Annotated in this window: 48 protein-coding genes, 4 pseudogenes and 1 riboswitch (1 of these 53 running past the window's edge); of the genes and pseudogenes, 14 read left to right on the top strand and 38 right to left on the bottom strand. The window is 69.2% G+C overall.

Annotated elements, in window-relative coordinates; genetic code table 11:
* From ACZ7IB_RS32090 to ACZ7IB_RS32060, 7 genes are all read right to left on the bottom strand, one after another.
* Positions 1–283, bottom strand: partial view of a potassium-transporting ATPase subunit C gene (locus ACZ7IB_RS32090; RefSeq protein WP_470917380.1) — the start only. Its footprint begins 386 nt before the window's first position; only the first 283 of its 669 coding nucleotides appear in the window; its start codon is at positions 281–283; the stop codon falls past the left edge of the window.
* A 6-nt stretch (positions 284–289) separates the two neighbouring features.
* Complete coding sequence (gene kdpB / locus ACZ7IB_RS32085; RefSeq protein WP_470917378.1) at positions 290–2,416, bottom strand: potassium-transporting ATPase subunit KdpB; 2,127 nt, start codon at positions 2,414–2,416, stop codon at positions 290–292.
* The gene (kdpA, locus tag ACZ7IB_RS32080; protein ID WP_470917376.1) at positions 2,413–4,077 is read right to left on the bottom strand and encodes a potassium-transporting ATPase subunit KdpA; all 1,665 of its coding nucleotides are present in this window, start codon (positions 4,075–4,077) and stop codon (positions 2,413–2,415) included. The genes kdpB and kdpA overlap by 4 nt, the downstream gene beginning before the upstream one ends.
* Positions 4,078–4,084: 7 nt before the next feature.
* The gene (gene kdpF / locus ACZ7IB_RS32075) at positions 4,085–4,174 is read right to left on the bottom strand and encodes a K(+)-transporting ATPase subunit F (RefSeq protein ID WP_037701211.1); all 90 of its coding nucleotides are present in this window, start codon (positions 4,172–4,174) and stop codon (positions 4,085–4,087) included.
* Positions 4,175–4,521: 347 nt separating this feature from the next.
* On the bottom strand, positions 4,522–5,295 hold the full coding sequence (locus ACZ7IB_RS32070; RefSeq protein WP_093898961.1) for a DUF3710 domain-containing protein: 774 nt from the start codon (positions 5,293–5,295) through the stop codon (positions 4,522–4,524).
* 1 nt (position 5,296) lies between these two features.
* Entirely contained in the window at positions 5,297–5,830 is a 534-nt protein-coding gene (gene dut, locus ACZ7IB_RS32065; RefSeq protein ID WP_093898960.1) for a dUTP diphosphatase, read from the bottom strand.
* Positions 5,830–6,414 (bottom strand): PaaI family thioesterase, encoded by a 585-nt coding sequence (locus ACZ7IB_RS32060; RefSeq protein ID WP_266357088.1) that lies wholly within the window; start codon positions 6,412–6,414, stop codon positions 5,830–5,832. Before ACZ7IB_RS32060 ends, dut begins: the two co-directional genes overlap by 1 nt.
* 58 nt (positions 6,415–6,472) lie before the next feature.
* Between ACZ7IB_RS32060 and ACZ7IB_RS32055 the strand changes: the two genes are divergently transcribed.
* Entirely contained in the window at positions 6,473–6,928 is a 456-nt protein-coding gene (locus ACZ7IB_RS32055) for a DUF3093 domain-containing protein (protein ID WP_470917374.1), read from the top strand.
* 75 nt (positions 6,929–7,003) lie between these two features.
* On the opposite strand, the gene ACZ7IB_RS32050 is transcribed toward ACZ7IB_RS32055, so the two are convergent.
* From ACZ7IB_RS32050 to ACZ7IB_RS32035, 4 genes are all read right to left on the bottom strand, one after another.
* On the bottom strand, positions 7,004–7,966 hold the full coding sequence (locus ACZ7IB_RS32050) for a hypothetical protein (protein WP_470917372.1): 963 nt from the start codon (positions 7,964–7,966) through the stop codon (positions 7,004–7,006).
* A gap of 12 nt (positions 7,967–7,978) precedes the next feature.
* Positions 7,979–8,275, bottom strand: coding sequence for a DUF4193 domain-containing protein (locus ACZ7IB_RS32045; RefSeq protein ID WP_003965732.1), 297 nt, complete (start codon positions 8,273–8,275; stop codon positions 7,979–7,981).
* A gap of 404 nt (positions 8,276–8,679) precedes the next feature.
* Entirely contained in the window at positions 8,680–9,909 is a 1,230-nt protein-coding gene (locus tag ACZ7IB_RS32040) for a sensor histidine kinase (RefSeq protein ID WP_470917370.1), read from the bottom strand.
* Between the two features lie 6 nt (positions 9,910–9,915).
* Positions 9,916–10,569: a response regulator transcription factor gene (locus tag ACZ7IB_RS32035; RefSeq protein WP_470917368.1), complete on the bottom strand. Its 654-nt coding sequence runs from the start codon at positions 10,567–10,569 to the stop codon at positions 9,916–9,918.
* 372 nt (positions 10,570–10,941) lie between these two features.
* Here ACZ7IB_RS32035 and fliE point away from each other — a divergent pair, with 372 nt between their 5' ends.
* Positions 10,942–11,115 (top strand): flagellar hook-basal body complex protein FliE, encoded by a 174-nt coding sequence (fliE, locus tag ACZ7IB_RS32030; protein ID WP_176740391.1) that lies wholly within the window; start codon positions 10,942–10,944, stop codon positions 11,113–11,115.
* An 81-nt stretch (positions 11,116–11,196) separates the two neighbouring features.
* On the opposite strand, the gene ACZ7IB_RS32025 is transcribed toward fliE, so the two are convergent.
* Complete coding sequence (locus ACZ7IB_RS32025; RefSeq protein WP_470917366.1) at positions 11,197–12,015, bottom strand: inositol monophosphatase family protein; 819 nt, start codon at positions 12,013–12,015, stop codon at positions 11,197–11,199.
* Positions 12,016–12,052: 37 nt separating this feature from the next.
* Positions 12,053–13,180, bottom strand: a complete 1,128-nt coding sequence (locus ACZ7IB_RS32020; protein ID WP_470917364.1) for a ferrochelatase — start codon at positions 13,178–13,180, stop codon at positions 12,053–12,055.
* Positions 13,181–13,334: 154 nt separating this feature from the next.
* Here ACZ7IB_RS32020 and ACZ7IB_RS32015 point away from each other — a divergent pair, with 154 nt between their 5' ends.
* On the top strand, positions 13,335–14,582 hold the full coding sequence (locus ACZ7IB_RS32015; protein ID WP_470917362.1) for an MFS transporter: 1,248 nt from the start codon (positions 13,335–13,337) through the stop codon (positions 14,580–14,582).
* On the top strand, positions 14,539–15,861 hold the full coding sequence (locus tag ACZ7IB_RS32010; RefSeq protein ID WP_470917360.1) for a D-arabinono-1,4-lactone oxidase: 1,323 nt from the start codon (positions 14,539–14,541) through the stop codon (positions 15,859–15,861). The genes ACZ7IB_RS32015 and ACZ7IB_RS32010 overlap by 44 nt, the downstream gene beginning before the upstream one ends.
* 13 nt (positions 15,862–15,874) lie before the next feature.
* On the opposite strand, the gene ACZ7IB_RS32005 is transcribed toward ACZ7IB_RS32010, so the two are convergent.
* Positions 15,875–16,825 (bottom strand): hypothetical protein, encoded by a 951-nt coding sequence (locus tag ACZ7IB_RS32005; protein ID WP_470917358.1) that lies wholly within the window; start codon positions 16,823–16,825, stop codon positions 15,875–15,877.
* 496 nt (positions 16,826–17,321) lie between these two features.
* On the opposite strand from ACZ7IB_RS32005, the gene sepH reads away from it, so the two are divergent.
* Complete coding sequence (gene sepH, locus ACZ7IB_RS32000) at positions 17,322–18,389, top strand: septation protein SepH (RefSeq protein WP_470917357.1); 1,068 nt, start codon at positions 17,322–17,324, stop codon at positions 18,387–18,389.
* A gap of 170 nt (positions 18,390–18,559) precedes the next feature.
* On the opposite strand, the gene ACZ7IB_RS31995 is transcribed toward sepH, so the two are convergent.
* Entirely contained in the window at positions 18,560–19,387 is an 828-nt protein-coding gene (locus ACZ7IB_RS31995) for a sulfurtransferase (RefSeq protein WP_470917355.1), read from the bottom strand.
* Positions 19,388–19,620: 233 nt separating this feature from the next.
* Here ACZ7IB_RS31995 and ACZ7IB_RS31990 point away from each other — a divergent pair, with 233 nt between their 5' ends.
* Positions 19,621–20,397 carry a VOC family protein gene (locus ACZ7IB_RS31990; protein WP_470917353.1) on the top strand — a complete coding sequence of 259 codons (777 nt, stop codon included), beginning with the start codon at positions 19,621–19,623 and terminating at the stop codon, positions 20,395–20,397.
* 21 nt (positions 20,398–20,418) lie between these two features.
* Here the strand turns inward: ACZ7IB_RS31990 and ACZ7IB_RS31985 are convergent, their stop codons facing one another.
* The 7 genes and pseudogenes from ACZ7IB_RS31985 to ACZ7IB_RS31955 form a co-directional block, all read right to left on the bottom strand.
* Complete coding sequence (locus ACZ7IB_RS31985) at positions 20,419–21,297, bottom strand: PaaX family transcriptional regulator (protein ID WP_470917351.1); 879 nt, start codon at positions 21,295–21,297, stop codon at positions 20,419–20,421.
* Positions 21,298–21,340: 43 nt separating this feature from the next.
* Positions 21,341–21,952 (bottom strand): annotated as a pseudogene (locus tag ACZ7IB_RS31980) (thymidine kinase); the annotation flags it as partial.
* A gap of 131 nt (positions 21,953–22,083) precedes the next feature.
* Entirely contained in the window at positions 22,084–23,109 is a 1,026-nt protein-coding gene (locus ACZ7IB_RS31975; protein ID WP_470917350.1) for a LacI family DNA-binding transcriptional regulator, read from the bottom strand.
* Positions 23,106–24,863 carry an alpha-galactosidase gene (locus tag ACZ7IB_RS31970; protein WP_470917348.1) on the bottom strand — a complete coding sequence of 586 codons (1,758 nt, stop codon included), beginning with the start codon at positions 24,861–24,863 and terminating at the stop codon, positions 23,106–23,108. The genes ACZ7IB_RS31975 and ACZ7IB_RS31970 overlap by 4 nt, the downstream gene beginning before the upstream one ends.
* 2 nt (positions 24,864–24,865) lie before the next feature.
* A complete protein-coding gene (locus ACZ7IB_RS31965; RefSeq protein ID WP_470917346.1) occupies positions 24,866–25,732 on the bottom strand; it encodes a carbohydrate ABC transporter permease in 867 nt (288 codons plus the stop codon).
* Positions 25,729–26,586 carry a carbohydrate ABC transporter permease gene (locus tag ACZ7IB_RS31960; protein WP_470917345.1) on the bottom strand — a complete coding sequence of 286 codons (858 nt, stop codon included), beginning with the start codon at positions 26,584–26,586 and terminating at the stop codon, positions 25,729–25,731. The genes ACZ7IB_RS31965 and ACZ7IB_RS31960 overlap by 4 nt, the downstream gene beginning before the upstream one ends.
* Before the next feature lie 65 nt (positions 26,587–26,651).
* Positions 26,652–28,001, bottom strand: a complete 1,350-nt coding sequence (locus tag ACZ7IB_RS31955; protein WP_470917343.1) for an ABC transporter substrate-binding protein — start codon at positions 27,999–28,001, stop codon at positions 26,652–26,654.
* 207 nt (positions 28,002–28,208) lie between these two features.
* Here ACZ7IB_RS31955 and ACZ7IB_RS31950 point away from each other — a divergent pair, with 207 nt between their 5' ends.
* From ACZ7IB_RS31950 to ACZ7IB_RS31940, 3 genes and pseudogenes are all read left to right on the top strand, one after another.
* The gene (locus tag ACZ7IB_RS31950) at positions 28,209–30,164 is read left to right on the top strand and encodes a hypothetical protein (RefSeq protein WP_470917342.1); all 1,956 of its coding nucleotides are present in this window, start codon (positions 28,209–28,211) and stop codon (positions 30,162–30,164) included.
* Between the two features lie 56 nt (positions 30,165–30,220).
* A pseudogene (locus ACZ7IB_RS31945) lies at positions 30,221–30,448 on the top strand (cytochrome P450); the annotation flags it as partial.
* Between the two features lie 281 nt (positions 30,449–30,729).
* Complete coding sequence (locus ACZ7IB_RS31940; protein WP_470917441.1) at positions 30,730–32,358, top strand: IS200/IS605 family accessory protein TnpB-related protein; 1,629 nt, start codon at positions 30,730–30,732, stop codon at positions 32,356–32,358.
* A gap of 762 nt (positions 32,359–33,120) precedes the next feature.
* Here ACZ7IB_RS31940 and ACZ7IB_RS31935 read toward each other — a convergent pair.
* From ACZ7IB_RS31935 to ACZ7IB_RS31915, 5 genes are all read right to left on the bottom strand, one after another.
* Positions 33,121–33,444, bottom strand: coding sequence for a hypothetical protein (locus tag ACZ7IB_RS31935; RefSeq protein ID WP_470917341.1), 324 nt, complete (start codon positions 33,442–33,444; stop codon positions 33,121–33,123).
* Between the two features lie 94 nt (positions 33,445–33,538).
* Positions 33,539–34,189 carry a thymidine kinase gene (locus tag ACZ7IB_RS31930; RefSeq protein WP_470917339.1) on the bottom strand — a complete coding sequence of 217 codons (651 nt, stop codon included), beginning with the start codon at positions 34,187–34,189 and terminating at the stop codon, positions 33,539–33,541.
* Between the two features lie 80 nt (positions 34,190–34,269).
* Complete coding sequence (locus tag ACZ7IB_RS31925; protein WP_470917337.1) at positions 34,270–35,457, bottom strand: alkaline phosphatase family protein; 1,188 nt, start codon at positions 35,455–35,457, stop codon at positions 34,270–34,272.
* Positions 35,457–36,053, bottom strand: coding sequence for a DUF5998 family protein (locus ACZ7IB_RS31920; RefSeq protein ID WP_093898945.1), 597 nt, complete (start codon positions 36,051–36,053; stop codon positions 35,457–35,459). The genes ACZ7IB_RS31925 and ACZ7IB_RS31920 overlap by 1 nt, the downstream gene beginning before the upstream one ends.
* 129 nt (positions 36,054–36,182) lie before the next feature.
* Positions 36,183–39,119, bottom strand: a complete 2,937-nt coding sequence (locus ACZ7IB_RS31915; protein ID WP_470917335.1) for a bifunctional acetate--CoA ligase family protein/GNAT family N-acetyltransferase — start codon at positions 39,117–39,119, stop codon at positions 36,183–36,185.
* Between the two features lie 172 nt (positions 39,120–39,291).
* On the opposite strand from ACZ7IB_RS31915, the gene ACZ7IB_RS31910 reads away from it, so the two are divergent.
* Positions 39,292–39,573, top strand: a complete 282-nt coding sequence (locus ACZ7IB_RS31910) for an HPr family phosphocarrier protein (RefSeq protein WP_093898943.1) — start codon at positions 39,292–39,294, stop codon at positions 39,571–39,573.
* Positions 39,574–39,715: 142 nt separating this feature from the next.
* Here ACZ7IB_RS31910 and ACZ7IB_RS31905 read toward each other — a convergent pair whose 3' ends face one another.
* The 4 genes from ACZ7IB_RS31905 to ACZ7IB_RS31890 form a co-directional block, all read right to left on the bottom strand.
* Positions 39,716–40,429: a GntR family transcriptional regulator gene (locus ACZ7IB_RS31905; RefSeq protein WP_470917333.1), complete on the bottom strand. Its 714-nt coding sequence runs from the start codon at positions 40,427–40,429 to the stop codon at positions 39,716–39,718.
* Positions 40,430–40,657: 228 nt separating this feature from the next.
* Complete coding sequence (locus ACZ7IB_RS31900) at positions 40,658–41,452, bottom strand: M23 family metallopeptidase (RefSeq protein ID WP_470917331.1); 795 nt, start codon at positions 41,450–41,452, stop codon at positions 40,658–40,660.
* A 13-nt stretch (positions 41,453–41,465) separates the two neighbouring features.
* Positions 41,466–41,632: riboswitch (cyclic di-AMP (ydaO/yuaA leader) on the bottom strand.
* 350 nt (positions 41,633–41,982) lie between these two features.
* Positions 41,983–43,365, bottom strand: coding sequence for a M16 family metallopeptidase (locus tag ACZ7IB_RS31895; protein WP_470917440.1), 1,383 nt, complete (start codon positions 43,363–43,365; stop codon positions 41,983–41,985).
* Positions 43,366–43,391: 26 nt separating this feature from the next.
* Complete coding sequence (locus ACZ7IB_RS31890) at positions 43,392–44,774, bottom strand: M16 family metallopeptidase (protein ID WP_470917329.1); 1,383 nt, start codon at positions 44,772–44,774, stop codon at positions 43,392–43,394.
* 275 nt (positions 44,775–45,049) lie between these two features.
* Here ACZ7IB_RS31890 and ACZ7IB_RS31885 point away from each other — a divergent pair, with 275 nt between their 5' ends.
* Positions 45,050–47,500, top strand: a complete 2,451-nt coding sequence (locus ACZ7IB_RS31885; RefSeq protein ID WP_470917327.1) for a DNA gyrase/topoisomerase IV subunit A — start codon at positions 45,050–45,052, stop codon at positions 47,498–47,500.
* 28 nt (positions 47,501–47,528) lie between these two features.
* Here ACZ7IB_RS31885 and ACZ7IB_RS31880 read toward each other — a convergent pair whose 3' ends face one another.
* Both ACZ7IB_RS31880 and ACZ7IB_RS31875 read right to left on the bottom strand, forming a co-directional pair.
* Positions 47,529–48,662: a CobW family GTP-binding protein gene (locus ACZ7IB_RS31880; RefSeq protein WP_470917326.1), complete on the bottom strand. Its 1,134-nt coding sequence runs from the start codon at positions 48,660–48,662 to the stop codon at positions 47,529–47,531.
* A 21-nt stretch (positions 48,663–48,683) separates the two neighbouring features.
* Positions 48,684–49,844, bottom strand: a complete 1,161-nt coding sequence (locus ACZ7IB_RS31875) for a citrate synthase/methylcitrate synthase (RefSeq protein WP_470917438.1) — start codon at positions 49,842–49,844, stop codon at positions 48,684–48,686.
* Positions 49,845–49,954: 110 nt separating this feature from the next.
* On the opposite strand from ACZ7IB_RS31875, the gene ACZ7IB_RS31870 reads away from it, so the two are divergent.
* A complete protein-coding gene (locus ACZ7IB_RS31870; RefSeq protein WP_470917324.1) occupies positions 49,955–51,271 on the top strand; it encodes a citrate/2-methylcitrate synthase in 1,317 nt (438 codons plus the stop codon).
* 29 nt (positions 51,272–51,300) lie between these two features.
* On the opposite strand, the pseudogene ACZ7IB_RS31865 reads toward ACZ7IB_RS31870, so the two are convergent.
* Positions 51,301–52,077: pseudogene (locus ACZ7IB_RS31865) on the bottom strand (substrate-binding domain-containing protein); the annotation flags it as partial.
* A gap of 60 nt (positions 52,078–52,137) precedes the next feature.
* On the opposite strand from ACZ7IB_RS31865, the gene ACZ7IB_RS31860 reads away from it, so the two are divergent.
* The gene (locus tag ACZ7IB_RS31860) at positions 52,138–53,829 is read left to right on the top strand and encodes a sensor histidine kinase (RefSeq protein ID WP_470917322.1); all 1,692 of its coding nucleotides are present in this window, start codon (positions 52,138–52,140) and stop codon (positions 53,827–53,829) included.
* Positions 53,826–54,509, top strand: a complete 684-nt coding sequence (locus ACZ7IB_RS31855) for a response regulator (RefSeq protein ID WP_266357121.1) — start codon at positions 53,826–53,828, stop codon at positions 54,507–54,509. The genes ACZ7IB_RS31860 and ACZ7IB_RS31855 overlap by 4 nt, the downstream gene beginning before the upstream one ends.
* A gap of 31 nt (positions 54,510–54,540) precedes the next feature.
* On the opposite strand, the gene ACZ7IB_RS31850 is transcribed toward ACZ7IB_RS31855, so the two are convergent.
* The 4 genes and pseudogenes from ACZ7IB_RS31850 to ACZ7IB_RS31835 all read right to left on the bottom strand — a co-directional run bounded on the left by ACZ7IB_RS31850 (position 54,541) and on the right by ACZ7IB_RS31835 (position 57,493).
* Positions 54,541–56,133 (bottom strand): solute symporter family protein, encoded by a 1,593-nt coding sequence (locus ACZ7IB_RS31850; protein ID WP_470917320.1) that lies wholly within the window; start codon positions 56,131–56,133, stop codon positions 54,541–54,543.
* A complete protein-coding gene (locus tag ACZ7IB_RS31845) occupies positions 56,130–56,573 on the bottom strand; it encodes a DUF485 domain-containing protein (RefSeq protein WP_470917437.1) in 444 nt (147 codons plus the stop codon). The genes ACZ7IB_RS31850 and ACZ7IB_RS31845 overlap by 4 nt, the downstream gene beginning before the upstream one ends.
* A gap of 130 nt (positions 56,574–56,703) precedes the next feature.
* Positions 56,704–57,033 (bottom strand): annotated as a pseudogene (locus tag ACZ7IB_RS31840) (response regulator transcription factor); the annotation flags it as partial.
* Entirely contained in the window at positions 57,014–57,493 is a 480-nt protein-coding gene (locus ACZ7IB_RS31835; protein WP_470917318.1) for a DUF1453 domain-containing protein, read from the bottom strand. The gene ACZ7IB_RS31835 and the pseudogene ACZ7IB_RS31840, both read right to left, overlap by 20 nt.
* Between the last annotated feature and the right edge of the window lie 178 nt (positions 57,494–57,671).

Genomic DNA, 57,671 nt, shown 5'->3' with positions numbered 1-57,671 from the left:
TGCCGAGTCCGTTGGAGGGGCGCGGCTGGAACCACTTGAGGTCCGGGGCCGCGGTTTCCTGTCCCTTCTTCAGCGGCAGGTCGTAGCGCTGGCCGATGAGTTCGGAGCCGACGACCTTGCCGTTGGAGGTTATCTCGGAGCCGTTGGCCTTGTCGGGGAAGATGCCCTGGGCGACAGCGGTGACGGCGAGCGGGTAGATGACGCCGCACACGACGGTGAGGACGAGCAGGGCGCGCAGTGCGGCCCAGAGCAGCCGGGCGGTGTTTCCTACGGAGTTGTTCATGGCAGGTCAGCCGATTCCGGGGATGAGGGAGATGATCAGGTCGATGATCTTGATGCCGATGAACGGGGCGATGAGGCCGCCCAGTCCGTAGATCCCGAGGTTGCGGCGGAGCATCGAGTCGGCGCTGCTGGGCCGGTAGCGCACGCCCTTCAGGGCGAGCGGCACGAGCGCGATGATGATCAGCGCGTTGAACACGACCGCGGACAGGATCGCGGACTGGGGCGAGGACAGCTGCATGATGTTGAGCTTGTCCAGGCTGGGGTAGGCCACCGCGAACATTGCCGGGATGATCGCGAAGTACTTCGCGACGTCGTTGGCGATCGAGAAGGTGGTCAGGGCTCCACGGGTGATCAGGAGCTGCTTGCCGATCTCGACGATCTCGATCAGCTTGGTGGGGTTGGAGTCCAGGTCCACCATGTTCCCGGCCTCCTTCGCGGCCGAGGTACCGGTGTTCATGGCCACGCCGACGTCCGCCTGGGCCAGCGCCGGTGCGTCGTTGGTGCCGTCACCGGTCATCGCGACGAGCTTGCCGCCGGCCTGTTCCCGCTTGATGAGGGCCATCTTGTCCTCGGGGGTGGCCTCGGCGAGGAAGTCGTCGACGCCTGCCTCCTCGGCGATCGCCTTCGCGGTGAGCGGGTTGTCCCCGGTGATCATGACCGTCTTGATGCCCATGCGGCGCAGCTCGTCGAACCGCTCCCGCATGCCTTCCTTGACGACGTCCTTGAGGTGGATGACACCCAGGACCCGGGCGCCGTGCTCGTCCTCCAGGGCGACCAGCAGCGGTGTGCCGCCGGCCTGGGAGATCTGGTCGGTGAGCGCCTGCGCGTCCTGCGAGACGCTCCCGCCGCGCTCCTTCACCCAGGCGACGACCGAACCGGTCGCGCCCTTGCGGACCTTGCGTCCGTCGACATCCACACCCGACATGCGGGTCTGGGCGGTGAACGCGACCCACTCGGCGTGCCGCAGTTCGCCCTGGTGTCGTTCGCGCAGCCCGTACTTCTCCTTGGCGAGCACGACGATGGAACGCCCCTCGGGGGTCTCGTCGGCGAGTGAGGAAAGCTGGGCGGCGTCCGCCACTTCGGCCTCGGTCGTGCCCTTGACCGGGAGGAATTCGGCGGCCTGCCGGTTGCCGAGCGTGATGGTGCCGGTCTTGTCGAGCAACAGGGTCGAGACATCCCCCGCGGCCTCGACGGCACGCCCCGACATGGCAAGGACGTTGCGCTGCACCAGCCGGTCCATACCGGCGATGCCGATCGCCGAGAGCAGCGCACCGATGGTCGTCGGGATCAGGCAGACCAGCAGGGCGGTCAGCACGATCATCGACTGCTTCTCGCCCGCGTAGATCGCGAAGGGCTGCAGAGTGACGACGGCGAGCAGGAAGACGATGGTGAGGGACGCCAGGAGGATGTTCAGGGCGATCTCGTTGGGTGTCTTCTGCCGGGCGGCACCCTCGACCAGGGCGATCATCCGGTCGATGAACGTCTCACCCGGCTTCGTGGTGATCTTGATGACGACCCGGTCGGAGAGCACCTTCGTACCCCCGGTGACGGCCGAGCGGTCACCGCCCGACTCCCGGATGACCGGCGCCGACTCGCCCGTGATCGCGGACTCGTCCACACTCGCGACACCCTCGACGACATCCCCGTCACCGGGAATGATGTCACCGGCCTCGCAGACCACCAGGTCACCGATGCGCAGCTCGGTCCCCGGCACCCGCTCCTCGTTCCTGCCGGTCAACCGCCGGGCGACGGTGTCGGTCTTGGCCTTGCGCAGCGTGTCGGCCTGCGCCTTGCCGCGCCCCTCGGCGACCGCCTCCGCCAGGTTGGCGAAGATCGTCGTGAGCCACAGCCAGACCGCGATCGCCCAGCCGAACCAGTCGCCCGGATCCAGTACCGCGAGCACGGTGGTGAGCACCGAGCCGATCAGCACCACGAACATCACAGGTGACTTGACCATCACCCGGGGGTCCAGCTTGCGTACCGCGTCCGGGAAGGACTTGAGCAGCTGCTTGGGGTCGAACAGGCCCCCGCCGACGCGTCCTTCGCTCTGGTGGCCCGTGGGCGCGTCCTGGTGCGGTGCCCGGGTGGGCGTGACAGTGGACATCGAGTCCTCTTGCTTCAGACGAGTGGTCATGACGCCAGCCCTTCGGCCAGCGGCCCCAGCGCGAGCGCCGGGAAGTAGGTCAGCCCGGTGATGATCAGGATCGTGCCGGCCAGCAGCCCGCTGAACAGCGGCTTGTGCGTGCCCAGGGTTCCCACGGTCGCCGGTACGGGCTTCTGCTCGGCGAGCGAGCCGGCCAGCGCGAGGACGAACACCATCGGCAGGAACCGGCCCAGCAGCATCGCCAGCCCGATCGTCGTGTTGAACCACTGCGTGTCCGCGTTCAGCCCGGCGAACGCCGAACCGTTGTTGTTCGCACCCGAGGTGTAGGCGTACAGGATCTCGGAGAAGCCGTGCGCGCCGGTATTCGTCATCGAGTGGGGCGGGGTGGGCAGGGCCATCGCCGCGGCGGTGAAGCACAGCACCAGCGTCGGCGTGATCAGGATGTAGCAGGCCGCGAACTTGATCTCCCGGGTACCGATCTTCTTCCCCAGATACTCCGGGGTGCGGCCGACCATGAGACCGGCGATGAACACCGCGATGATCGCCATGATCAGCATGCCGTACAGGCCCGACCCCGTACCACCAGGAGCGATCTCGCCGAGCTGCATGCCCAGCATCGTGATCCCGCCGCCGAAACCGGTGAACGAGGAATGGAACGAGTTCACCGCACCCGTCGACGTCAGCGTCGTGGCCACCGCGAAGATCGAAGAGCCGCCGATCCCGAACCGGGTCTCCTTGCCCTCCATCGCCCCGCCCGCGATATCGAAAGCGGGCCCGTGATGGGCGAATTCGGTCCACATCATCAGCGCGGTGAACCCGAGCCAGATGACGCCCATCGTCGCCAGGATCGCGTAGCCCTGCTTCAGCGAACCGACCATCCGGCCGAACGTGCGGGTCAGCGCGAACGGAATCACCAGGATCAGGAAGATCTCAAGGAGGTTGGAGAGCCCGTTGGGATTCTCGAACGGGTGGGACGCATTGGCATTGAAGTAGCCGCCGCCATTGGTGCCCAGCTCCTTGATGGCCTCCTGCGAGGCGACCGCGCCACCGTTCCACTCCTGCGAGCCGCCCATGAACTGCCCGACCTCATGGATTCCGGAGAAGTTCTGGATCGCACCACAGGCCACGAGCACCAGCGCACCGACCACCGAGATCGGCAGCAGGATCCGTACGGTGCCGCGCACCAGGTCGGACCAGAAATTGCCCAGCTCACCCGTGCGGGAACGGGCGAAGCCGCGTACCAGCGCCACCGCGACCGCGATACCGACGGCGGCCGAGACGAAGTTCTGCACCGCCAGGCCACCGGTCTGGACGACATGGCCCATGGCCTGCTCGCCGTAGTACGACTGCCAGTTGGTGTTCGCGACGAACGACGCCGCCGTGTTGAACGCCTGATCGGGATCGATCGAGACGAAGCCCAGCGAGCCGGGCAGAGCGCCCTGGAGCCGCTGCAGCAGATAGAGGAAGAGGACACTCACCGCGGAGAACGCGAGCACCCCACGCAGATACGCGGGCCAGCGCATCTCCGTGTTCGGATTGGCGCCGATGGCCTTGTATATCCACTTCTCCACCCGGAGGTGTTTCTTCGAGGAGTAGACGCCGGCCATGTAGTCACCGAGCGGACGGTACGCCAGACCCAGCGCCACAACGAGCGCGAGCAGCTGGAGCACACCAGCGAGGACGGGGCTCATATCGGGCTCAGAACCTCTCCGGGTACAGAAGGGCGAGGACGAGATAGCCCAACAGGGCAACGGCCACGATCAGACCGACAATGTTCTCGGCAGTCACAGCTTCGCCACCCCCCTGGCGATGAGAGCCACCAACGCGAACACCGCGATCGTGGTGACGACGAAGGCCACATCGGCCATCGTGTGCTCCTAGATGAGGTACGGATTCTCGGACCTCATGAGCAAACCTTGCGTCACAGCCGTCCTGGCCTGCGTTGATGGCTTCCTTACGGGGAAGGGCGAGCCCTTGACGGTGCACATACGTGCCCTATACGCGCTCCATACGCGCCCCTGTCGTGCGCCCCGGGGCCCGCCCTGGGCACGCAGAAAGGCCGGTGGGCCGTACCCCCCGGAGAGGGGGTACGGCCCACCGGCCTTCAGCTGTGCCGGGCGGCTGCCCGTATCAGCTCAGCGCACCTCGGTGATCTCGGGGCCGCGCTGGAGCTGGCCCATGCCACCGGAGAACTTCGAGCCCTCCTGGTTCTCCTGCTGGACGCCCTCGGGCACCATCTGGGCGTCGTCGGGGAGCTTGAGGACGATCGGGTCGCGCGGCGCCATCGGGCCCTCGCCACGGACGACCACGGTGTCCCGGAAGATCGTCTCCAGCAGCCCTGCGGCCTCCGGCTGCACGGCACCCTGGCCGGAGATCACTCCGCGCAGGAACCAGCGCGGCCCGTCGACGCCGACGAAGCGCACCAGCTGCACGCCGTTCGTCCCGTCCGGGAGCTGTACGGGGACCTGGGCACGCAGCTCCCAGCCCAGCGGGCCCTCGACCTCGTCGATGATCCCGCCCTGCTGGGTGATACCGGAGGCGATCTCCTCGCGGACCTCACCCCAGATGCCCTCCTTCTTGGGGGCGGCGAAGGCCTGCAGCTGGATGGCGCTGTCGCGCAGCACCACGGTCGCGGCGACGATCGCGTCACCGGCCACCTCGACGCGCAGCTCCATGCCCTCGACGCCGGGCACGAAGATGCCGCCCAGGTCGACCCGGCCCTCGCCGGGCTGGGAGACCTCGGTGATGTCCCACGGTCCGTCCGGCCGCGGCGCCGGCGGGAGATTCACCCGACGTGAGCCGCTGTCGGCTCCATCGGCGTCATCGAGCTCGTCGACGACCTGCTCGGCCTCGCGCGCTTCGTCCGCCACGTCCTCGGCGGAACCACTCTTCTTGCGACGTCCGAACACGTCACTGTCCTTCCCGGTCGGGTACGACCGAAGCGTAGCTGTTCCCGCCCTGGGTAATCCCGCCCCTGACGCCATCAACATCACCGGAAGCATGCCCTCCGGTGGATCCGAAGCCTCCCTCGCCGCGGGCCGAGCCGGGTAGCTCCGCCACCTCGTGGAAGCGCACCTTCTCGACCTGCTGGACGACCAGTTGGGCAATCCGGTCGAACCGCTCGAACCGCACGGGCTCGCGCGGGTCGAGATTGATGACGATTACCTTGATCTCTCCACGGTACCCGGCATCAACCGTCCCCGGGGCATTCACAAGAGCGACTCCGCAGCGCGCGGCGAGGCCGGACCGCGGGTGCACGAACGCGGCATATCCGTCGGGCAGCGCGATCGACACCCCGGTGGGCAGCACAGCCCGCTCGCCCGGGGCGAGTTCGGCGGCCTCGGTGGTCACCAGATCGACCCCGGCGTCGCCCGGGTGTCCGTAGGCCGGAATCGGCACGTCCGGGTCGACACGGCGGATAAGTACGTCTACGGGGTGACGCATCAGGGATTCACCTCGAACGCACGGACGCGCTTGGTCTGGTCCGGGTCGGCCATCGCTGCCTGGATCTCGGCCGGGCGGCCGTTCTCGATGAAGTGGTCGACCTTGACCTCGATGAAGAGGGCCTCGGCGCGGACCGCCACCGGTCCGTCCGGGCCGCCGATCCGACCGGTCGCCCGGGAGTAGATCTTCCGGCCGTGCACCGCGGTGACCTCGGCGTCCAGGTGCAGCACGGTGTCCACGGGCACCGGGCGCACGAAGTCGGTCTCCAGCCGCCCGGTCACCGCGATCACCCGCAGCAGCCAGTTCAGCGAGCCGAGCGTCTCGTCCAGCGCGGTGGCCAGGACGCCACCGTGGGCCAGGCCCGGGGCACCCTGGTGGGCGGCCTTCACTGTGAACTCGGCGGTGATTCTGACACCCTCGCCGGCCCGCGCCTGGAGGTGCAGCCCGTGCGGCTGTCCTTCGCCGCACCCGAAACAGTGATCGTAGTGCGCGCCGAGGAGTTCGCCGGGGGCCGGGGCTTCGGGGTGCCGGACCGGTTTCACCGCGTCGGCCGGGGGCTTCAGAGCCACAGATGTTCCACTCACAGGCGCAGACCTTACCCGCGCGGCCACCCGCAGGTCGCGCCGTGCCAAGCTTGGGTTCATGCAGCCTTCCACCCCGCCTTTCGACGAACGACTGACCGCGCCCCGTTCGTGGTGGCTCATCGCCTTCCTGGTCGGCATCGCCTGTGCCCTGATGCTGCTGCCGCTCGGAACCCTGCCCCTGCTGGCGGGCCTGGTGGGCGGAACGGCCCTGTCGGCGGTCGCGGTGAGCTCGTACGGTTCGGCCAGGATCCGTGTGGTCGCGGGCGCCCTGGTGGCCGGCGACGCCCGGATTCCGGTGACGGCGCTCGGCAAGGCCGAGGTGCTGGAGGCGGAGGAGGCGCGCGCGTGGCGCTCGTACAAGGCGGACACCCGCGCATTCATGCTGCTGCGCAGCTACATCCCGACGGCGGTCCGGGTGGAGGTCACCGACCCGCAGGACCCGACTCCGTACGTCTATCTGTCGACCCGCGAGCCGCAGGCCCTGGTCGCGGCGCTCAGCGCGGTGCGGGCCTAGCTTCGGGGGAACTCCTCGCGGGCCCTCCAGGCGGCCTCTCTCAGCCCCACAGGCCCTGTCGGGCGCCTGGTTGCCCTAGCTCTCCAGCTCGCCCGGGAGATCCTTGCGCAGGGCCTCCTGCCGCTCCAGCGCAGGCAGCTCCGAAAGCCGGTCCCAGGGGATCCGGCGCTTACGCAGGTCCTTCCTGACCCGTTCGGCAAGTTTTCTGGTGTCGCGCCGGTTCATCATCGCGCCGACGGCGGCGCCGACCATGAACGGGAAGAGGTTCGGCAGATCGCGCACCATGCGCTTCGTGATCTGCTGGCGCAGCTCACGCCTCATCTGGCCGCCCAGCGCCGCATTGACCGTCGCGGGGTGGGTGACATCGATACCGCGCTCCTCCGTCCAGGACGTGAGGTAGGCGGTGGAACGCTGGGTGAGCCCGCCCGGCGGGCGCAGCCCGTAGACCTCGTGCAGCTCGGCGACGAGCTTCATCTCGATCGCTGCCACACCGGTGATCTCCGTCGCCAGTTCGGCGAGCATGGCGGGCGGTACGGGCATCATGGCCGCCGCGCCGATACCGGCGCCGACGGTTGCTGTGGCCTTGCTCGCGCCTGCGATGAGCTTGTCGGCGAGCTCCTCGGGCCCGAGGCCCGGGAACTGCTTGCGCAGGGTCGCGAGATCGCGCACAGGGATGCGGGGAGCGGTCTCGATGATCAGGTCGGCGATATGACCGATCGCCGCCTTGGCGCTCTCCCCACCCTTGCGTACTCCCCGTTTCACTGAACTCAGACGGCCTGCCCCGGTCACGGACTCCGTCCTGTCGACCTGTCCGGCCCCATCGGCCGTGTCGACTCCCTCAACTCCTTCGACTGCCGTGACTGCTTCGAGCGAGGCCGACCGGCCCCGCTCGTCGTCCCACCCACCCGGGGAGGGTGGCAGGGCGGACCGCTCAGCAGGCGCTGCTACGCCTTCTGCCGGGCCTGTGCCGCCCTGATTCGCCTCCGACGACCTCTTGCGCCGCAAGCGTCGCTTCCGGAACGGTGTGTCGCCTGCCACGGTCGGTTCGACCTAGTCGCAGTCGCGGCAGATCGGCTGGCCGTTCTTCTCGCGCGCCAGCTGGCTCCTGTGGTGCACGAGGAAGCAGCTCATGCACGTGAACTCGTCGGCTTGCTTGGGCAGGACCCTTACGGCCAGCTCTTCGTTGGACAGGTCTGCTCCGGGCAGCTCCAGTCCCTCGGCCGCGTCGAACTCGTCGACGTCGACGGCGGACGCCGTCTTGTCGCTCCGGCGAGCCTTGAGCTCTTCAAGGCTGTCCTGGTCGACGTCGTCATCGGTCTTGCGTGGGGTGTCGTAATCCGTTGCCATGTCGCTCTCCCCCTCTGGGTGTCTGCGGTGTCTCAGCGCACGTAACGCGTGAGAGGCCGGACTTGTGCCCGACCTGAGGCGGAGATTTTGCCTCACATCAAGGTCTGTTACTCAATCGACACCCAAAAGGACCGCTCGGGAGTGGTCGCCTTGGGTGGCGATGGGGACCGTACACGGTCCCGGTCTCGCGCTTCACGGGCGCCACCCCGTGTACTTCCCGTGATATCGAACCTCGAAAACCCCGACTTTTGCGGGTTTTCCGGTGCCAGCCCTGATCACGGAGCGTTGACATCCAGAAATTCGCTCCTGTGATCGATCACACACGGCAACTTCGGGCGCAGGTCCTGAAAATTCCGCTCAAAGCGAACAAAATAATTCGTGCACGTATCGCCCCGCCCAGCATCTCAGACCGGCAGTGAGACGCGCATCACAAGACCACCGCCCTCGCGGGGCTCCGCGACGATACGGCCGCCGTGAGCGCGCGCCACAGAGCGCGCGATCGACAGGCCGAGCCCCACCCCCTTGTCGCTGCCTGTTCGCTCCGTACGCAGCCGTCTGAAGGGCTCGAAGAGGTTGTCGATCTCATACGCAGGCACCACTGGGCCCGTGTTCGAGACCACCAGCAAGGCCTGGCCGGACTGGAGCTCGGTGGTGACCTCCACCCAGCCCTGCTCCGGAACGTTGTAGCGCACAGCGTTCTGTACGAGGTTCAGCGCGATCCGCTCCAGCAGGACGCCGTTGCCCTGGACGACGGCCGGGGCCCGCTCGCCACGGATCTCCACGCCCCGCTCCTCGGCCTCGCCGCGCGTCTGGTCGATCGCGCGCGAGGCCACCTCGGCGAGGTCGACCGGTTTACGCTCGATGATCTGGTTGTCGCTGCGAGCGAGCAGCAGCAGGCCCTCGACGAGCTGTTCACTGCGCTCATTGGTGGCCAGCAGGGTTTTACCGAGCTGCTTCAGCTCCAGCGGGGCCTGGGGGTCGGAGAGATGGACCTCGAGCAGCGTGCGGTTGATCGCGAGCGGGGTGCGCAGTTCGTGCGACGCGTTCCCGACGAACCGCTGCTGGGCGGTGAAGGCCCGCTCCAGGCGATCGAGCATCTCGTCGAAGGTGTCGGCGAGCTCCTTCAGCTCGTCGTCCGGGCCGTCCAGCTCGATCCGGCGGGACAGATCCGTTCCGGCCACCCGGCGTGCGGTGCGGGTGATCCGGCCCAGCGGGGAGAGCACCCGGCCCGCCATGGCGTAGCCGAAGGCGAAGGCGATGACGCTGAGGCCGACCAGGGCCAGCAGCGACCGGTTGAGGAGGGTGTCCAGCGCCTGCTGGCGCTGGTGGTTGACGCAGGTGTTCATGGCCGCGTTGACGGCGTCGGGTGTGGTCAAGCCGCTGAAGTTGCACACGTCACTGGCGATGCCGCCGTTCACGATCTTGAACGGCAGCTCGCTGCCCACCTGGAGGGCCTGGGCGGCCAGCATGTAGATGATCGCCAGCAGCAGGATGCCGGCGATCAGGAACATGCCGCCGTACAGCAGGGTGAGCCGTATCCGGATGGTCGGGCGCAGCCAGTACGGCGGCTCCTGCTGTTTGGGCTCCCAGGTGGGCTTCGGGGGCGCCGTCGGGGGCGCCGGGACGGTGGGCATCGGCCGTCAGATCCGGTAGCCGGAGCCGGGCACGGTGATGATCACCGGCGGTTCGCCGAGTTTGCGGCGCAGTGTCATGACGGTCACCCGGACGACATTGGTGAACGGGTCGGTGTTCTCGTCCCAGGCCTTCTCCAGCAGCTGCTCGGCCGAGACGACCGCGCCCTCGCTGCGCATCAGGACCTCCAGCACGGCAAATTCCTTCGGCGCGAGCTGGATCTCCGCCTCGCCCCGGAAGACCTCGCGGCGGTTGGGGTCGAGCTTGATTCCGGCGCGCTCCAGGATGGGCGGCAGAGCCACCGTCGTACGCCGGCCCAGCGCCCGTACCCGCGCGGTGAGCTCGCTGAAGGCGAACGGCTTGGGCAGATAGTCGTCGGCGCCCAGCTCCAGCCCCTCCACCCGGTCGCTGACGTCCCCGGACGCGGTGAGCATGAGTACCCGGGTGGGCATGCCCAGTTCGACGATCCGCCGACAGACGTCGTCGCCGTGCACCAGGGGGAGGTCCCGGTCCAGCACCACGACGTCGTAGTCGTTGACCTCGATGCGCTCCAGGGCCGCCGCACCGTCGTACACGACATCGACGGCCATGGCCTCACGGCGCAATCCGGTGGCCACCGCATCGGCGAGCAGCTGCTCGTCCTCCACGACGAGTACGCGCACGGCGCTGTCCTTCCTTAGAAACTTCAGTAGGTGACTTCAGAACGTCCCGATGTGACCACGGTCCGTGATCCGGACCGCTCATCGGCACTGGTCTGTGCGGCTCCATCCTGCCCGCAACGCGTATAAACCGGCGGTAAGGCGGCGCTGGCCGACCTGGGCTCCGGGGAATTCACCGGATTTCCGGGCCAGTTGAGGTTTCTCTGAGCTTTGGGCTGGGGAGGACGAATTCACACCCGCGATCACGCCTTGAATGTGGCGTGCCACAGGCCACTCCGTCCCCGGAGAGCGCGTGATCACCCGCCCTACCGCCTCCGTGCGGAGGGAAACCCGGGCACACCCCCGTGCCACCGACCCACGATGAGGGGGCGCATTATGGACGCTTTCACCGCAGGTCTGCTGCAACGAATCAAGACCACCGAGTCCGACCTCACGAAGGCTCGGGAGACGGGCGACGACTTCCTCGCGGATGTCGAGCAGGGCGAGCTGGACGACCTGCACCGCCTCGCCGCCGAGCACGGCGTTGAAATCGGCGCCACCAGCGTCTGAGTCACGTGAGAAGGGCCCCTGATGCCGCAACCGGCTCAGGGGTCCTTCTCACGTGCCGGAAGGACCCGGTCGACCTCGGTTCTAGTCGTGCCAGGCTCCGAACTCCTCTAGGAGGCCCTGCAGCGGCTCGAAGACACCCGGCGTCGCGGCGACCGTCAGATCACCGTCGGCGGGCAGCCCGGGACGGCCGCCGGTGCGGGCGCCCGCCTCGCGGGCGATGAGGTCGCCGGCCGCCAGGTCCCACGGGTGGAGCCCGCGCTCGTAGTAGCCGTCGAGGCGGCCGGACGCCACATCGCAGAGGTCCACGGCGGCGGAGCCGCTGCGCCGGATGTCACGCAGCCGCGGGATCAGCTTCCGGGCCACGTCCGCCTGGTGCGTACGGACGTGGCTGACGTAGTTGAAGCCGGTCGAGACGAGCGCCTGGTCGAGCGGCGGCGCGGGCCGGCAGCGCAGCGCGGTGCCTTCGCCGTACGCACCGCCCTTTGCGTATGCACCGCCGCCGAGCACCGCCTGGTACGTCTCACGGCGCATCGGGGCCTCCACCACGCCCACGACCCGCTCGCCGTCCCGTTCAGCGGCGATGGAGACGGCCCAGGTCGGCAGTCCGTACAGGTAGTTCACGGTGCCGTCGAGCGGGTCGATGACCCAGCGGATACCGCTGCTGCCCTCCGCGTTCGCTCCTTCCTCGCCGAGGAAGCCGTCCTGGGGACGGCGCTCGGTGAGGAAGCCGGTGATCAGCTTCTCGGCGGCGATGTCCATCTCGGTGACGACGTCGATCGGGCTGGACTTGGTCGCGGCCACCCCCAGATCGGCCGGGCGGCCGTCGCGCAGCAGCTCACCGGCACGGCGGGCGGCCTCCAGGGCGAGGTCGAGCAGTTCGGACAGATTCGGGTCGGTCACGGCGCTCCAGGGGTCTCTAGGCGTATGTCAGGGGCTCTTACGCGTACGGGCTGTCGGCGCCCGCAGCGGCCGGCTTGAGGGCCCGGGCGGGGCAGCAGCCGACCGGGCAGAGGTCATGGCTCGGGCCGAGCGCGCCGAGCGAACACCGCTGCGCGACGCGTCCCTGCTCGGTGGCGGCGCGCTCCAGCACCAGTTCGCGCACGGCCGCCGCGAAGCGCGGGTCGGCTCCCACGGTCGCCGACCTGCGCACCGGAAGTCCGAGTTCGGCGGCCTTCGCGGTGGCCTCCGTGTCGAGGTCGTACAGCACTTCCATGTGGTCCGAGACGAAACCGATGGGGGCCATCACCACGGCGGGGACGCCTTCGCCGTGCAACGTCTCCAGGTGGTCGCAGATGTCGGGCTCCAGCCACGGGATGTGCGGGGCGCCGCTGCGCGACTGGTAGACGAGCTGCCAGGGGTACTCGACGCCGGTCTCGTCGCGCACCGCGTCGACGATCAGGCGGGCGACGTCGAGGTGTTCGGCGACATAGGCGCCGCCGTCGCCGTGCTCCTCCACGGGGCCCGAGGTGTCGGCGGCGGAGACGGGGATGGAGTGCGTGGTGAAGGCGAGGTGTGCCCCCGTCCGTACGTCCTCGGGGAGGTCGGCCAGGGAGGCGAGGACGCCGTCCACCATGGGCCGTACGAACCCGGGATGGTTGAAGTAGTGCCGGAGCTTGTCGGCCCGGGGCACCCGCAGCCCCTCGGCCTCCAGGGCGGCCAGCGACTCGGCGAGGTTCTCGCGGTACTGCCGGCAGCCGGAGTAGGAGGCGTATGCGCTGGTGGCGAGGACTGCGATGCGGCGGTGTCCGTCCGCGGTCATCTCACGCAGGATGTCCGTGAGGTACGGCGCCCAGTTGCGGTTGCCCCAGTACACCGGCAGATCGAGTCCGTGCTCCGCGAAATCCTTGCGCAGGGCCTCCAGCAGGGCCCTGTTCTGGGCATTGATCGGGCTGACGCCGCCGAACAGGAAGTAGTGCTTGCCGACTTCCTTCAGCCGCTCCTCGGGGATGCCACGGCCACGGGTCACGTTCGCCAGGAACGGGACCACGTCGTCCGGGCCTTCGGGGCCGCCGAAGGAGAGCAGCAGCAGGGCGTCATAGGGAGCGGGATCGCGCAGATCGGACATGGCATCGATCCTGCCACTCGCCTCGGACGGCGCTCCCACCGACATCGGTTCCCGGGCCCACCCCGGTGTCGGACGGACCACTCGAACCGTAAGCTGTATCGGCTACGTTCACGCATTACGAGCGCGTGTGATCACGCTGTTCCGGAGCCCTCCTTTGCCCAGTCCCTATCGCGCGATTTTCGCCGCCCCCGGCACCAAGGGGTTCTCGGCGGCCGGATTCCTCGGCCGGATGCCGCTGTCCATGATGGGCATCGGTGTGGTCACCATGGTTTCCCAGCTCACCGGCCGTTACGGGCTCGCGGGCGCACTCTCCGCGACGCTGGCGATGTCGGCGGCGGTGATCGGGCCGCTGATCTCCCGGCTCGTCGACCGGCACGGGCAGCGCCGCGTCCTGCGTCCCGCCACCCTGGTCGCGCTGGCGGCAGTGGCCGGTCTCCTGATCTGCGCGCAGCAGCGGCTGGCGGACTGGACGCTCTTCGTCTTCGCGGCGGGCGCCGGCTGTGTCCCCAGCGTGGGTTCGATGATCCGGGCCCGCTGGGCGGAGATCTACCGCGGTTCACCGCGGCAGCTGCACACCGCGTACTCGTGGGAGTCGATCGTCGACGAGGTGTGCTTCATCTTCGGGCCGATCATCTCGATCGGTCTGTCCACCGCCTGGTTCCCCGAGGCGGGGCCGCTTCTCGCCGCAGGGTTCCTGCTGGTCGGTGTCTTCTGGCTGACCGCCCAGCGTGCCACCGAGCCGGTGCCGCATCCGCGCGAGCAGCACACCGGCGGTTCCGCGCTGCGCTCGCGAGGCCTCCAGGTGCTCGTGGTCACGTTCGTGGCGACCGGTGCGATCTTCGGGGCGGTCGACGTGGTGACGGTGGCCTTCGCCGAGGAGCAGGGTCACAAGGCCGCGGCGAGCCTCGTGCTGGCCGTGTACGCGCTGGGGTCCTGCCTGGCCGGAGCGGTCTTCGGTCTGCTGCACCTCAAGGGGAAGCCGTCCACCCGGTGGCTGGTGGGTGTGTGTGCGATGGCCGTGAGTATGATCCCCCTCCAACTGGCCGGGAACCTCCCGTTTCTGGCCGTGGCGCTCTTTGTCGCGGGCCTCGCCATCGCACCGACGATGGTCACCACCATGGCCCTCGTCGAGCAACACGTACCGCGCACCGAACTGACCGAGGGCATGACCTGGACCAGCACCGGGCTCGCCGTCGGTGTGGCGCTCGGCTCCTCGGCCGCCGGCTGGGTGGTCGACGCGTCCGGAGCCGAGGCGGGGTACGCGGTGCCCGCCGTGGCGGGAGCGCTCGCGGCCGCGGTGGCGTTCCTGGGGTATCGCCGGCTCAGCGGGCCGGTTCCTACGGAAGGGCGCTGGGAAGATGACCGACACCGACGCACGGACGACGACGAGCGCGTGGCGTAACTGGGCGGGGAACATCAGCGCCCGTCCGGTACGGGCCGTGTCCCCCGCCTCCGTGGCGGAGCTCGCCGAGGTGCTGCGCCGCGCGTCCGAGGACGGTCTGAGGGTGAAGCCGGTCGGCACCGGGCACTCCTTCACCGCGACGGCGGCCACCGACGGTGTGCTGATCCGTCCGGATCTGCTCACCGGCATCCGGGAGATCGACCGCAAGGCGATGACGGTGACCGTCGAGGCAGGCACCCCCCTGAAGCGGCTGAACACCGCCCTGGCGCGGGAGGGCCTGTCGCTCACCAACATGGGCGACATCATGGAGCAGACGGTCGCCGGCGCCACCTCGACCGGCACCCATGGCACCGGCCGCGACTCGGCGTCCATATCCGCGCAGATCCGTGCCCTCGAACTGGTCACGGCCGACGGCACGGTGCTGACCTGTTCGGAGAAGGAGAACGCCGACATCTTCGCCGTCGCCCGGATCGGGCTCGGCGCCCTGGGTGTCGTCACGGCGATCACCTTCGCCGTGGAGCCGGTCTTCCTGCTGACGGCCCGTGAGGAACCGATGAGCTTCGACCGGGTCACGGACGACTTCGACGGGCTGGTCGCCGAGAACGAACACTTCGAGTTCTACTGGTTCCCGCACACCGGCAACTGCAACACCAAGCGCAACAACCGCAGCGCGGGCCCCGCCGCCCCGCCCGGAAAGGTCAGCGGCTGGATCGAGGACGAGCTCCTCTCCAACGGGATCTTCCAGATGGCCTGTTCGCTCGGCCGCGCGGTCCCCGCCGCCATTCCGTCGATCGCCAAGCTCTCCAGCCGCGCCCTGTCGGCCCGTACGTACACCGACATCCCCTACAAGGTCTTCACCAGCCCGCGCCGGGTCCGCTTCGTGGAGATGGAGTACGCGCTGCCGCGCGAGGCCGTCGTGGAGGCGCTGCGCGAGGTCAAGGCGATGGTCGAGCGTTCACCCCTGCGGATCAGCTTCCCGGTGGAGGTCCGTACCGCCCCCGCGGACGACATCGCGCTCTCCACGGCCTCGGGCCGTCAGAGCGCGTACATCGCCGTCCATCTGTACAAGGGCACGCCCTACCAGGCGTACTTCACTGCCGTCGAGCGGATCATGACCGCCCACACCGGCCGCCCGCACTGGGGCAAGGTCAACACCCGCGACGCCGAGTACCTCGCCGGGGTGTACCCGCGGTTCGGCGAGTTCACCGCCGTACGCGACCGGCTGGACCCGGACCGCCTCTTCGGCAACGACTATCTGCGCCGGGTGCTGGGCGACTGAGCGTCGCGGCCGTTCACTGCGCGGTATCCGTGCCGGTGGTGGCGCGGTCGCCCTGCGCCGGGGCGTCGCCCGCACCCGCCGGATCCGGGCCGACCGTGCTGCCGCCGGGCGCTGCTGGGGAGGGCGTGGTCGGCGGGGGCGGATTCGTCTGGCCGCCGGTGTTGTCGGACGGCGTGGGGCTGGGCGTCGGATCGGCCGAGGAGCCGTCGCCCTGCCCGGAGTCCGGGTTCCGGCTCTGTCCGCCCTGCGAATCCGTACCGGGCGTCGCGCCGCTCTCCTGGCCCGGGGTCTGCCCCCGGCCGGGGTCGGTGCTGGTCGCCGGTGCCGGGTCGTTCGACCCGGAGCTCCGCTCCCCGCCGCGTACGACGGAGCCGACAGTCGTTCCTTTGCCACCGCTCAGGTCGTTGCCGGAGACCAGTTCGAACGTGGTGATGCCGGCCATGGTCACGGCGAAGACCACGACCGCCCCGAGCGCCGAGCGCTTCCAGCCGCGGATGCGGGTGCCGTGGGTGGTGGCTTCGGAGAACTCCTCGTCCGGGTCCGGGTGCCCCGTGGTGAGCAACTGGGTCCCGTCGAGCGGCCTCAGCAGCTGCGTACGGTCCGGATCGCCTGCCACGTTACGCAGTACGGTCGTGGCGTCCGTATCGCGCTGCACGGTCGTGGCGCCGCGCGCACCACCCGTCTCACGCGTATGTACGGTCACCTCGCGGCCCGGGTGCTTCACCTGGACCGTGACCTCGCGGATCTGCTCCCCCGTGCGGCGGAAGAAGTGCTGGAAGACCGAACCGCCGCACGTGGCGACGACGCTCATCACTCCGGCACCGAGGATCGTCCCGTACACGCCCAGTTGGGAGGCCGCCACCGCTGCCGCGACTGCTGCCACGGCGCTGCCCGCCACCTGTGGCAGGCTCAGATCTATGCGCCTTTCCTTGGGTTCTATGTCGCTTTCTGGCTTCTGTACCATTTCCAGCCCTTGATTGACATCTCTCCCACCATGCAACAGGAAGGGACATTTGAGCGAAGTGAATAGTTCCGCTTCGAGAGATTCTGTGAAGCAGGACACGCAGGAGGCCTCCCCGCACCCGGCCGGGTAGCTCAAATCCCGCACCTCACGAGAACTTCGGCGGCGCGGCGGTCCACCCGCATGGCCCGAATGGAGTACTGTGGCGAGCCCTGGGGCCGGACCCCCACGCGGGTGTCCGGGATCTTCGGGAGGGGGCCGAAGGAGGCACTCGATCCGGCGGCGCCACGGCATCGCACGGAGACTGGCTACACAGGGCGACTATCCGTCACTTTGTGTTGAACAATAGGTCACCGTGTCATATCGGCGATCAAGGGCTCACGCCCGACACGCCGGGCAACACGGCAATGTTGTGGCAGGCTGCACCCGGGCAGGCCACACTCGACTAGCGGAAGCAGCGACGCACGTGACGTCGGCAGGCACCACCCGGGAGGTCCCCATGCCCGAACTGCGTGTCGTGGCCGTCTCCAACGACGGCACACGACTGGTGCTCAAGGCTGCGGACAGCACGGAGTACACGCTTCCGATCGACGAACGGCTGCGAGCCGCCGTGCGCAACGACCGCGCGCGGCTCGGCCAGATCGAGATCGAGGTGGAGAGCCACCTCCGCCCCCGCGACATCCAGGCCCGGATACGAGCCGGTGCCTCCGCGGAGGAGGTAGCTCAGTTCGCCGGGATTCCGGTCGACCGTGTCCGCCGCTTCGAGGGCCCCGTGCTCGCGGAGCGTGCCTTCATGGCCGAGCGGGCCCGGAAGACTCCTGTGCGCCGTCCCGGCGAGAACACCGGCCCCCAGCTCGGCGAGGCGGTGCAGGAGCGGCTGCTGCTGCGCGGCGCCGACAAGGAGACCGTCCAGTGGGACTCCTGGCGCCGTGACGACGGCACCTGGGAAGTCCTGCTGGTCTACCGGGTCGCGGGCGAGCCGCACTCGGCGAGCTGGACGTACGACCCGCCGCGCCGGCTGGTCCAGGCCGTGGACGACGAGGCGCGTTCACTGATCGGCGAGACCGACGACGTCGCCGCGCCCGAGCCGAGCTTCCCGTTCGTGCCGCGGATCGCCCGGCTCCCCCGCGACCGGCCGCTGGACCGTGCCCTGGACCGCCAGATGGAGCGCCCCACCGCGCCGGCACCCGCGCCCGAGCCGGAGGAACACATCGGCGGCATCTCGGCCGGCGAGCGCGATTCGCTGACCAGCCTGCTGGAGGCGGTGCCGAGCTTCCGCGGCGACATGGTGGTGCCGGAGCGGCCCGCACCGCCCGAGCCTCCGGCCATCGAGCCCGCCGTGCAGGAGCCGGAGGCCGATGAGCCGCCGGCCGCGGCAGCCTCCGCGGGCGCCGGTTCCGCCTACGCGGATGTGCTCATGCCGCGAGCGGTGGCCGGCCACCGCGACCGGCTGACCGGGACGACTGACCGCCAGGCCGAGGCGGACGGCGTCCGACCGGGCCGCCGGGCCGCCGTACCGAGCTGGGACGAGATCGTCTTCGGTACACGCCGGAAGAAGCAGGACTGAGGCGGGGTGACCGCAGCATGACGAGGGCCCGTACGCCGCTGCGTACGGGCCCTCGTGCGGCATGCGAGCCTCGTGTCGCACGCGTCCCTCGTACCGCGTACGCCGCTCGTGCCGTGCGCGTACGGAACCTGTTGAGGCGGTTCCTTGCCCTCGGGCCGGTGCGCGCTCCGTTACTGGGGTTCGGGGCCCTTTGCGACCGGGCGGGACTCGTCACCGGACCACTCGGACCAGGAGCCCGCGTACAGCGCCGCAGGGATCCCGGCAACGGCCAGGGCCAGCACCTCATGGGCGGCGGAGACGCCGGAGCCGCAGTAGACGCCCACCTCCGGCGCCCGGCCGGCACCGAGCTTCTCGAAGCGGGCCGCCAGCGATCCGGCGGGCAGGAATCGGCCGTCGTCCCGCGCATTCTCGGAGGTCGGGGCCGAGACGGCACCCGGGATGTGGCCGCCCACCCGGTCGATCGGCTCCACATCGCCCCGGTAGCGTTCGGCGGCTCGCGCGTCGAGCAGGAGACCCGAGCGGGCCAGCGCCGCCGCCCCGTCCGCGTCCAGCAGCGGCAGTGCGCCGGGTGCGGGCAGGAAATCACCCTCGGCCGGGGTCGGGATCTCCACCCGGAGCTCCCCCTCCCAGGCCGCGAGACCGCCATCCAGGACCCGCACGTCCTCGTGCCCCGTCCAGCGCAGCAGCCACCAGGCGCGCGCCGCCGCCCAGCCCTGGCCGCCGTCGTACACGACCACGGGAGTGTCCCGGGAGACACCGGCTCGGCGCATCACCGCGCCGAATTCCTCCGGATCGGGCAGCGGGTGACGGCCGCCGCTGCCTGCCGGACCGGCAAGTTCCGCATCAAGATCGACGAATACCGCACCGGGGATGTGCCCGGCCTCGTAGCCAGGACGGCCGTGCGGGCCGCCCAGCTGCCAACGTACGTCCAGGAGCACCGGCGGACGTGGCCCCGCCGACTCGCTCGCGCATTCGGATGCGGTGATGATGGGCTTCATGGGTGCCATCCTCGCGCAGGAGCCGCCCCACCCGTAACACCTTCGAAACGGACGTATCGCATCAAACCGGTCTCTCTCTGTCGAGATCCCGGAAAGTGCGGCGCGGCCGGGGCACATCGTGCGCCGGGTGGTGCAAGCATCTGCACGGGGCGTACACATCCTGTACCGCACGGCGGCACACCGGCCCCGTTCCCCCCGTACGGCCACCACGATGGTCCGAGGAGAGAGTGACGATGACCGAGGCTGCCGCCCGGCGCACGCCCGGAACACCATGCTGGGTGAGTCTGATTGTGCACGGCCTGAGCACGACCCAGGACTTCTACGCCGATCTGTTCGGCTGGGAGTTCGTGCCCGGCCCGGACCAGCTGGGTCCGTACGTCCGCGCGCTGATCAACGGGAAAGTGGTCGCGGGCATCGGACAGCTGCCGTCCGACCGCCATCTGCCGGTCGCCTGGACGACCTATCTGGCCACCGACGACGCCGATGTCACGGCGGAGATGATCCGCTCCTGCGGCGGCACGGTCGCCGTCGGACCGCTCGACGCGGGCGAGGCGGGTCGGCTCGCCATCGCCTCCGACCCCAGCGGCGCGGTCTTCGGGATCTGGCAGGCCGCCGCGCACGTCGGTACGGCGCTCGCGGGAGCCCACGGCACACCGGTCTGGAACGAGCTGGTGACCAGCGAGACCTCGACGGTCTGCAAGTTCTACCAGACGGTTTTCGGCTACGAGGCGGAGGCGGTCGTCTCGGCCGACTTCGACTACCAGACCCTGCATCTGAACGGCCGTCCGGTGGCCTCGCTGCACGGCGTGGGCCACGCCCTGCCGCGCGACCGGGGCCCGCACTGGATGACGTACTTCGAGGTCACCGACACCGACGCGGCCGCGCACCGCGTGGTGGAGCTCGGCGGATACATCCTGCAGCCGGTCCGGGAGGGGTCGAGCGGCCGGGTGGCGACCGTGGCTGATCCGGAGGGTGCGGTGTTCACAATCGTACGGACGGCCGCTCGCTGAGCCGCCGGCTGCGAGGGCGGGTCAGTCGGCCCGGACCCGTTCGACATGCCGATGGGCGGGGCCGACCAGCCGGGCGTGCAACTCGTCGAAGAGCTCGGACGCCTCGGTTCCGCTCCACTCGGCCGGTAGCAGTTCACGCGCGACACCGGGGTCGAGGTAGACGAGCCGGCGCCAGTCGGTGAGGACCCTGATGTACGTCGTGAACGCCTCGCGGTCCGTCACCGGACTTCCGCTCGCGATCCGCTGGGCCACCGGACGGTGCACCGCGAGGAATTCGACGTACAGCTGCTGCAGCCGGACGGTGTCCCACCAGGAGCGCACCTTCGCCGCAAGGTCCCCGCTCCCGTCCGTGCCCCTGCCCACCGACAGATAGTCGGCCCGGAAGAGGTCGGCGTAAGAGCGCAGCCCGTGCCGGGCCAGCATGTCCTCCGCCTCGTCGTGCACGTGTCCCGGTGCGATCCACACCCCGGCGGACACGGAACCGAAACCGAGCCGGGTGAGCTGGGTGCGCAGGGTATGCCGTTTGGCGCGTTCGGACTCGGGCACCGAGAAGACGACCAGCACCCAGCCCTCATCCACGGTGGCCCGCCGGGCCGCGAAAATCCGCGGATCGCCGTCGCGCAGAATCCGCTCGGTCTCGGGTGAGATCCGGTATCCGGCAGCTCCGGAGACCGACTCGGCTTCGAGCAGTCCGGCGCGCTTCAGCCGGGAGACCGAGGACCGTACGGTCGGCCCCTCGACGCCGAGGTCGGCGAGCAGCTGGATCAGCGAGGCCACGGACATCCAGCCTTCGGTGTCGCGCGCGTACAGCCCGTAGACCGTCACGATCAGCTGCCTCGGCTGCACCTTGCCCAACGGGCCCGATTCGGAATCGGCCTCTTTTCCGCTCACCGTGTTCACAGCGTCATCCTAAGCATCCGCACCCGACACCCGAGGGGACGGTTCAGGCAGAGGTGACGGGCAGCACGTCGGGCGAGAGCGCGGCCGCGCGGGCGCTCGCACTGGTCGTCCTGCGCTGGTGGTGACGTCGGCACAGCACCTCGTAACCGACCTCGCCCGCCTGCTGGTTGACGTCTCCCACGACCACCTGGGCACCTTCGACGACCATCTCGCCGCCCACCGTGCGGGCATTGTGCGTAGCACGCGCCCCGCACCAGCACATCGCCTCCACCTGCAACGTCTCAACGGGGTCCGCCAGCTCGATCAGCCGCCGCGAGCCAGGGAAGAGCTTCGTGCGGAAGTCGGTGGTGATCCCGAAGGAAAGGACATCCAGGCCCAAGTCATCCACGACTCGCGCCAATTGATCGATCTGCACCGGCTCCAGGAACTGCGCCTCGTCCACGATCGAGTAGTCGACCTTGCCTCCCTGCGACACCCGGTCGACGACATAGGCATACAGATTCACGCCCGACACCGCCTCGACCGCGTCGGTCACCAGCCCGAGCCGTGAAGAGAGCTTCCCCTCCCCCACACGGTCGTCCCGAGCGAAGTTCAGACCCTGCAGCCCCCTCGCCGACCGGTTGTGCGCAATCTGTAGCGCCAGAGTCCTTTTACCTGACTATCCGCCACATGGGCAGGGTCGCCCCCATGACACTGCGCGTCCTGGGTTCACTCCGCCTCTCCGTCGGCACAGACGACTCCACGGCGTTGGCCTGGTACATGGATGCTTCTCGTGAGCGGCAGAAGTTACTTGTGCGGCGCGGGCCCCGTTGTGGAGCGGATCACCAGTTCGGGGTCGAAGAAGAGTTCTCCCGTCGGTACTTCGCGGTTGCTGACGAGCGACAGGACGCTGCGGCCGACTTCGAGGGCGAGCCGGTCGGCCGGCTGCCTCACGGTGGTCAGGGGCGGATCGACAAACTCCGTGATCATGGAGCCGTCGTAGCCCACGACGGAGACATCACCAGGGACCGAGAATCCCTGTCGGCGGATGCCGCGGATCGCGCCGAGGGCCATGTAGTCGCTGGCTGCGACGATGGCGGTGGCACCGAGCTGTAGCAGGGTATGCGCGGCGGCCTGACCGCCTTCGACGGTGTAGGACTGCCTTATCACCCAGCGTTCGGCGTCCTGGCTGCCCCGTTTGGCCATGGCGTCGAGGAAGCCCTGCACACGCCGGTCGGCCGGGTGGTTGCCGGCTGGCCCGGATGCCATGCCGATGGCGCGGTGACCGAGACGGTAGAGATGGTCCACGGCCAGTTCGGCTGCCAACGCGTCGTCGGTGGAGAAGACGGGCGCGGGAACGTTGTCGGCGAACCCCCCGTTGACACCGATGTACGGGATGCGTCGGGAGCGGAGCATCTCGTACGTTTCGGTGTCGGCACCCTCCACGGTGTTGGACGAGGACAGGAACACTACGGCCGCGATGCCCTTGTCGATGATCGAGGCGATGAACTCCCGTTCCTGGACCCCTCCGGGAAACGCCGGGCACAACACGGCCTTGAGTCCGTGTGGTGCCAGTGCCGCCTCGATGCGTTCGGCGACGTCGGCGAAGAAGGGGTTGGAGACGTGCTCGGTGATCACCGTGACCAGTTGACCCTCCACGGGCCTTTCGTAGCCGAGTTCTGCCATGGCCTTTTCGACGGCGTCCCTGGTCTTCGTCGCCACTCCTTGACGCCGGTTGATGACCCGACTGACGGTGGCTTCGCTCACACCCGCCCGGGCAGCGATCTCAACGATGCCGACCTTCATTCGTCCCCTTTTCGCTGGCAGGGTCATGCGGTTTTCCTGATCAAGGCCAGCCCCATGTTCGGCACTGGCAGATTGTGCAGGCCGGGGGTGAGCGTGATCCGGGTCTGCTCGATGATACGGCCGGAGGGATCACGGATCTCGGCCTCCACCTGCGCTCCCTCGTCCTGGACCTCCAGCACCAGTCGGTTCTCGGCAGTCGCGTTGATCAGGACCGTCTCGCGATGGACCGCAGGCTGCACTGGTACGGTCCGGTCGCTGAACACGGACACCACGTTCACCCCGTCTGCTCCGGCCTGCACCAGGGTGTAGAGGTCGTCAGGGCGGCCGGGCTCGACCGTTCCGTCGAGCAGTTGGGGGCGCAGGCGGCGCCACTGGGCCAGCCAGAAGCGGACCGCTTCGGCGTGGTCCTCGGGGAGTGCGTCGAGGCGCACGGAGACCTGCGGAACGGAGTGAAGTGCCCCGATGAGCTGCCGTGCGGCGGTCGCCGCGGGGGCCGTGGTGTCCCACAGCAAGGGGTCGGAGTGGACGACACCGCCAACGGCCAGCAGCGCGGTGTCGATCGTGCGGACGCGGTTAGCCGTGGAGTCGGCCGGGCAGTCGAAGGATCTGAGCATGTTGCCGAACGCGGCCATGCCCGGACCGACGTAGGGTTGACGCAGTTCCAGTAGCAGATCGGACCGCTCGGCGAGCAACGCGGTGCGCAGTTCGGTGAGCAGGAGTGTGAGTGCCTGCCCGACGTCGCCCCTGCCGTCGCCTGCGTAGGCCATGGCTTCGTCGAGGAAGTCGACCTTGAGTCCGTCGAGACCGTAGTCGCGCACCAGACGCACGCACAGGCGAACGACGTGGGATCGGACTTCGGGGCTGCGGGGGTCGAGGACGTGAGCACCGGGAACCTTGGCGAGGGCCGGGGCGTAGGAAGCCCACTGCTCGTAGCAGTCGGTCCGGGGGCCCAGGAGCAGAGGCGCGACCCAGACCATGTAGCGCAGTCCGAGTTGGCGTACGCGGGCGACGTGAGTGGCGAAGCCGGGGAATTTGTCGGGGTCGGGGAGCCAGTCCCCCACACCGGCGTATCCGCGGCCGCTGCCGAAGCGCTGCCAGCCGTCGTCCAGGATGAGCGTGCCGAAGCCCATGTCCGCGGCGAGTGCGGCCTGCTGCTCGACGGCTGGCGCATCGACCTGCTGGTTGAAGGCGTACCAGGTGCAGTACAGAGGCAGTCGGGCCGCTTCGGGAACCGGCATGGCAGCCGGGGTCTGCTTTTCGTACCAGCCGCGCAGCAGGCGCATGGCCCAGGCAACTGACGGGCTGCGTGGTGCGAAGAGGATGCGGTGCGGTGCGGTGGAAGGCGGCAGTTCGAGGTGGACGACGTGGGTGTCGTTCTCCTCGGACACTCCGAAGCGCAGGGCGACCTCGGGGACGGGGTCGGCTGCGGCGAAAGCGAGCAGTGTGGCGCCCGAGTAGTCGTAGAGGCAGCCGGCGGCGAGGCCGTCGATGAGGCTGACCCTGGACCTGCCTTCCCAGTCGGCGACCAGGGTCCGGCTCCAGCCTGCCTTCGGGTGCCAGTAGCCGGCCGTATCGCCAAGCGGGGCGGCGAGCCGGATCTCCACCGGTGAGCCGGGGGCTTCGACATGCAGCATTCTCAGGCCGCCGGGCACTTCGGACAGTGTCCAGGCGGGGTCGGCGCCCGGGGCCAGGACAGCGATCTCCACGGTGTCGAGCAGTGGCTCGAAGGTGGCGGGTGCCAGTTCCGCAGTGGTGACGGCCTCGGTGGACAGGATGCTCACGATCACTCCTTGACAGCGCCGGCGAGCAGGCCGGAGACGAAGTGGCGTTGAAGGGCGAGGAAGACGATGATCATGGGAATGGCGGCGACGGCCGTTCCGGTGAGGATGGCCCCGTAGTCGGTGTCGTCGACACCCTGCAGCGAGGCGAGTGCGACGGGAATGGTGAGGGAGGCATCGTCGCGCAGCACGATCAGGGGCCAGATGAAGTCGTTCCACTGGTAGAGGAACAGGAAGATGCCCAGTGCTGCCAGGGCGGGCCTCATCGGCGGCAGGACGACCCGCAGGAACAGACGCAGTTCGCCGCAGCCGTCCATGCGGCCGGAGTCGAGCAGCTCGTCGGGCAGCGCAGCCATCGACTGGCGCATGAGGAAGATGCCGAACGGCAGCGCCAGATTGGGCATGATCACGGCCTGATACGTGTTGAGCCAGTGCAGCTCGGCCATCATCTTGAACAGGGGAACCAGTGTGACCTGGGTCGGGATGACCAGCCCCAGCATCAGCATGCCGAAGAGCGCATCACGGCCCTTGAAGCGGTACTTGGTGAAGGCGTAGCCGGCCAGCGTGCAGACGGCTCCTGCACAGACTGTGTAAATGACCGCGATGAGGAGAGAGTTGAGCACGACCTGCCCGAAGGATGCGGTCTCCTGCAGGCTGGAGAGGTTCTTGCCGAGGTCCCCGCCGGGAAGCAGTGGCGGCGTGGAGTCGAAGATCTCGTCAGTGCTGTGGGTGCTGGCGATGACGAGCCAGTAGAAGGGAAGGAGTACGGCGGCGAGCACGATGGCCAGCCCCGAGGTCAGCAGGATGCCGCGGCCTGGGCGGTGCAGGCCGGTGCGTGGTGCGCGGACGGCGCCACGTGCGGGGGTCGTCATGATTTGTCTCCCAGGACCCGGAACTGGATCAGGCCGAGGACTCCGATCAGCACCGCAAGGACGTAGGCGATGGCCGACGCGTAGCCGAAGTCGAAGTACGTGAAGGCGTTCTGGTACAGGTACACGCCGATGGTCAGCGTCGCGTTGTCGGGGCCGCCGCGAGTGAGGATGTACGGCTCGTCGAAGATCTGCAGGGTGCCGATGGTGGAGAGCACCGTGGCGAGGAGGATCGCCGGACGCAGTCCCGGAAGCGTCACGTGACGGAAGGACTGCCAGGCTCCGGCCCCGTCGACCGAGGCGGCGTCGTACAGCTCCTTGGGAATGGTCTGCAGACGGGCCAGCAGAATCACCGCGTTGTAACCGGTGTAGTGCCAGGTCAGTGCCAGACCGAGGGAGATCTTTGCCCACAGCGGATCAGTCAGCCACGGCACTTCGCCGATTCCGACGAGCGAGAGCAACCAGTTGACCAGCCCGTACTTCTCGTTGAGCAGGACGGAGAAGATGACACCGTACGCCACGAGGCCGGTGACCATCGGCATGAAGAATCCGAGCCGGAACACCGAACGCGCCCGCAGGAAAGCCGAGTTGAACGCGACGGCCAGGCCAGTGGCAAGCGCCAGCATGATCGGCACCTGGACCACCAGGATGACTGCCGTGTTCTTCAGTGCCGTCCAGAACAGCGGGTCGTCCAGCAGCCGCTTGTAGTTGTCCGCTCCGACGAAGGTGTCGACGCCGTCGACCGTCTTGTGGAGGCTGAGAACGAACGACCAGCCGATCGGGTAGAGCTTGAAGGCGGCGAACAGCAGCACGGCGGGCAGGACGAAGGCGTACGGCGCGAGACGGCGGGCGCTCAAGCGCGGTGGTCGGGAGTCGCGCACACCCCCCGATCGCACCGTACGGGTCGGGGAAGTGACAACGCTCATCGGGCGACCTTGCGTCCGGTCTGGGAAGCGAGCTGGTCCGCCGCCGCATGCAGCACCTTGGCCGGGTCGGCGCCCTTGAGCAGCACCTTCGTCTGGGCGTCGGTGACCACCTTGAGCGCTCGGGCGTAGTCGGAGGTGTAGTTGAACGCCGGCGAGGGCGCCTTGAGGGCACCGAAGAAAATCTCACCCTTCTTCTGACCGCCGAAGAACTTCGACGGCTCGCGGAAGACCGGATCGTCGTACGCCTTCAACAGGGCCGGGGCGATCCCCTTGCCCCGGTAGATCTTGACCTGCGACTCGGGCCGCGTCAGCGCGAACTCCACAAAGTTCCAGGCCGCGGCCTGGTGCTTGCTGGTACCGGCAACGGCCAAGTGCGTGGAGTTCACGGTGGCGGCGGTGGTCCCACCGCGGCGTACGGACGGGGGCAGACGCACACCCCACTTGCCCGCCTGGTCGGGGACCGTCTCCTCGATGATGCCGCCGAACCAGGTCGGCCACGGCAGGACCGCCGCCGTTCCCTTTTTGATCGAGCTGATCAGCGCGTTCCAGCCGCCGGAGATGTCGCTGACGAGCCCGGCGTCGTTCATCTTTTTGATGAGCGACATGGCACGCACGGCCTCGGCGGAATCGAGGGTGATGTCGCCGTCGGTGTTGAAATAGAAGCCGCCCTGGAGCTGGAGCAGCAGCTGGAAGAAGTTCGCCGAGTCCGGCTGTGAGGCGGGCTTGTCGATCCCCAGAAGGTACTTGCCCGTCTTCTTCTTGATCTTCTTGCCGGCGTCGATCGCGTCGTCCCAGGTGTCGAGCGCTTCGACATTGACACCGGCCTCCTCGAAGACATCGGCGCGGTAGTAGAACCCGGCCGAGTTCGCCTCCCACGGAAGCGCGTTCACCCGCTCGCCCTTGGGCGAGACCGTCTCCCACAGGCCCTTCGCGAAGGCGTCCTCGTACTTGTGGGCTCCCAGCTTGCCGAGATCGGCAAGCTGGCCCGGGAAGCGGTCCACGTATCCGGGCAGGTAGTCGACGCCTATGTGCAGTACGTCCGCAAGGCCCGCCCCTCCGGCTGCCATGCCCGTGGTGATCTTGTCCCAGATCGCCGGGTTCCCGATGTCCTGCACGGTCACCTTGATGTCCGGGTACTTCTTGTTGAACGCCGGAACCAGCGCTCGCAACTCCGCCGCCGGGCCCTGCCAGCTCCACACCGTGATTGAGCCCTTGGTGGCGTCACCGACACCGCCGCCCTGAGCGCCCGCGCTGCCGGTGCCGGAGCAGGCGGTCAGGCCGCCGAGGCCCGCTCCTGCGGCAAGTACGCCGCCCACTCCAAGAACTCTGCGACGACTCATGTCCATGAGATGACCACCTCTACATGCGGCTCGGACATCGACCGAACGTCGGGTCGACTGGAGGGAAGTTAGCAACCAGCCAATCCAACTTGCAATGGTTGATTGAAAATTTTCTGATCGATTTCGCATCGCAAGTCTGCAGGACTATTGCAACCCGTCGCGTGCCGCTGCTAGCTTTCGGCCACTCATTCGAGCCCCGCACTGGAGTACGCCATGAGGCATCGCCGTCCTGCCCGCCTGGCAGTCGTAGCCACACTCGCCACACTCGCCCCGCTCACACCACTGACCCTGGGCAGTCCGGCCATCGCAGCCACCTCAGCGCTGACCCTCAGCAATCTCGGATTCGAGGACGGCACCACGGGCTGGACGTTCACTTCCGGCACCGGAGTCGCCACCAACGCACCGCACGGTGGCTCAAAGCTCGCGTACCTGGATGCCGGAAGCGGTAACAAGGTGGCGCAGACCACCACGGCGTCCGGTGACGGTACATACGACTTCTCCGCCTGGATCGCCACCGGCGGCACGGGGGGAAGGTTCGTCGCCCGGGTGAACGGCGCGCAGGCCGGTGCGGTGGATCTGCCCAGCCGGTCCGGCTACGCCCGGTACACGATCAGCCGGGTGTCTCTGAAGAACGGCGACAACCTGGAGCTCGCCTTCGAATCCGGCAGCAATTGGATCAACGCCGACGACGTCATGGTCTCCCCCGCGGCCCCGGTCGACCCGGAGATTTCGTCTTCCGATCCGAAGATCGTCGAGATGTTCAACTGGTCGAAGCGCAAGGCCAACAGCTGGGTCCAGATGCCCGGCGCGACCGGTCCGCTGAATGTCGACGAGAACCACCTGTCCGGCACCGGAACCGGGACCTACGGCCCGTCCTACTGGGCCGGGTATGCGCATCGCAGCGCCTACTACTCACGCGATATGGCCCACCAACTCGCCGGTGCCTCCATCCTCGGACTGAACGACGCGAACAAGGCCATGCTGCGCGCCTTCGCCGGCTCCGCGACGCCCGAGCACAAGTACTACCCCGTATGGGCCATCAACTTCGACAACAAGACATACCTCTCGATCGACTACCGGAGCCCAAGCTCCTTCGTCCGAGAGGTCCCGGCCACGTTCGAGCTGGTGGAGAAGGCCAAGCACGCCTACCGCTGGAGTGGCGACAGCGCCTACGTCAACGACGGCACGCTCTGGGACTTCTACAAGCACGCGACCAAGGACTTCGTCGAACTCCACGACGCCCACAAGCCGAACGGCGTCGCCGAAGGCACCGGCAACGGCATCTTCGCGGGCGCCGCCAGCTACAACGAGGTCGGAGAGGAGCACCTGGCCGAGTCCGGGGACTCCATCGGATCCCAGTACCAGGCCTACCGGGCGATGTCCGACCTGGCCGCCGCCAAGGGCGACAGCACCCTGTCCAAGAAGTTCCGGCAGAAAGCCGACAGCCTCAAGGCGTACTTCAACGACACCTGGAGCGGCTCCGGCTCAGGGGCCGACATGGTCCGCGGATACACCACCGACGGCAAGGCGCTCACCGGCTGGGGCAAGGAGAACAGCTGGTTCATGCCCATGAAACAGATCATGAATCCGGGGGCGCGCGCCGACGCCTACCTGGACTACGTCGACGAGCAGGCGAGCGGCAGCGGCAAGCCGTCCAACGTCGAGGCGATCAGCTACCTGCCGGACACCTTCTTCGCCTACGAGCACAACGACACGGCCTGGAAGTGGATGCAGTACGTCTACGACAAGCGAAACGACCAGCACCCGGCGTCCAGCCAAGGCCCCAACGGCGACTATCCCGAAGTCTCCTACACCCTGCTGAGCCAGACCGTCGAGGGCCTCATGGGCGTGCAGCCCAACGCCCCGGGGCGCGCCCTGAGCACCCAGTCCCGCATGCCCGCCGGAATGGGCTGGCTGCAGATCAAGGACATCAAGATCGGCGGCAACACCTTCACCCTGCGTCATGACGGTGCCACCAAGTCGACCCTGACCAACACCTCGGGTTCCGCCCGCTACACGTGGGAGGCCCGCTTCCCCGGCAGCCACTCGACAGTCAAGGTCAACGGCGTCTCCCGAGCAGTCAAGACGAAGACTGTCAACGGAAAGACCTGCACCTACGTCAAGGTGTCCGTCGCGCCCCGACAGAAGGTCACCGTGGAAGTCTCGTAGCCAGGCTTCCGCGCGGCAGTCCGCTCGGCCGGGCTTCGATCACGACCGGCCGAACGGACGCTACCAGCGAACTCACCGACAGCGACCTGACCGATGAGAAGCTGCAGGGGATCAGCCTGATCCTGCCGGCGGCCGGGTTCAACACCACCGCGAGCATGCTGCCCCTCGGCGCCTTCGCGCTGCTGCAGAACCCGGCGCAACTGGCCGCACTGCGCACCGACCCCGCGCCCACCGACCAGGCCGTGAAAGAGCTGCTGCGGTATCTGAGCGTCGCCAAGACGTTCAGTAGTTCTGAGAGATCGGGCTCCCACCGGACTGCGTCCGCGGGCAGCAACCAACATCACAAAATCAAGGTCAGCCGCTCACAGACGATGGATATGGATTGCAGGGGTTGTGAGCTGCTGTCGGTTTGCTGAGCTGAAGTGCGTTGTAGTGAGCAGGAGTGAGTCCTGTCGGCGGGTTCACCGAGTGGGAACGGAAGTTCTGGGGCCGAATGGGTGACCTTGGCGTCTGCTGCTCGTTGGGCAGGTGGCAGGTTTCCAGTCTTGGGAGAGGGGGTGTTGTGGTGGGTGGTGTGCGGGAGTTGGCGGCACCGTTCGTGGTGCCCGGGCCTTGCGGGGTGGCGATCCGGGACCGTCTCAAGCACCTCACGCCCCAGGACGAGATAGCCCTGCGTGCGGTCGGTGAGCATCAGGGCCGTCTGGCTTCCCGTGATCTCAGGGCCCGTTGTGCGGATGGTCTGGAGCACAGCGCGGACACCTGGGCATCGCGCAAGCGGGACCTGACGCCGCTGTCGTCGTCGCGGATCGCCGGTGCGATCACCAAAGCCACACACGATCAGTGGGCACTGGCGCGCCGTTGCCAGGCGGCGCACATCCGGATTCTGGAAGCCGGGATCAGGACGCTGCGGCACCGCCTGTCCCTCCCCATCGGCGCGAGGGGAACGAAGCGGGCAGCCGGTGGCTACCGCTCCCGGGGCGAGTGGTTCCACAAGTCCCGCCGCCTCGCGGCGCTGGAAGCCCGGCACGCCGCCGCCGTTCGTGACCGGCAGGCCGGACGCGTCCAGGTCGTGCGGGGCGGCAAACGTCTCCTCAACACCCGCCACCACCTCACCCAGGCCCGGCTGACCGAAGAGCAGTGGCGAGAACGCTGGGAAGCGGAACGCTGGTTCATCGCCGCCGACGGCGAGTCCGGGAAACGGTTCGGGAACGAGACCATCCGCGTCACCCCGGACGGCGAGGTCAGCATCAAACTGCCCGCCCCGCTCGCACACCTGGCCAACGCCAAGCACGGCCGATACACCCTCACCTCCACCGCGGCGTTCGCGCACCGGGGTCAGGAATGGGCCGACCGCATCACCGCGAACCGGGCCGTCGCCTACCGCATCCACCTCGACACCGACCGTTGCCGCTGGTACCTCACCGCGTCCTGGCAACGCCCCGTCGTCCAGACCATCCCGCTGGAGACCGCCCGCGCCCGGGGCATGATCGGCGTCGACACCAACGCCGACCACTTCGCCGCCTACCACCTCGACCCACACGGCAACCCCATCGGCGAGCCCCGACGGTTCTTCTACGACCTGTCCGGCACCACCACGCACCGCGACGCCCAGATCCGCCACGCACTGACCCGCCTGATCAACTGGGCCAAACAGGCCGGTGTCGCCGCGATCGCCATCGAAGACCTCGACTTCACCACCGAGAAGACCCGCGAGAAACACGGCCGCAAGAAGAGGTTCCGGCAGCTGATCTCCGGTATTCCGACCGGCAGACTCAAGGCCCGGCTGGTCTCCATGGCCGCCGAACAGGGCCTGAGCATTGTCGCGGTCGACCCCGCCTACACCTCCCTGTGGGGTGCCCAGCACTGGCAGAAACCGCTGGCCACCCCCAAGCGAAAGATGTCCCGTCACGATGCCGCCGGCATCGCGATCGGACGACGCGCCCTCGGACACCCGATCCGGCGTCGGACGGCACCGCCCCCACACGACCGGAGCGATCGTGCGGAGCATCGGACCGCCCAGGCCAGGCCAGGCACCCGAGGACGTGACGGAACCCGCCCACCCACAACGGACCACGCCCCCAGAGACGTGCCGCCGAACGGGACGCGAAAGCGGGAACCCAGCGCATCCAACACCGTTTGGGATGCGCCCAGTACACATCGGTGGGTCCAGGACTCGCTCATGCACACTGGCTAGGAACGGTCTTTGCAGACCAGATCCACGACGTGCAGGAAGCCACGCCCCGGGGCAGCAGCGGACGCAGTCCCAGCGGGCCGGTGAGCAAAGTCGGCCCGCACGACCGCCGGACAACCTCACGGAGCACGGTACGTCCCCACGGGGACCCGACGGAATCCTGAGCCGGGCGACTGAAGTCCCTTGGCGTGGCTCCGTGTTCGGAGCGGGCCGGGAAGGCGGAGTGGGAAGGGCGACGACGGGGGCAGGCGTAAATGGCGAGGCAGATGGACTCCGGTGAGCCGCACATCACCAACACCGCGGTCGATTGCACAGCCGAGTATCTGATCCAGATCGGGATTCTCGAAGGTGATCTCAATCTGACCCTGCGCGTGGAGCCCCCGCCGCCCGATGACAACGCTCCGCTGGTCACGGCCGAGCGGAGGCTCGCACGCAGCCTCCTGCACCGGTGGCGGGCCGAGGCCGACGCCTGGGGCATGACCGATCCCGAGCCACTGCCCGTGCGCTGGACACCCAGCCGACGAGTGGCGTCCGCCGGGGAGTACGTGCCCGCGGGCTCCGGGACCGACACCATCGCCGGGACCTTCCTCAGGCTCCGGCCGCGGCGGCGGCTGGTCGTGCTGGGCACCGCTGGATCCGGCAAGACCGTGCTGTCCATCCTGCTCACCCTCGAACTCCTCGCCCGGCGGCTCACACAGGGCGAGGACGACGTGCCGGTCCCGCTCGTGCTGTCGCTGGAGTCCTGGGACACCCGGCGGCAGTCGCTCACCGATTGGCTGCGTTGCTCACGTCGCCCGCGCCGGTCCGCGTGCCCTCCAGTGCCTCGGCCTCCCGACGCCAGGCCGCGAGCGCCTCGGCAAAGGCGGGGTCCTGCCGGGCGCGGAGAGCCAGCGCCTCGGCCAACGCCGTGGCACGCTCCGTACTGTCAGCCGCCTCGGCGAGGGCCGTCAACTCGCCCTCGCCGTACGGCTCTCCGTCCGACGGCCGCCGTCTGACCAGGTTTCGCAGGGATGTCCAAATCTGCTCCCCCGCCGCGCCCGCGGTGCCTCCCGCAAGGGCCATGAGCAGTTCAGGTGCAATCGGGTCCACGACGTCCTCCACCGATTCCAACGCACAGGTTGTGGGTCGAGCGTAGGGCACAGTGGGCCCGCAGAGGCCCGAAACCGAAGGAGGAATCTCGCCGTCAAGCGGATGTGACCGGCAGGACGTCGGGGGACAGCGCGCCCGCGCGGGCTGAAGCAGCAGTCATCCGCCGGAGGTGGTGGCGGCGGCACAGAACCTCGTAACCGATCTCCTCCGCCGGGCGGTTGACGTCACCGACGACCACCTGAGCGCCCTCGACCACCATCTCCCCACCCACCGTACGGGCATTGTGTGTTGCTCGGGCGCCGCACCAACACATGGCCTCCACCTGGAGGGCCTCGATCCGGTCGGCCAGCTCGATCAGCCGCTGCGAGCCAGGAAAGAGCTTGGTTCGGAAGTCGGTGGTGATGCCGAAGGCGAAGACGTCGAGCTCGAGGTCGTCCACGACCCGCGCCAGCTGGTCGATCTGCTCTGGCGCGAGGAACTGCGCCTCGTCGACGATCACATAGTCGACCTTGCCACCCTTGGACAACTGATCGACCAAATACCCGTACATGTCCATACCCTCGGTGACCTCGACAGCCTCCGTGACCAAGCCCAGTCGCGAGGAGAGCTTCCCCTCGCCCGCCCGGTCATCCCGCGTGAAGATCACGCCTTGAAGCCCCCGGGCCGAGCGGTTATGTCCGATCTGGAGCGCCAAAGTACTCTTCCCGCAATCCATGGTTCCGGAGAAGAACACAAGCTCGGGCATGAGGGGCTGAGCACCTTTCGGGCGGGGCGAAGCGGGGCAGGGGAAATGGTGGCGGGGAACGCTGGAGAGGGAGAACGCGCCTACGAGCGTACTTCGAGCAGCGGGACGAGCTGCTCGACGGGGGTCATCGAGCCATGCATGCCGACCATCGCGGACTCGTGCGGCTCATTGACCGAAGCGGTGATCACCACGTCGTCGCGGGCCGCCGCGACGACATCGCCGATCCTGCCGTGGACACGTTCGTCGATCTTCGGTCCGAACCAGCCGGCCGCGATCGCCTCGTCCCGGCTCGCCACCCAGAACTGCTCGCCGAGCACTTCCCGCCAGACGGTCAGCACATCGCTCGCGGCCCCCGGGACGGCGTACACATGACGGGCCCGGCCCTCGCCGCCGAGCAGGGCGACGCCCGCGCGCAGCTCCCAGTCCTCGTCGAAGTCGATCCGGGACTGCTCGTCGAAGGGGATGTCGATCATGCCGTGGTCGGCGGTGATGTACAGCGCCGAGCGGGGCGGGAGCTGTTCGGCCAGCCGCCGGGCCAGGCCGTCCACGTACATCAGCTGTCCGCGCCAGGCGTCGGAGTCGACGCCGAAGCGATGGCCCTTGCCGTCGACCTCGCTGTAGTACGTGTAGACGAGCGACCGGTCACCTGCGGCGAGCCGTTCGGCGGCGACGTCCATCCGCTCCTCGCCGGACAGCCGGCCGAGGAACGAGCCCCCGCTGAGCGCGATCTTGGTGAGCGGAGTCTGCTCGAAGGCGGGGGCGGAGACCTGGGCGGTGCGCACACCGGCGGCGTCGGCGAGCTTGAAGACGGTGGGGTACGGCTGCCAGGCCTTCGGCGAGGTCCACGGCTGCCAGCGAAGCTGGTTCATCAGCTCGCCGGTCTCCGGATTGCGCGCGGTGTAGCCGGGAAGGCCGTGCTCCCCCGGCGGAAGTCCGGTACCGACCGAGGCCAGTGAGGTCGCGGTGGTGGCCGGGAAGCCCGCCGTGATCGGACGGCCGGTGCCGCCGCGCGAGGTGGGCAGCAGGGAGTGAAGAAATGGCGCCTCGTCCGGGTGGGCCTTGATCTGCTCCCAGCCGAGACCGTCTATCAGGAACACGCAGTTCCGGTCGGCAGGGGTGAGTTCGGGGATCACGGCGGTGAAGCCGGGTACGCCCTGCCCGGCGGCGAGCGTGGGCAGCAGATCGGAGAGCGAGCCGCTGCCGTACTCCGGGACGGGGGCGGTGTCGACGGGGAGCAGAACGGGGTCCTGCCAGGCCGGCTGGGCCATCAGCGGCCGGTCGCCGCGGTCGCGGCCGTGGCCTCGGAGAGCGCCTGGGCGAAGGCGAGGGTCTGGCGCACGGTGTCCGGGCCGTCACCGGCCTCGCTGACCCTCAGGCTCAGATCGTCGGCGGTGGAGCTGCCGGTGTAACCGTGGTCGGCCTCGCAGTTGGGGTCGCCGCAGGCGGCCGGCTCCAGGTCGATCCGGGAGACGGCGCCCCATCCGATGGTGAGGACGACCTCACGGGGCAGCGTGCCCGGAACGTACTTCTCGGGGTTGGCCACGACACGGCTGACCACGACCGACGAGATCCGGTCGAGCTTGACCGACTCGGTGGAGGTGGTGGCGTACGGCGTCGGGGAACTGGTGTCCGCGTTCTGCTCGTCGGTGTGGCTGACGATGAAACGGTTGTCCGTCAGGACCAGGACCGTAACGTGGCGGCGCACCTCGTTGGAGTCGAAGGTGGTCTCCTGGTGCACCAGGTACGAAGCGACCGGCTCACCGCCCACGGCGGCCTCCACCGCCTCGGCCACGAGGGCCGGGTAGTAGCCGCTGCGCTCGATCGCCGCGCGCAGCCCCTGGGTCGTCGTACCGGTCTTTGCCATGAGGACCATCCTACGGGGGATGGACGACTGCCGGGGACGTTGTGCGGCAGGGCGGACCGGGGCCCCAGCGGTGAAGGGACCCGGTTTGGCGCCCGTACGGCGATCGGGGACGAAACGGTGCGCCGCCGGTCAGTAGTTGGGGAGGCGGCGGGGGCCGAGGTCGGTGCGGGGCGGGGGCGGCGAGAGCCGGACGCTCGCGCCGAGGACGGTCAGGCCCTGGGCGGCGACCACGACCGGTTCCAGGGCGATGGAGACCACCTCGGGATGGTCGTCGACCAGCCGGGACACCCGCAGCAGCAGCTCTTCCAGCGTTGCGGTGTCCACAGGCGCCGCGCCACGCCAGCCGAACAGCACCGGCGCCGCCCGGATGGACCGGACCAGCTCGGCGGCGTCGCGGTCGGTGGCCGGAACGAGGCGGTGGGCGGTGTCGCCGAGGAGTTCGGAGGGCGCGCCCGCGAGCCCGAAGGAGAGGACGGCACCCGCCGCCGGGTCGATCGTGGCTCTTACGACGGTGTCGACGCCGCGCGGCGCCATGGCCTGGACGACGGGCTGGAGCTCGGCGGGCTTGCCGAGCAGTTCGGTCAGTTCGCCGTACGCCCGGCGCAACGCGCTCTCGTTGGCGACGTCCAGCCGGACACCGCCGAGATCGGCACGGTGACGCAGATGGGGCGCGGTGGTCTTGAGCGCCACGGGATAGCCGAGCTGTGCCGCCGCGGCGACAGCGGCTTCCGGGTCGGGGGCCGCAAGCGTCGGCCGTACGGTGATGCCGTAGCGGCCCAGGAGTTCGCGCGCCTCTTCGTGTGCGAGCGGTCTGCCCCGCGGGTCGGGGTCGGGGCCGAGGAGGGTGTCGATCAGGTCGGCGGCACCCGGCTCGTCGATGGTGTCGTCGAGGAACTCGGGCACCTTGCCGGGCACGGCGGCCTGCCGTCGCCACTGCGCGTACCTCACCGCTTCGGCCAGGGCACGCACGGCCCGTTCGGCGGCGGGGTAGGCGGGAATCCGACCGATCCGGATGCCGGGGCCGCCGTCAGTGCCCGCGGCGGCCCCGGCGCCGTCGTCGCTGCCCGCATCGGTAGCGGCGCCGGCTGTGCCGCTGCCGGTTCCGGGTGCTGAGGGGGTATACGCGGGGGCGGCTCCGGCGCGAGGGGGTGTCGCGGCTGCGGAGGACTGTGGCGAAGGCCGCGGCGGTGCGACCGTGCTGGTGGCCGCGGCGAGGGCCTCCGCCAGGCCGCCGATCTCCACATGGACGACGGCCACCGGCTTGGCGGGACCGGCCGCGGCGGCCGCGTGCAGCGCGGTCGCCAGCACCTCGCCGTCGCCCGATTCCGCCTCGCCGTTCTCGCCCACCCACGGGATCGCCGTCACGACCACCGAGTCGCAGCCCTCGTCGGCGAGGGCCTCGGCCAGGGCATCCCGGAAGTCCTGCGGGGTGGCGGCGGTGGTGAGGTCGCGGGGCGGGCGCGGGCGCAGCCCCTCGGCCAGACAGGCGTCGTACGTGAGCAGGCCGAGCGATTCGGAGTTGCCGAGGATCGCAACCCGCGGGCCCGCCGGGAGCGGCTGATCGGCGAGGAGGAGACCCGCGTCGACCATCTCCGTAACGGTGTCGACGCGGATCACGCCCGCCTGCCGCATGAGCGCGGAGACCGTCGCGTCCGGGATCCGGCTGACCGGCACCGCATGGCCGGGCGGGGTGGAGCCGCTGTGCCGGGCGCCCTTCACCACGACCACCGGCTTCACGGCCGCGGTGCGCCGCGCAAGACGGGTGAACTTGCGGGGATTGCCGAGCGATTCGAGGTACAGCAGGGCGACGTCGGTGTCCGGGTCCTCGTACCAGTACTGCAGGAAGTCGTTGCCCGAGATGTCGGCGCGGTTGCCGGCGGAGATGAAGGTGGACAGGCCCGCGCCGCGCCGGTAGAGCCCGGAGAGCAGCGCGATGCCGATCGCTCCGGACTGGGTGAAGAGGCCGATGCGTCCGGGGGCGGGCGGCTCGGGGGCGAGGGAGGCGTTCAGCCGGACGGCTTCGGAGTTGTTGATGACGCCGAAGGCATTCGGGCCGATGATCCGCATCCCGTACGAGCGGGCCTGGCGGACCAGTTCACGCTGCCGTTCCCTGCCTTCGGCGCCCCATTCGGCGTACCCGGCGGAGAGGACGATCAGGCCCTGGACACCGTGCTCACCGCAGTCGGCGACGGCCTCCGGAACCCGGTCGGCGGGGACGGCGACGACCGCGAGATCCACCCGTTCGTCGATCTCACCGACGGAACGGTGGGCGGGGACACCGTCGATCGTGCCCTGGTCGGCGGCGAAGGCGCGGTTCACCGCGTACGTACGGCCGGTGAAGCCGGCCCCGAGGAGGTTGCGCAGGACCGTGCGGCCGACCCCGCCGGGAGTCCGGCCCGCGCCGATGACGGCGACGGATCCGGGGGCGAGCAGCCGTTGCACGGAGCGCGCCTCGGCCCGCTGCTCACGGCCGCGCTGCACGGCGAGCGACTCTGCGGTCGGTTCGAGGTCCAGGGTGAGATGGACGGAGCCGTCCTCGAAACTGCGCTGCTGGGTGTACCCGGCGTCCCGGAACACCTTGATCATCTTGTTGTTTGCGGGCAGCACCTCGGCAGCGAAGCGGCGGATGCCGCGCTCGCGGGCGACGGCTGCAATGTGTTCGAGGAGCGCCGATGCCACGCCCCGGCCCTGATGCGCGTCCTGGACGAGGAAGGCGACCTCGGCCTCGTCGGCGGGCGCGGAAGCGGGCCTGCCCCGCTCGTCGATCCGGTCGTAGCGGACGGTCGCGATGAACTCGCCGCCGACCGTGACCGCGAGCCCCACCCGGTCGACGTAGTCGTGATGGGTGAAGCGGTGCACGTCCCTGTCGGACAGACGCGGGTACGGGGCGAAGAAGCGGTAGTACTTCGACTCGTCGGAGACCTGCTCGTAGAAGCTGACCAGCCGTTCGGCGTCGTCCGTGGTGATGGGCCTGATCCGGGCGGTTCCTCCGTCGCGGAGGACCACGTCCGCTTCCCAGTGGTCGGGGTACGCGTGATGCGGACTCTGCTCCGGCGAGGGCTGCATGCGCAAAGACTACGGCTCCGTCAGCGGTCGCGTAGGTCTTGGGGCCGGGGCAGTCTGAGGGGGCCGATCGGCGGTGGAGCACGGGTTGTGGGCGTGCCGCAGGTCGGCCGGAGCATCGCGCACCACATGAGAGACTGGTCTAGACAACCATTGATTCGTGAAGGGCAGAACCATGGCTGAGCGCCGCGTCAACGTCGGTTGGGCCGAGGGCCTGCACGCCCGCCCCGCTTCCATCTTCGTCCGTGCCGCTACGGCTTCCGGCGTCCCCGTGACGATCTCCAAGGCCGACGGCAACCCGGTGAACGCCGCCTCCATGCTCGCGGTGCTCGGTCTCGGCGCGCACGGCGGCGAGGAGATCGTGCTCGCGTCCGAGGCCGACGACTCCGAAGCCGCCCTGGACCGTCTGGCGAAGCTGGTCGCCGAAGGGCTCGACGAGCTTCCGGAGACCGTCTGAACCATTTTCTGCAAGAGAGCCGCGGCACCCTTATTGAGGGCCGCGGCTTTTTCGCTTTCCTGACTCGGGACGACCGGAGCAAATTCAGGCAGCCCAAAGAAAGCCCTCAACGAATTACGAATCTTTGTATACGGCGTAATTGTTAATTCTGAACACCCGTGGTGTTTACGGAATGTTGCGAAGTCCTCACCCGGTCGGCGCGCGAGGCGTCGGGCCGGCGGCCCGGCCGGTCGACGCGGCGCAGCCGGTGCGCGGCCGCGGCCCGTTCGGCGTGCTGGGTGGCCAGCACCCTGGCCCGTTCCGCATCACGCCGCGCCACCGCGTCCACAATGGCCCCGCGCTCGGCCCAGGAGTCCACCGGGCGGGCCGGCTGCTCGACCGTGTACATCCAGGCGATCTTGTGGCGGAGCTGGGTGAGCAGCGCGATCAGGCCGGGACTGCCGCAGGCCTGCGCCAACGTCTCGTGGAACCAGCCGCCGAGTGAGCGCAGATCCTCCCCCTCGCCCCGCCGGGCCCGCTCCTGGCCGAGCCTGACCAGACCGCGCAATACCTTGAGATGCACCTCGGTGCGGCGCTGCGCGGCGCGCGCGGCGCCCAACGGCTCCAGCAGCATCCGGACCTCCAGGAGGTCGGCGGCCTCCTGCTCGGTGGGCTCGGCGACACAGGCGCCCGCGTGCCGGCGAGTGACCACGAAGCCCTCGGACTCCAGGGTGCGCAGCGCTTCCCGTACCGGAACACGGGAGACTCCGTAACGGCGCGCCAGCAGCTCCTCGGTTAGCCGGCTTCCGCGTTCGAAGACACCGGAGACGATGTCGTCACGGATTGCCGTGCATACCGAATGCGCCGGAATACGCATGTTCGAACCTCCGCCTTAATCCCCGCGAAACGCGGCCGACCGACGCTTGTTCTGCGACTCTATTGCAATGCGGCCGCATTTCCGATGCCGGGTGGAAATTCATGAATATCTTTTGGCCACAGGACGGTTCGGGGAGCAGGTACTGCGGGCGGGCGCGCGGGCCGGACACGGCGAAGGCCCCGGCGTGCTGCCGGGGCCTTCGAAGAGGTGCTGCGGGTGGAGCGTCGGTCAGACGTTGACGCCGTGGGCGCGCAGGTACGCGACGGGGTCCATGTCGGAGCCGTACGACGGCGTGGTCCGGGCCTCGAAGTGAAGGTGCGGGCCGGTGGAGTTGCCGGTCGAGCCGGAGAGGCCGATCTGCTGGCCCGCGCCGACGCTCTGGCCGACGGAGACGCCGATCGAGGAGAGGTGGCCGTACTGCGTGTACGTGCCGTCCGTCATCCGGAGCACGATGTTGTTGCCGTACGCGCCCCCCCAGCCGGCCTCGACGACCGTGCCGGCACCGACGGCGACGACGGAGCTGCCGGACGCGGCGTGGAAGTCGATGCCCGAGTGGCTGCCGGAGGACCAGAGCGAGCCGCTGGACTTGTAGCCGGTGGTGACGTACGAACCGGCGACCGGGAGCTGGAAGTACCCCAGGCGGGTGCGCTCGGCGGACCGGGCGGCGCGGGCCTTCTCGGCGCGCGCCTCGGCCGCGCGCTTCGCGTCGGCCTTGGCCTTCGCCTCGGCCTTCTTCTTGGCCTCGGCCTTCCGCTGGGCCTCCGCCTTCGCCTTCGCCGCGACATCGGCCTGGTGCTTCTGCGCGTCGGCCTGGGCGTCGATCTGGTCGGCGAGGGCGCCCTCGATGGCGATGACCTGGTTCAGACCGGTCTCGTTGACGGAGGAGTCCGCGGCGAGGGCCGGAGAGGCCATGCCGCCTATGACGCCGGTGGTGGCCAGAGCGGCGACGCCGGCGATCTTCGCGCTGCTGCGCGTCAGTCGACTCGGGGCACGATGCTTCCCGGTGGCACGGGTGAACGCCATGAAGTGGCTGATCCTTTCCTTCCTTCTCGCCTACCGGGTTAGCTGACGGGTTCGGAGCAGGAAGGTCTCCTACGGACGCCCTGACCTCATCCGGGCTCAGGCATCCGATTCACCCCAGGGACTGCATGGGTCCCCGGCTCCCCAGGCTCGCGCCTGACGGGGACTCGGCGATGACTGCCCGGTACGTCACGGATGCGGCATACGAGTGACGGACAGCCCGGCCGACGCTAAGCGGGGTCACTTGCATTCACCAAACGGACAGCCCGTTTTGTAGCGCATCCCACAGGGCAGACAGGCAACCTTTCGACTAAAAAGAACAAAAAGGAAGACTCCGGCGAGATTTCACTCACAGGAGTCTTCCTTCTGTCCCGATATGCGGACTATGACGGATCGGTGGACCGACCGTTGCCTTCGGTGCTCGGTCGAACGTGAAAGTCGACCGGTGGACTGTCACACGCAAGGGGCCGGCCGGGCGGGGGTCGCCCGCCTCGGCCCGGCCGGCCGGCCGGTGTCCACGACGGGTATGCCCGTCAGCCGGCGACCACCGACACCTCTCCGATACCCAGGGCCCGGACCGGCTCCTCGATCTGTGACGCGTCACCGACGAGGATCGTGACCAGCCGGTCACCCGGGAAGGCGTTGACCACCGCAGCGGTCGCCTCGACCGTGCCGGTCTCCGCGAGCCGGGCGTACAACTGTGCCTGGTAGTCGTCCGGGAGGTGCTGCTCGACCTGGTCGGCGAGAGTGCCCGCGACCGAGGCCGCCGTCTCGAACTTCAGCGGTGCGACACCCACGAGGTTCTGCACGGCCGTCTCACGCTCTTCATCGGTCAGCCCCTCGGCCGCCAGGGTCCGCAGGACCGTCCACAGGTCCTTCAGCGCCGGTCCCGTGGACTCCGTGTCCACCGATCCGCTGATGGCGAGCATCGCGGCACCGGTCGCCCCCGAGGCGGAATCCGGGGCCGACGACCGCAGCACCTGGGCGAAGGCCCGTACGCCGTAGGTGTAGCCCTTCTCCTCGCGCAGCACACGGTCCAGCCGAGAGGTGAGCGTGCCGCCCAGGCAGTACGTGCCCAGCACCTGGGCCGGCCACACGCTGTCGTGCCGGTCGGCGCCGATCCGGCCGATCAGCAGCTGCGTCTGCACCGCGCCCGGACGGTCGACGACCACCACTCGGCCGGTGTCGTCGGCGGTGATCGGCGGGGCGGGACGAGGCTCCGCGGTGTCTCCCGACCAGTCACCGAGAGTGTCGGCGAGCAGGGCGTCCAGGTCGATGCCGGTGAGGTCACCGACGACCACGGCGGTCGCGGTGGACGGCCGGACGTGGGCGTCGAAGAAGGCACGCACAGCCGCCGAGTCGATCCGCTCCACCGTCTCCTCGCTGCCCTGGCGCGGGCGCGACATCCGCGCCGCGGCCGGGAAGAGCTCCTTGGAGAGCTGCTTGGCGGCGCGCCGGGCCGGGTTGGCCTGCTCGTGCGGGATCTCGTCGAGCCGGTTGCGTACCAGCCGTTCGATCTCGCTGTCGGCGAAGGCAGGCGCCCGCAGCGCCTCGGCGACCAGCGCGAGCGCCTTGGTCAGCCGGGAGGCCGGGACCTCCAGGGAGACCCGGACGCCGGGGTGGTCGGCGTGCGCGTCGAGGGTGGCGCCGCAGCGCTCCAGCTCGGCGGCGAACTCCTCGGCGGTGTGCTTGTCGGTGCCCTCGGACAGTGCCCGCGACATGATCGTGGCCACGCCGTCGAGGCCCTCGGGCTCGGCGTCCAGCGGGGCGTCGAGGAAGATCTCGACCGCCACGACCTGCTGGCCGGGGCGGTGGCAGCGCAGCACCGTGAGGCCGTTGGGCAGGGCGCCGCGCTCCGGCGCGGGAAAGGCCCAGGGACGGGCGAGGCCGGGGGCCGGCTGCGGGTGGTACTGCATCGAAACTCCAGTCGCGGCAGCGTCGGTCACTTGTCCGCTCCTTCGTGCGCGTCGGTGTCGTCGGCTTCGGTCTCATCGGTGTCCGCTGTGTCCGCGGGCTCGGCCGATTCGACCGGCTCGTAGACCAGCACCGCGCGGTTGTCGGGGCGCAGCTGGGCCTCGGCGGCCGCCTGAACCTCTTCCGCGGTGACATCCAGCACGCGCTGGACTGCGGTCAGGGCGAGCTGCGGGTCGCCGAACAGCACGGCGAACCGGCAGAGTTCGTCGGCGCGGCCCGCGACCGTACCGAGCCGGTCCAGCCACTCGCGTTCCAACTGGGCCTGCGCACGCTCCATTTCCTCGGGCGTGGGGCCCTCGGCGGCGAACCGGGCGAGCTCCTCGTCGACCGCGGCCTCGATCTGCGGCACCTCGACGCCGCCGGACGTCTTGACGTCCAGCCAGCCGAGCGAGGGCGCGCCGGCCAGGCGCAGCAGTCCGAATCCGGCAGCCACGGCCGTACGGTCACGGCGGACCAGACGGTTGTGCAGTCGCGACGACTCGCCCCCGCCGAGCACGGTCAGCGCGAGGTCTGCCGCGTCGCACTCACGGGTGCCGTCGTGCGGCAGCCGGTAGGCGGCCATCAGCGCGCGCGCCGGAACCTCCTCGCGCACCTCTTCGCGCAGCTGCTCGCCGATGATCTCGGGGAGCGTGCCATCACGCGGCGGCTGCTTGCCGTCGTGGGACGGGATGGAGCCGAAGTACTTCTCGATCCAGGCGAGGGTCTGCTCGGGGTCGATGTCGCCGACGACCGAGAGCACCGCGTTGTTGGGCGCGTAGTACGTACGGAAGAAGGCGCGGGCGTCCTCAAGGGTCGCGGCGTCCAGGTCCGCCATCGAGCCGATCGGCGTGTGGTGGTACGGGTGGCCCTCGGGGTAGGCCAGTGCCGTCAGCTTCTCGAACGCCGTGCCGTAGGGGACGTTGTCATAGCGCTGGCGGCGCTCGTTCTTGACGACGTCGCGCTGGTTCTCCATGGACTCCTCGTCGAGCGCGGCGAGCAGCGAGCCCATCCGGTCGGCCTCGAGCCAGAGAGCCAGTTCCAGCTGGTGCGTGGGCATCGTCTCGAAGTAGTTGGTGCGCTCGAAGCTGGTGGTCCCGTTGAGCGAACCGCCGGCTCCCTGCACCAGCTCGAAGTGTCCGTTCCCCTTGACCTGGCCGGAGCCCTGGAACATCAGGTGCTCGAAGAGGTGAGCCAGACCTGTGCGTCCCTTGACCTCGTGGCGCGAGCCGACGTCGTACCAGAGGCAGACCGCGGCGACCGGGGTCAGATGGTCCTCCGAGAGCACCACGCGCAGGCCGTTGGCCAGACGGTGCTCGGTCGCTGACAAGCCGCCGGAGCCGGCCTGGGCTGTGGCCGTGTGACCCATGGGCATGTACGTCCCTTCGATTCGATCGCGATACTGGATTTCCTGCGAGACCTGCCACTGTAAGCAAGCGCACAGACACCTGGCGAAGTTCCCATACCGCGGAAGTTCGCGTGAAAGAGGGGCGCATCCCCCGCAGGACGGATCACGAAACCACCTCGACAGGGGTCGGGAACGGCTCTTGGGACGGGTCGAGGTCGGCGATGTCAGTGCGGCGGTCCACAATGGTCGGCGTCAGAACCTGAGGTTGCCCGAACAGAATCCGTGAAGGAGTCGCAGCAGCGATGGCCCGCCGCAGCACGAAGACCCCGCCGCCGGACGACTTCGAGGAGAAGATCCTCGACATCGACGTCGTCGACGAAATGCAGGGCTCCTTCCTTGAGTACGCGTACTCGGTGATCTACTCACGGGCCCTGCCGGACGCCCGTGACGGCATGAAGCCGGTGCACCGCCGCATCGTGTACCAGATGAACGAGATGGGCCTGCGCCCCGACCGCGGCTATGTGAAGTGCGCCCGTGTCGTCGGCGAGGTCATGGGCAAGTTGCATCCGCACGGCGATACGTCGATCTACGACGCGCTGGTCCGTCTGGCGCAGCCGTTCTCCATGCGGCTCCCCCTGGTCGACGGCCACGGCAACTTCGGCTCGCTCGGAAACGACGACCCGCCGGCCGCCATGCGCTACACCGAGTGCCGGATGGCCGACGCGACGTCACTGATGACGGAGTCGATCGACGAGGACACCGTCGCTTTCCAGTCGAATTACGACGGTCAGGAGCAGGAGCCGACCGTTCTCCCGGCCGCGTACCCGAACCTCCTGGTCAACGGCTCGTCCGGAATCGCGGTCGGCATGGCGACCAACATGCCGCCGCACAACCTGGGCGAGGTCATCGCCGCCGCCCGTCATCTGATCAAGCATCCGGGTGCGGACCTGGAGACCCTGATGCGGTTCGTCCCCGGTCCCGATCTGCCGACGGGTGGCCGGATCGTGGGCCTGGGTGGCATCAAGGACGCGTACGCCGGCGGGCGCGGCACGTTCAAGATCCGTGCGACCGTCGCCGTGGAGAATGTGACGGCGCGCCGCAAGGGTCTGGTCGTCACCGAACTTCCCTTCACCGTCGGCCCGGAGAAGGTGATCGCCAAGATCAAGGATCTGGTCTCGGCGAAGAAGCTCCAGGGCATCGCGGACGTGAAGGACCTGACCGACCGCGCGCACGGCCTGCGCCTGGTCATCGAGGTGAAGAACGGCTTCGTGCCGGAGGCCGTGCTGGAGCAGCTCTACAAGCTGACTCCGATGGAGGATTCCTTCGGCATCAACAATGTGGCGCTGGTCGACGGACAGCCGCTCACGCTGGGCCTCAAGGAGCTCCTCGAGGTCTATCTCGACCACCGCTTCGACGTGGTGCGCCGCCGCAGCGAGTTCCGCCGGGGCAAGCGTCGCGACCGGCTGCATCTGGTCGAGGGCCTGCTCGTCGCGCTGATCGACATCGACGAGGTCATCCGGCTCATCCGGTCCAGCGACAACTCGGCGCAGGCGAAGGAGCGGCTCATCGAGCACTTCTCGCTGAGCGAGACCCAGACGCAGTACATCCTGGACACCCCGCTGCGCCGGCTGACCCGGTTCGACCGGATCGAGCTGGAGAGCGAGCGGGACCGGCTCAGCACCGAGATCGACGAGCTGACCACCATCCTCGAATCGGACGCCGAGCTGCGCAAGCTCGTCTCCTCCGAACTGGCCGCGGTCGCCAAGAAGTTCGGCACCGACCGGCGTACGGTGCTGCTGGAGTCGGCCGGTTCACAGGTCGCCTCGGTACCGCTGGAGGTCGCGGACGACCCGTGCCGGGTGCTGCTGTCCTCGACCGGCCTGCTGGCCCGTACCGCCAAGGACGATCCGATCGTCTTCGCCGAGGACGCCAAGCGTGCCAAGCACGATGTGATCGTGTCGGCCGTACCGGCGACGGCCCGTGGCGATGTGGGCGTGGTGACGTCCACGGGGCGGCTGCTGCGGCTCGCGGTGATCGATCTGCCCCAGCTGCCGGACACCCATGCCGCACCCAACCTTTCGGGCGGTGCAATGGTTTCGGAGTTCCTCACGCTGGAGAGCGACGAGGAGGTCATCTGCCTCACCACGCTCGACGAGGCCTCCCCCGGCCTGGCGATCGGCACTCTTCAGGGAGTCGTCAAGCGGGTCGTGCCGGACTACCCTGCCAACAAGGACGAGTTGGAGGTCATCACCCTCAAGGACGGTGACCGGATCGTCGGCGCGGCCGAACTGCGTACGGGCGAGGAGGACCTGGTCTTCATCACCTCCGACGCGCAGTTGCTGCGCTACCCGGCGGCACAGGTGCGGCCGCAGGGCCGGCCCGCGGGAGGCGTGGCGGGGATCAAGCTCACGGCGGATGCCGAGGTGATCTCGTTCACGTCGGTGGATCCGGCGGCGGACGCCGTGGTGTTCACGGTGGCGGGCTCGCACGGCACGCTGGACGACTCGGTGCTGACGTCCAAGCTCACCCCGTTCGACCAGTATCCGCGCAAGGGCCGGGCCACCGGTGGGGTGCGCTGCCAGCGTTTCCTCAAGGGCGAGGACGTTCTGGTGTTCGGCTGGGCGGGCGCGACGCCTGCCCGGGCCGCGCAGAAGAACGGCACGCCGACCGAGCTGCCGGAGCCCGACCCGCGGCGCGACGGTTCGGGGACGCCGCTGGCCAAGCCGGTCGCGGTGATCGCGGGGCCGGTGTAGGCGGTCGGCCGACGACGGAGGCCTGTCGCTACGCGTCGTCGTCGGGCCGTTGCACGTACCGCAGGACGCCCCACATGCTTCGTTCATGTGCGGCGTCCTGCGTCGTGTCAGGCGCCGTGGCGGCGCTCTCGCGGCAGTCGGCCAGCTCCTTGTGAAGCTGCTCCGGATCGATGCCTGAGCCGATCAGCACCAGCTGCGTGAGGCGCGGTTCGTCGCGGGTCCACGGCTGCGGGTCGAACCGCAGGAACCTGCCGACCGCGTGCAGGACGTACTTGTTGCCCCGGTCGCCCACGCCGAAGTCGACGAACCCCTTGATCCGGTAGAGACCCTGCGGCCTGGAGTCGAGAAAATCCATCAACCGGCGGGGGTTCATGGGTACGTCCGCGGCGAAGGACACGCTCTCGTACGCGGCATGCAGATGGTGACCGTGACCGGCGCCGGCCTCTTCCTCGGCCCGCTCCGCCAGGAGCAGATCCTCGAAAGTGAGCTGGCGCGCCTTCTCCTCACCGTCCGGCCGCAGCGCCGGATCGAAGAGCAGCTCCGGGTCGATGCGTCCGTACGTGGCGCAGATGACGGCGGCCGCGCTGCCACCGGCCGCTGCGTCGCCGGCCGGGGCACCTGCCGCAGCGATGACGTCCCGGATACGGGCCTGTTCCTCGCTCCCGACCCGGTCGGTCTTGTTGAGCACGACAAGATCGGCGACAGCGAGATGGCGGTCGATCTCCGGATGGCGCTCCCGGCTGGCATCGAACTCTGCGGCATCGACCACCTCCACCAGTCCCCCGTACACGATGTGCGGATTGTCGCTGGCCAGGAGCATGCGTACGAGCTCCTGCGGCTCCGCCAGTCCGCTGGCCTCGATGACGATCACGTCGAGGCGGGCGGCGGGCCGGGTCAGCGTCTCCAGGAAGGTGTCGAGTTCGCTCACATCGACCGCGCAGCACAGGCATCCATTGCCCAGCGAGACCGTCGAGCCGACCTGCCCCGAGACCGTCATCGCGTCGATCTCGATGGAGCCGAAGTCGTTGACGATCACGCCGATCCGGTTTCCCGCACGGTTACGGAGGAGGTGGTTGAGCAGTGTCGTCTTGCCGGATCCCAGGAACCCCGCAAGGACAATGACCGGGATCTGCTGCTTGCGGGGCGGGGACGACGGGCTCAACGGGGACCTTCCTCGGGGACGTCAGGGCGCCGGGACCGGCTGCGGCGGGGGCGTACCGACGTATCGGGCCGCCGGACGGATGATCTTCGAGTCCTCCGCCTGCTCCAGGATATTGGCGCTCCAGCCGACCACCCGCGCCGCGCAGAACGTCGGCGTGAACATCTCGCGCGGCAGCCCGCACAGCTCCATGACGACTCCGGCGTAGAACTCCACGTTGGTGTGCAGCTCACGGCCCGGCTTGAGCTCGGCGAGGATCGCCTCGACCTGCCGTTCGACCTCGACGGCGAAGTCGACGAGCGGGCCGCCGAAGCCCCGGGCGATTCCGCGCAGCATGCGTGAGCGCGGGTCCTCGGTGCGGTATACGGGGTGACCGAAGCCCATGATCCGCTCACCCGCGAGCACCCGTTCGCGGATCCAGCCGTCGATGCGGTCGGGGGTGCCGATGGCGTCCAGCGTGTCGAGGGCGCGGCTGGGTGCTCCGCCATGCAGCGGTCCGGAGAGCGCGCCGACGGCCGCCACCAGACAGGCCGCGACATCGGCGCCGGCGGAGGCGACGACGCGGCCGGTGAAGGTCGAGGCGTTGAAGCCGTGGTCGATGGTGGAGATCAGGTACTGCTCCACGGCCCTGACGCGTGCGGCGTCCGGTAGGGAACCGGTGAGCATGTAGAGGTAGTTGGCCGCGTAGGGCAGTTCGTCGCGCGGCTCGACCGGTTCGAGGCCCTGGCCGAGCCGGTGCAGAGCCGTGAGCAGGGTGGGGACGGCGGCGCAGGCGGCCAGGGCGTCGCTGCGGCGCCGGTCGGCGTCGATGTCGTACACCGGCCGGAAGCCGGCCGAGGCGCCGAGGAGCGAGAGGGCTGTACGCAGGCCGGCCAGGGGTCCGGAGACGGCTCCCGCGCGGGCTATGGCGGGCAGGGCCTCGCGCACTTCCGCGGGCAGTCGGCGCAGTGCGGCGGTGCGGGCGGCGAATTCGGCACCGGCTGCGGCATCGGGCAGCGTGCCCTGGAGCATCAGGTACCAGACGTCCTCGAAGCTGCGGGTCTGTGCCAGTTCGACCGCCGAGTACTGCCGGTAGTGGTAGAAGCCCTCGCGCCCGCGAACATCGCCGAGGGCCGTGTCGGTGACGACGACTCCGGCGAGCCCTCGAGGTACGTCGAGCGGGGTTCCGCTGGTCATGGCCGGCATCTCTTCCTCCGTGAGCGTCCCGGTGGATCTCATCAACATTGATTCGACCATCTATGATTGACTTCAATCCTGTCAACATTGATTGAATCAATATGGATACGGTTGGCGACATGAAGGATCAAGCAGCACGCGGCGACGGCCCCGGTGCGACGGCCCCGCAGCGGCTCAGCACCCGGGAGACGGCTGAGCGCCTCGGCGTGAAGCCCGAGACGGTGTACGCCTATGTCAGCCGGGGCCAGCTGAGCAGCAGGCGCGCTCCCGGCGGACGCGGCAGCACGTTCGACGTCGCGGAGGTCGATGCGCTGGCCCGGCGCACGGGCCGCCGGGAGCCCTCGGCCGCCACCGGCGATCTGGTCTTCCACACCGGCATCACCCTGATCGAAAGAGACCGCTACTACTTCCGTGGCGTCGACGCGACCGCACTGGCCAGGCAGTACGCCTACGAGGAGGTTGCCGAATGGCTCTGGACCGGAGATCTGCGGCCCGGCATCCGCTTCACGGCACCTGCTGAGGCGCTGGCCGCGGCACGCCGGGCGGTCGAAGCGCTGCCCGCGCACAGCGGCTCGACGGACCGGCTGCGGGTGGCCGTGATCGCCGCGGCGACCGCCGATCCGCTCCGCTTCGACCTCTCGCGCGAGGCGGTGCTCGCCAGTGCACGGAGCCTGATTCCGACCCTGGTCGGAGCGCTGCCCCTGACCTCGGACGCATCTTCGGCGGGTGACGGATCCGAAGGGAGGGCGGACGGGAACGGGGCCGGGCTGGCACGGCGACTGTGGCCGAAGCTCACTGCCCGGCCGGCCGACGAGCCGTCAGTCGCCGCGCTGGACACCGCGCTCGTCCTGCTGATCGACCACGATCTCGCGGCGTCGACACTGGCCGCCAGGGTCGCCGCATCCGCCCATGCCCATCCGTACGCGGTGGTCTCCGCGGGCCTGGGAGTCCTGGAGGGCCCGCTGCACGGGGCCGCGAGCGGTCTGGCGCACCGAATGCTGACCGAGGTCCTGGAGCGGGGCAGCGCGGTACCGGTGGTCGCAGATCATCTCCGTACCGGCCGCAGGGTCCCGGGGCTCGGCCACCGCCTGTACACCTCCGAGGACCCGCGGGCGCAGACGCTGTTCGCCCTGCTCGCGGACGTCCCGCAGGCGGCCCCCGCGCTCGCCGCAGCGCGCGACGTGGTCACCACGACCGCCCGCCACGCACCCCTGCACGCCAATGTCGACCTGGCGCTCGCCGTGCTCTCCGTCTCCTCGGGCATGGCCGCGGAGGCGGGCGAGACGGTGTTCGCGGTGTCACGCACGGCGGGCTGGATCGCGCATGCACTGGAGGAGTACGGAGAACGGCCGCTGCGTATACGCCCCAGTGGCCAGTACAGAGGCCCCTGTCCCCCTCAGCCACTGCCGACCGCTACGGGCGGACCGATGCAATAGACAGTCCGTACAACGCAAAATCGGGACGGTCAGCGAGAAGCGGTGCGCGGTGGCTGGGCGGTGGAGCCCCGCACCACCAGTTCCGGCTCGAAGAGCAGCTCGTCGGACGGCACGGTACGCCCCCCGATCTGCACGCAAAGCAGCTCGACTGCGGCGCGCCCCATGGCCTCGATCGGCTGTCGGACGGTGGTCAGCGGAGGCTCGGTGCAGTTCATGAAGGCCGAGTCGTCGTAACCGACGACCGAGACATCGGCGGGAACCGAAAGACCGCGACGGCACGCGGCGCGCACAGCTCCGAGCGCGAGCGGATCGCTGGCGCAGATGATGCCCGTGACGCCCTGGTCGAGCAGGCGCATGGCGGCGGCCTGCCCGCCCTCCAGCGAGAACATGGCCCGGGCCACCCACTCGTCCGGCACGGTCGTGCCCGACTTCGCGGCGATCGCACGGGCGGCGGCCAGTTTGCGGTGCGAGGGGACGTGGTCGGAGGGGCCGAGCACCAGGCCGATGCGCTCGCGGCCGAGCGAGACGAGATGGCGCCAGGCCTGTTCCACAGCGACGGAGTCGTCGCAGGAGACGCCGGGGAAGCCGAGATGATCGATGGCCGCATTGATCAGGACGACCGGGATCCTGCGGTCGGCAAGCACCTTGTAATGGTCGTGCGGGGCGTCGGCCTGATGGTAGAGCCCGCCGGCGAAGACCACGCCCGACACCTGCTGCTGAAGGAGCAGCTCGACATAGTCGGACTCGGAGACGCCGCCCTCGGTCTGGGTGCACAGCACCGGGGTGAGGCCCTGCTGGGCGAGCGCGCTCTCGGAAAGCGGAAGGGAATTTCGGAAAGCACCGGAATGCCCTCTACCGTTCATATGATGAGCGCCCCACCGCCCACCGCCAGGAGAGCACGCCGAATCGGCTGGCCTCAGCGGGTCTTCTCCCAGGTCCTGCTGATGCAGCTGGCCATCGCCACCGGTGTCACCGTACTCGCCACCGGCCTCTTCCTGGCACCCCTCAGCGCACAGCTCGACGATCAGGCGATGCGCCGTGCACTCGCCATCGCGCAGAGCACGGCGGCCCAGCCGCAGATCACGGAGTCACTGCTCTCCACGGCCCCGGCCCCCACCGGGCCGGTACAGACCGCGGCCGAGCGGATCAGACGCGCCACCGGCGCCGAGTACATCGTCGTCATGGACCGGCGCGGGGTTCGCTGGTCGCACACCGATACCGACCAGATCGGCAAGGTCGTCTCCACCGACCCGAGCGACGCGCTCGCCGGCCGGAACGTCATGGAGATCGACAGCGGCACGCTCGGCCGCTCGGCCCGCGGGAAGGTGCCTCTGCGCGACGGGACGGACCGCATCGTGGGCGCGGTCTCCGTCGGGATCGCGTACGACAGTGTCCGCGCCCGGCTCCTTGCGGCGATTCCCGGGCTGTTCGCCTACGCGGGCGGGGCGCTCGCTGTCGGGGCGCTGGCCGCCTATCTGATCTCCCGGCGCCTCCAGCGGCAGACCCATGACCTCGCCTTCTCCGATATCTCCGCGCTGCTGACGGAGCGCGAGGCGATGCTGCACGGCATCCGGGAAGGGGTCGTGGCGCTCGACCGGACCGGCCGCATCCGGCTCCTGAACGACGAGGCGCAGCGGCTGCTCGGGCTCGGCCCCGATGCCGCGGGCCGCCCGCTCGACGCCGTGCTCGGCGAGGGGCGGACCGCCGATGTACTGGCCGGCCGGGTGGTCGGCGACGATCTGCTGACGGTGCAGGGCACCCGGGTCCTGCTCGCCAACCGGATGCCTACCGACGACGGCGGCGCCGTCGCCACCCTCCGCGACCGCACGGAACTCGAACACCTCGGCCGCGAGCTCGACTCCACCCGTGGCCTGATCGACGCGCTGCGGGCCCAGGACCACGAGCACGCCAACCGGATGCACACCCTCCTGGGGCTGCTGGAGCTGGACATGCACGAGGACGCCATGGAGTACGTGACCGAGGTCGTCGGCGTCCACCGGGCAACGGCCGAGCAGGTCACCGAGAAGGTGCACGACCCACTGCTGGCCGCGCTACTGGTCGGCAAGGCCACGGTCGCGGCGGAGCGCGGCGTCGCGCTCCGCATGGCCCCCGGGACCCTGCTCCCGGACCGGCTGGTGGACCCTCGCGGGCTGGTCACCGTCGTCGGCAATCTCGTGGACAACGCACTGGACGCGGCGGCCGGAGCGGACGGCGCACTGATCGAGGTGGGCCTGCGCGCCGAGGGCCGTACCGTGGTACTCCGGGTCTGCGACAGCGGCCCCGGAGTACCACCCGGGCAACGCGAATCGATCTTCACGGAGGGCTGGTCGACGAAGGAACTCCCGGCGCACGGCAAGCGCGGCCTGGGCCTTGCACTGGTGCGGCGGCTGGCGGAACGGCAGGGTGGCGCAGTCACTGTCGACGGGGCCGCGGACGCCGGCGCCGAGTTCACCGTCGTACTGCCGGAAGCCTTGGCCGTCCCGGAGATGACGGACCCTGAAATGACTGAACGGGAAATGACCGAACCGAAGACCGGCATCGCGGGAGAGGCTCAGTGATCGAGGTCCTGGTCGTGGATGACGACATCCGGGTCGCGAAGGTCAATGCGGCCTATGTCTCCAGGGTGCCGGGGTTCCGGGTGGCCGCCCAGGCGCACTCCGCCGCCGAAGCCCTCGCCACGATCGAGGAACAGCGTGTGGACCTGGTCCTGCTGGACCACTACATGCCCGACCGTAACGGTCTGACGATGGTGCGTGAACTGCGCAGGCTCGGTCACCACACCGACGTGATCATGGTGACGGCGGCGCGCGACGTCGCCACCGTCCAGGAGGCCATGCGACATGGCGCGCTGCAGTACCTGGTGAAGCCGTTCACCTACGCGGGGCTGCGTACCAAGCTGGAGGCGTACGCGACACTGCGCCACACCCTCGAAGGCGGCGGCGAGGCGGAGCAGGGTGAGGTGGACCGGCTCTTCGGCGCCCTGTGGGCGGCGGGCGAACCCGACCTGCCCAAGGGCCACTCACCGACCACGGCGGAGCTGGTCAAACAAGCACTCCGGAGCGCCGAAGGGCCGCTCTCCGCGCAGGAGATCGCGGAGAGCGCCGGGATGAGCCGGCAGACCGCCCAGCGCTATCTGAAGCTGCTGGAAAGGACCGGTAGGGTGCGGCTGACGCTGCGGTACGGCGAGACGGGCCGCCCGGAACACCGCTACACCTGGTCCACCGGCGGGCAGGCCTGAGAGATCCGGTCCGCACGGTGCACACGCGCGGCTACACCGCCCCTGCCCCGGTCAGCGCACGGACCTCGGTCTCCGCATGTTTGGAGGCGTCGGGCGGCTCGGTGGACGTGACCGTTCCGATCCAGCCGGCCAGGAAGCCCAGCGGGATGGAGACCAGGCCGGGGTTCTCCAGGGGGAAGAGCTGAAAGTCGGCGCCGGGGAAGAGCGAGGTGGGACTGCCGGAGACGACCGGGGAGAGCAGCACGAGCAGCACGGCGGGGATCAGCCCGCCGTAGACCGACCAGACCGCTCCTCGGGTGGTGAAGTTCCGCCAGAACAGGGAGTACAGCAGCACGGGGAGGTTGGCCGAAGCGGCGACGGCGAAGGCGAGCCCCACCAGGAACGCCACATTCAGGTCCTGGGCGACCAGACCGAGCCCGATGGCGGCCGCCCCGATCCCCGCTGCGGCGACCCGGGCCACGGTGACCTCGCTGTACCGCTTGGAGCCAGGACGCCTGAGCGCGGCGTAGAGGTCATGGGCCACAGAGGCGGACGAGGCTAGGGTGATCCCCGCGACGACGGCGAGGATGGTTGCGAAGGCGACGGCCGCGACCACGGCGAACAGAATCGTTCCCCCGGTGGATTCTTCGCCACCGCCGAGCACCAGGGCCAGCAGCGGAACCGCTGTGTTCCCCGCGGAATTCGACGCTCGTACCTCCGCCGAGCCGACCAGTGCCGCCGCCCCGAATCCGAGCACGATCGTCATCAGGTAGAAGCTGCCGATGAGCCCGATGGACCAGACGACCGAACGGCGGGCCGCACGGGCGGTGGGCACGGTGTAGAACCTCGACAGGATGTGTGGCAGCCCCGCCGTACCGAGTACCAGGGCCAGGCCCAGGCTGATGAAGTCGATCCGTGCCGTCCAGGATCCGCCGTACCGGAGGCCGGGCGAGAGGAACCGGCTTCCACGCCCGCTCCGTTCGGCGGCGGAGTTGAGCAGGGCATTGAAGTTGCCATGGAAGTGGACCAGGACGAGCACGGTGAGCACGACCGCTCCCGCCATCAGCAGAACGGCCTTGACGATCTGGATCCAGGTGGTGGCGCGCATCCCTCCGAGCGATACGTAGATCACCATGAGTGCCCCGACACCGATGACGGTCCAGGAACGGGCGGCGCTGCTCGTACCGCCGAGAAGCAGGGCGACCAGGCTGCCCGCACCCACCATCTGCGCGACGAGATAGAGCACGGAGACGGTGACGGACGAGGTGCCGGCGGCGATCCGGACCGGGCGCTCCGCCATCCTCGCCGCCACCACATCGGCGAGTGTGAACCGGCCGCAGTTGCGGACCAGTTCGGCGACCAGGAGCAGGACGACGAGCCAGGCGACGAGGAACCCGACCGAGTAGAGCATGCCGTCGTAGCCGACGAGGGCGATCAGACCGGAGATCCCGAGGAAGGACGCGGCCGACATGTAGTCGCCGGCGATGGCGAAACCGTTCTCCATGGGGGAGAACAGCCGGCCGCCCGTATAGAACTCCTCTGCCGAGCCATGCCGGTTACGGCTCACCCAGGTGGTGATGGCAAGCGTCACTGCGATGAAGGCGCTGAACAACAGGAGCGCGAGGGTCTGGTGGTTCCCGTTCAACGCCCGATCCCCCGCGTCATCTCCTGTGTCTCCCAGCGCAGATCGAGTGCGGCACGGTCCCTGCGCAGTCGTGCGTGACGTGCGTACGCCCCGGTGAGAAGAAACGTCGTGAGGAACTGCCCGAGCCCCGCGACCATCGCGACATTGACCGCTCCGGCCACCGGACGGGCCATCAGCCCGGGTGCGGTGATCGCGGCGACAACGTAGGCGAGATACCAGACGAGGAAGGCGAGGGTGGCGGGGACGACGAACCGCCGGTACCGACGGCGCACTTCCTGGAAGGCCTCGCTGCGCTGCACCTCCAGATAGATGTCGGCCGCACTGTGGCCGCGCTGCGGGCCAGCGGGCCCGGGTGGTCCGGCGGGAGCGAAGCTCCCCGCACCGTCCAGCTCGCCCCATCCGGAGGCCAGCGCGTCGTCCCACGGGTCGTCGAGTCGCATCGCTGCGGCCTCGTGCCCTGCTTCCTTCTCCACCGAACAACTCCCCTTGTCCACGGACCACTTCGGCCGCATACCCAAGAATGGGCAGATCGGGAAGATCCCGGGCATTCATTCGCCGGTCTTCACCACTTCAGGTGAAGGTTGACCCGGGCGGCTGTGCCAGGCCCCGAACATACGCACAGCGAACGGCCTGTGCCCGGTCGCGTACCCCGGCCTTGGCGAAGAGATTGTTGATGTGGCTTTTCACGGTGGCCTGCGAAATGTGCAGCCTGCGGGCGATCTCCAGGTTGGACAGGCCCTCCGCGATCAGAATCAGCACTTCCAGCTCACGTGGTGTCAGACCGTCGGGCAGCTGGGGATCGGGGGCCGAACCGGGCGGCGGGGGCTGCGTGGTGACGCGCTCCAGCAGGCGGCGCTGCACGGAAGGCGAGAGCCCGGCCTCACCCGACAGCACAGCCTGGTGCTGTTGGGGCTGCTGCCCGGAATCTAGGTGGTCGGGTCGGCGAAGGATGGTGAAGAGGCCGTCGCGCTCGTGGCCGAGCCGGCCCCTGATGTATGCCCATCAGGGCAGCAGCCCCGTAGAGGGCCGCCCGCAGCGTCAGTCCCCCTGTCCAGAAGAAGACGGTGGCCTTGGTGCCCTTGCTCCACAGCGAGCCGTCCGCCTCGCGCCACAGCCGAGAGGTCCAGCCCCAGCCGGCGCCGGTCACCAGCCCCACCGCCAGCTCTGCGCCCAGGACCGCCACGGACAGCGCCTCGTGACACGGATCCACTAGCCCGGGCTCGCGCAGCGACATGACGAGGAGAATGCCCGGCAGGATCCACCAGCGCTTGTCGTCGGAGATCCGCCGTGCCGAGCACTGGCGGACCACGACAACAGCGATGACGGCGACGATCACCAGGACATTGACAAGCCCGGACATGGCTGCCTCCGAGATGCGGAAAGGTTGAACGCCTTCGACGCTACGGAAACGACCAGGTCAGGGATCGGCTCAGGGGTTGATCCTGGGTGGTGGGGGGGGGGGGGGGGGGGGGGGGGGGGGGGGGGGGGGGGGGGGGGGGGGGGGGGGGGGGGGGGGGGGGGGGGGGGGGGGGGGGGGG

It is taken from the genome of Streptomyces sp. NPDC037301, from assembly GCF_055602785.1.
This window is presented reverse-complemented; position numbering and strand designations above follow the sequence as displayed.

Coding starts and splice junctions, on each gene's coding strand:
- kdpB (WP_470917378.1), bottom strand. CDS start 2,416: ATGACCACTCGTCTGAAGCAAGAGGACTCGATGTCCACTGTCACGCCC.
- kdpA (WP_470917376.1), bottom strand. CDS start 4,077: ATGAGCCCCGTCCTCGCTGGTGTGCTCCAGCTGCTCGCGCTCGTTGTG.
- dut (WP_093898960.1), bottom strand. CDS start 5,830: ATGCGTCACCCCGTAGACGTACTTATCCGCCGTGTCGACCCGGACGTG.
- ACZ7IB_RS32055 (WP_470917374.1), top strand. CDS start 6,473: ATGCAGCCTTCCACCCCGCCTTTCGACGAACGACTGACCGCGCCCCGT.
- ACZ7IB_RS32045 (WP_003965732.1), bottom strand. CDS start 8,275: ATGGCAACGGATTACGACACCCCACGCAAGACCGATGACGACGTCGAC.
- ACZ7IB_RS32040 (WP_470917370.1), bottom strand. CDS start 9,909: ATGCCCACCGTCCCGGCGCCCCCGACGGCGCCCCCGAAGCCCACCTGG.
- fliE (WP_176740391.1), top strand. CDS start 10,942: ATGGACGCTTTCACCGCAGGTCTGCTGCAACGAATCAAGACCACCGAG.
- ACZ7IB_RS32020 (WP_470917364.1), bottom strand. CDS start 13,180: ATGTCCGATCTGCGCGATCCCGCTCCCTATGACGCCCTGCTGCTGCTC.
- ACZ7IB_RS32010 (WP_470917360.1), top strand. CDS start 14,539: ATGACCGACACCGACGCACGGACGACGACGAGCGCGTGGCGTAACTGG.
- ACZ7IB_RS32005 (WP_470917358.1), bottom strand. CDS start 16,825: ATGGTACAGAAGCCAGAAAGCGACATAGAACCCAAGGAAAGGCGCATA.
- sepH (WP_470917357.1), top strand. CDS start 17,322: ATGCCCGAACTGCGTGTCGTGGCCGTCTCCAACGACGGCACACGACTG.
- ACZ7IB_RS31995 (WP_470917355.1), bottom strand. CDS start 19,387: ATGAAGCCCATCATCACCGCATCCGAATGCGCGAGCGAGTCGGCGGGG.
- ACZ7IB_RS31990 (WP_470917353.1), top strand. CDS start 19,621: ATGACCGAGGCTGCCGCCCGGCGCACGCCCGGAACACCATGCTGGGTG.
- ACZ7IB_RS31975 (WP_470917350.1), bottom strand. CDS start 23,109: ATGACCCTGCCAGCGAAAAGGGGACGAATGAAGGTCGGCATCGTTGAG.
- ACZ7IB_RS31965 (WP_470917346.1), bottom strand. CDS start 25,732: ATGACGACCCCCGCACGTGGCGCCGTCCGCGCACCACGCACCGGCCTG.
- ACZ7IB_RS31955 (WP_470917343.1), bottom strand. CDS start 28,001: ATGGACATGAGTCGTCGCAGAGTTCTTGGAGTGGGCGGCGTACTTGCC.
- ACZ7IB_RS31950 (WP_470917342.1), top strand. CDS start 28,209: ATGAGGCATCGCCGTCCTGCCCGCCTGGCAGTCGTAGCCACACTCGCC.
- ACZ7IB_RS31930 (WP_470917339.1), bottom strand. CDS start 34,189: ATGCCCGAGCTTGTGTTCTTCTCCGGAACCATGGATTGCGGGAAGAGT.
- ACZ7IB_RS31925 (WP_470917337.1), bottom strand. CDS start 35,457: ATGGCCCAGCCGGCCTGGCAGGACCCCGTTCTGCTCCCCGTCGACACC.
- ACZ7IB_RS31920 (WP_093898945.1), bottom strand. CDS start 36,053: ATGGCAAAGACCGGTACGACGACCCAGGGGCTGCGCGCGGCGATCGAG.
- ACZ7IB_RS31915 (WP_470917335.1), bottom strand. CDS start 39,119: ATGCAGCCCTCGCCGGAGCAGAGTCCGCATCACGCGTACCCCGACCAC.
- ACZ7IB_RS31910 (WP_093898943.1), top strand. CDS start 39,292: ATGGCTGAGCGCCGCGTCAACGTCGGTTGGGCCGAGGGCCTGCACGCC.
- ACZ7IB_RS31905 (WP_470917333.1), bottom strand. CDS start 40,429: ATGCGTATTCCGGCGCATTCGGTATGCACGGCAATCCGTGACGACATC.
- ACZ7IB_RS31900 (WP_470917331.1), bottom strand. CDS start 41,452: ATGGCGTTCACCCGTGCCACCGGGAAGCATCGTGCCCCGAGTCGACTG.
- ACZ7IB_RS31895 (WP_470917440.1), bottom strand. CDS start 43,365: ATGCAGTACCACCCGCAGCCGGCCCCCGGCCTCGCCCGTCCCTGGGCC.
- ACZ7IB_RS31890 (WP_470917329.1), bottom strand. CDS start 44,774: ATGCCCATGGGTCACACGGCCACAGCCCAGGCCGGCTCCGGCGGCTTG.
- ACZ7IB_RS31885 (WP_470917327.1), top strand. CDS start 45,050: ATGGCCCGCCGCAGCACGAAGACCCCGCCGCCGGACGACTTCGAGGAG.
- ACZ7IB_RS31875 (WP_470917438.1), bottom strand. CDS start 49,844: ATGCCGGCCATGACCAGCGGAACCCCGCTCGACGTACCTCGAGGGCTC.
- ACZ7IB_RS31870 (WP_470917324.1), top strand. CDS start 49,955: ATGAAGGATCAAGCAGCACGCGGCGACGGCCCCGGTGCGACGGCCCCG.
- ACZ7IB_RS31860 (WP_470917322.1), top strand. CDS start 52,138: ATGAGCGCCCCACCGCCCACCGCCAGGAGAGCACGCCGAATCGGCTGG.
- ACZ7IB_RS31845 (WP_470917437.1), bottom strand. CDS start 56,573: ATGCGACTCGACGACCCGTGGGACGACGCGCTGGCCTCCGGATGGGGC.
- ACZ7IB_RS31835 (WP_470917318.1), bottom strand. CDS start 57,493: ATGTCCGGGCTTGTCAATGTCCTGGTGATCGTCGCCGTCATCGCTGTT.